Genomic DNA, 56729 nt, shown 5'->3' with positions numbered 1-56729 from the left:
GCGGTCCGAGCCACGAGGGGGGAGGCTCGGACCGCCCGTCTTCCGTATCGAGTTCAGCCGCCGTGCGCAGGCGGCCGTGCGTGGGCGGCGGGAGCAGCCGCCTCGTCCAGGGCCCGCAGTACGTCGGCCACCAGGTCGTCGGCGTCCTCCGCGCCGGCCGAGAAGCGGATGAAGCCCTCCGGGACGGCGTCCCCGCCCCAGCGGCCGCGGCGTTCCGCGGTGGAGCGGACGCCGCCGAAGCTGGTCGCGTCGTCGACCAGCCGCAGCCCGTCGAGGAAGCGCTCCGCATGGGCGCGGTCGGGCAGGTTGAAGGACACCACGCAGCCGAAGCGCCGCATCTGTTGGGCCGCGAGCTTGTGCGAGGGGTCGGTCGGCAGACCGGGGTGGCGCAGGCCGCTGACCTCGGCGCGGCCGCTCAGCGTCTGCGCGACGGCCAGCGCGTTCGCGCTCTGACGGTCGGCGCGCAGCTGAAGGGTGGCGAGCGACCGGTGCGCGAGCCACGCCTCCATCGGCCCCGGGATCGCTCCGACGATCTTGCGCCAGCGCCGTACCCCTGCCGCGAGCTGCGGATCCCTGGAGGACACATGGCCCAGCAGGATGTCGCCGTGCCCGGTCATGCCCTTGGTGTCGCTGGCCACCGAGAAGTCGGCGCCCAGCTCGAGCGGCCGCTGGCCGAGGGGGGTGGCCAGGGTGTTGTCGACGGCGACGAGGGTTCCTGCCGCGCGTGCGGCGTCAGCGAGCCGCCGGATGTCGCACACGTCGAGCCCGGGGTTGGACGGTGTCTCGATCCACAGCAGCCGGGCCCCTTCGAGCACGCTCAGCTGGGCATCGCCGCCGGTGGGGGCGGTACGCACCTCGATGCCGAACGCCCGCAGCTGTTCGTGGACCAGCGGCAGCGCCTGGTAGCCGTCGTCGGGCATGACGACGACGTCTCCCGTCTTCAGCTGCGACATCAGTACGGCGGAGATGGCCGCCATGCCGGAGGCGAAGGCGACGGTCTCGACACTCTCCCCCGGCGCTTCGAGCTCGCCGAGGGCTCGCTCGAGATGGGTCCAGGTCGGGTTCTCGTCGCGGCCGTACGTGTACGGGCCGGTCGGCTCCCCGGGCAGGTGGAAGTGGGCGGCGAAGACCGGACCGGGCAGGGTCGGTTCGTACTTCACCGGTTCGGGCAGCCCCGCCCGTACCGCTCTGGTGCCGTCGCCCTGGGCCGTGCCGGTCACGCCATGTGCTCCTTGTCCGTTCGCCATCGCGCGGCGCTCAGTCCTTGTCGGGCAGAACGAGGTTCAGGGCCCAGGACACGATCGAGATGATCAGGCCGCCGAGAACCGCGGTCCAGAAGCCCTCGACATGGAAGCTCAGGTCGAGCTTGTCGGCGAGCCACGAGGTGAGGAGCAGCATCAGGGCGTTGATCACCAGGGTGATCAGGCCGAGGGTGAGAATGAACAGGGGCAGAGTGAGCAGCTTGACGACGGGCTTGACGAGGAAGTTCACCAGCCCGAAGAGCAGGGCCACCAGGATCAGGGTCCAGGCCTTCTTGCCGGTGCTGTCGCCGGTCAGCGTGATGTCCTGCAGCAACCAGACGGACACCCAGAGGGCACCCGCGTTCGCGATCGTCTTGACTAGGAAATTCATCATGTGTCTGATCGTGGCAGACGTGATCGGACCTAGTGCAGGGGCGGGACCGCGATGAAAGCATTCCGACTGGACGAGCTGGAGGCGGAGCGCGCCGCCAACGACGGCGCGTATCTGCAGTTCCTGCGCGAACGGAACATGTCGGTCGGCCTGTATGCGCTCGACGCCGGCGAGATCGACCCGCAGCTCCCGCACAACCAGGACGAGGTCTACTTCGTGGTCAGCGGCCGGGCGGCGATCACGGTGGGCATGGAGACCACACAGGTCGGCCGGGGCAGCGTCGTGTACGTACCGGCTGGTGTGGCGCACAAGTTCCACCACATCAGCGAGGATCTGCGGGTCATGGTGGTCTTCTCGCCGCCCGAGAGCTGACCGTTGGCCCCGAGAGGCCGGCCAAAACCGATGAGGAGGCCCTAGGGGTTCGGTCAGGGGAGTTCAAGGGCTCGCGGCATCCCGTTCACCACGTCCACCCGCCTAGCATCGAGACAGGCACTCGGGGGCAGGCACTCGGGAGAAGCGAGGTAGGACGATGGCTGTGCAGGAGATCTTCACGGGGATGCCGTGGTGGGTGAAGTGGATTGCGATCCCGGTGATCGCGCTGGTCGTCTTCGGTGGGCTCATCGCGAGCGTCGTCGGCTTTGTGATCGGACTGCTCTTCAAGCTACTGGTGTTCGTCGCCCTTGTCGGCGGACTGGTCTTCGTCGTACGGAAGTTCATGGCGTCGTCCGGCTCCCGCGGTGACTGGTAGGGACGCCGGGGCCGTGGCGAAAGACCGTTAGCCCGGCCGGGGGAACCGCCGGTCGATCCCCGTTCCCCGGCCGACGCTGCCATTAGAGTGGCTCATCTCTGCCGCCCTCGGGAAATTCGGATCACAACTCTCACCAGCGCTCCGAGGTGTCCTGAGCTGAACGGCCGTTCAGGGCCCGGGGATGCGGCGGGCGCGCGGGGGCGGCCCCCGCGGGCGGGCATGCAGCCCGTCACCACGCCTGGGGGTGACCTGTGGCCGGGGCCACGAATGCCACTGCACCGACCCTGATCAGCTCCGTGCAACGGGCGCTGAGGCTGCTGGAGGCCGCAGGCGCGCATCCGGACGGCGCTCCCGCCAAGCTTCTGGCACGCGAGGCCGGCATCCCCCTGCCGACCGCCTACCACCTGCTGCGCACCCTGACCCACGGCGACTATCTGAGGCGCCAGAACGGTGTGTACGCCCTCGGGAACGCCGTTGAACGGCTCGTCTCCGGCGGCTCGTTGCAGAATCGTCGCAGCACGCTGGAGGAGTCGCTGGCGCACTGGCGGGATGCCATCGGCGTACCCGTCTACTTCGCCGTCTACCGCGAAGGCGAGATCGACATCGTCGCGGTCTCCGACACGCCCTACGCGCCGGCGGTCGCCGAATGGGCCGACTTCCGCGAGACCGGCCACGCGCACGCGTTGGGCCAGTGCCTTCTCGGCCAGCTCGACGAGTCCGCCCGCCGCGACCACCTCGACCGCCATCCCGTTCAGCCCGTCACGCCGCACACGGTGCGTGACCGGAGCGCACTGCTGGAACGGCTCGCGTCACGTGGGCCCATGGCGCCGGTCGTGGAGCGTCAGGAATATGCCCTCGGCACGGTCTGTGCTGCCATTCCGATCACCGCCGGCCCTGTCGTCGCAACGATGGCGATTTCTCTCCCCCTGCGCCAGGAAGCCAGATTGCTTCCTGCGGTGGAGCAGCTGAGGACGGGAATCGGTGGGCTGTTGGGGTCACTTGCCTTCTCTATCAGTATCTGAAATATCACTCCTTGTGATCTGCTAGCGCTTCCAGGACGATTGCGTCAAGAGGGCCTAGGGGGATCGTTCCTGGCCGTTTTCTTGCTTTGCCAGCACGGGTTCATTCATTGCTTCATTACTGCGGAGTATGTGATGCGCGAGTCGGTCCAGGCCGAGGTACTGATGAGCTTCCTCGTCTCCGAGGAGCTCTCCTTCCGGATTCCGGTGGAGCTGGGTTACGAGACCTGGGATCCGTACGCGGTGCGGATGACCTTTCACCTTCCCGGTGACGCGCCTGTGACCTGGGCATTCGGGCGGGAGTTGCTGCTCGACGGGATCAATGGGCCGAGCGGGGACGGTGATGTGCATATCGCGCCCGTCGGTCCCGAAAGCCTGTCTGACGTTCGTATCCGGCTTCGGGTCGGCGCCGACTCGGCGTTGTTCTGCGCGGGCGCGGCGCCGCTCGTGGCCTTCCTCGACCGTACGGACAAGCTGGTGCCGATCGGGCAGGAGCTCTCGCTGGGTGACTGCGAAGTGAGTCTGGAAGAGGCGCTCGGACGCATCCTGGCCGAGGAGAACGCCGGCTGACGTCCCATCGGCTCCGCTCGCGCGATTACTTCTTGCGCCGCCGCCCCCTGCCACCCCGAACCGGTGACCCGGCCGGTTGCTCGGCCGGCTGCGGACGGTCGGCGGAGACCACCAGGGTGGCCAGGGCGGTTGTCACCGGTACGGAGGCGACCAGGCCGATCGAGCCCACCAGGGTCCGTACGATCTCCTCCGCCACCAGTTCGCTGTTGGCCACGGCGCCCACGCCCGACTGGGCGATCGAGAAGAGCAGCAGCAAGGGCAACGCCGCGCCCGCGTAGGCGAGTACGAGGGTGTTCACGACCGAGGCGATGTGGTCGCGGCCGATGCGGATCGCGGCGCGATAGAGGGCACGCGGGCCCATCTCCGGATCGGCCTGGTGCAGTTCCCACACGGCCGAGGTCTGGGTCACCGTCACATCGTCGAGCACACCGAGGGAACCGATGATGACTCCCGCCAGCAGCAGACCGCTCATGTCGATGTCCGGGTACAGGCCGTGGATGAGGCCGGTGTTGTCGTCCGTGTTCCCGCTCAGGCTCGCCCAGCCGATGAACAGCGACCCCAGCAGCCCGATCAGCAGCAGCGAGACCAGAGTGCCGAGCACCGCGACCGAGGTGCGCGCCGTCACCCCGTGACACATGTACAGCGCGATCAGCATGATGGCGCTCGCCCCGACCACCGCGACGATCAGCGGATTCGAGCCCTGCAGGATCGCCGGCAGGATGAACAGCGTCAGCACCGCGAACGAGACCGCCAGCGCGATCAGGGCCATCACCCCGCGCATCCGGCCCACGAGCACCACCGCGAGGGCGAAGATCCCCGCGAGCAGTGCCATGGGGAACTCGCGGTCCACGTCGGTCACCGAGTACTGCAGATCGCGAGGTGCGTCGGGGGCGTACGCGACGACGACGCCCTGGCCCTCGCTCAACTGCCGTGGCGCGTCCGGCTGGACGATCTCGACGAATGTCCGGCCCTTGTCCTTGCCGCTCACGACCTCGACGGTCGCCCTGGCGCACCGGCCCTGCTGCGCAGCTACGGCCTCGCGTCCCTCGGGCGTGGAGGTGTCGCCGGTCGGCGGGACCTGTGCGGCGTTGACGTCCTTGCAGTCGACCTTCTCGACGCGTACCACCTTGCCCTGCTCGGTCTGCCGGTCGAAGCCGACGCCGGTGCGTTCGTGGCCGGGCGCGCCTCCCGGCCAGAGCACCGCGAGCCCGACGAGGACGGCTGTCGCGAAGGGGATCAGTACGGCTGCGATGATCTTTCGAAGGTGTCGGGACACCGGAGCGGCGGGCCCATGGCTGTGCCCATGGCCGTGGGCCTGGACGTGCGGTTCTGGGGACTGTGGCGATGAGGTCACGGGTCGATCATCGCAAGAAGCCGGGGCCCTCTGTTCAGCGCGCCAGATATGACGCTAGCGTGGTGGCACCTTTGCACACGCGGGAGCTCGGAGCACCGGGCTGAGAGGGCGCTGACCTTCGTACACCTGTACGGGACCAGCTGCGCCGACCGCCGAACCTGTTACCGGGTAATGCCGGCGTAGGGAGTAGGTCTCATGACCGTATCGGACGCACGCACGCCTGCCTCGAACCAGAACGACGAGGCCGGGAAGTCCATCGGCTGGCACAAGGGATACGTCGAGGGATCGCGCCCCGACCTCCGCGTGCCGGTGCGCAAGGTGCATCTCACCAATGGCAAGGACGTCACGCTGTACGACACGTCCGGCCCGTACACCGACCCGAACGTCGACACCGACGTGCGCCGCGGGCTGCCGCCGCTCCGGGAGAACTGGATCATCGGCCGCGGCGACACCGAGGAGTACGCGGGGCGGCCGGTCCGGCCGGAGGACGACGGGATCAAGCACACATCGCCGCGCGGGGGACTGCGCAACCTCGACGCCGTCTTCCCGGGACGCCCGCGACAGCCCCGCCGTGGCCGCGACGGGCAGGCGGTGACGCAGCTCGCGTACGCCCGCCGCGGCGAGATCACGCCGGAGATGGAGTACGTCGCCATCCGCGAGAACGTCTCCCCCGAAGTGGTGCGGGAGGAGATCGCGGCCGGCCGGGCCGTGCTGCCGGCGAACGTGAATCACCCGGAGATCGAGCCGATGATCATCGGCAAGCGGTTCCTGGTGAAGGTCAACGCCAACATCGGCAACTCCGCCGTCACCTCCTCCATCGAGGAGGAGGTCGAGAAGATGACCTGGGCGACCCGCTGGGGCGCCGACACGGTCATGGACCTGTCCACCGGCCGCAACATCCACACCACCCGCGAGTGGGTGCTGCGCAACTCCCCCGTCCCGATCGGAACGGTGCCGCTGTACCAGGCGCTGGAGAAGGTGGACGGCAAGGCCGAGGACCTGACCTGGGACGTCTACAGGGACACGGTCATCGAGCAGGCCGAACAGGGCGTCGACTACATGACGGTCCACGCGGGAGTGCTGCTGCGCTACGTGCCTCTGACGGCCCGGCGCAAGACCGGCATCGTCTCCCGCGGCGGCTCGATCATGGCGGCCTGGTGCCTGGCGCACCACAAGGAGTCGTTCCTGTACGAGAACTTCGAGGAGCTCTGCGAGATCCTCGCCGCCTACGACGTGACGTACTCCCTCGGCGACGGGCTGCGCCCCGGTTCGATCGCGGACGCCAACGACGAGGCGCAGTTCGCCGAGTTGAAGACACTCGGCGAGCTCAACACCATCGCCAAGCGCCACAACGTGCAGACGATGATCGAGGGCCCGGGCCATGTCCCGATGCACAAGATCAAGGAGAACATCGACCTCCAGCAGGAGATCTGCGAGGAGGCGCCGTTCTACACGCTCGGCCCCCTCACCACGGACGTTGCGCCGGCCTACGACCACATCACGTCCGGGATCGGGGCGGCCATGATCGCCTGGTGGGGCACGGCGATGCTCTGCTACGTCACGCCCAAGGAGCACCTGGGCCTGCCGGACCGAGACGACGTCAAGACCGGCGTCATCACGTACAAGATCGCCGCTCATGCGGCGGATCTGGCCAAGGGGCACCCGGGCGCCCAGGAGTGGGACGACGCGCTGTCGGACGCGCGTTTCGAGTTCCGGTGGGAGGACCAGTTCAATCTGGCCCTCGACCCGGACACGGCGAGGGAGTTCCACGACGAGACGCTGCCCGCCGAGCCGGCGAAGACCGCGCACTTCTGCTCGATGTGCGGTCCCAAGTTCTGCTCGATGAAGATCTCCCAGGACATCAGGCGCAAGCACGGGGGCGAGCTGGGGGAGGCGGACACGGCAGCCGCGGAGGCGGAGGCGGGCATGGCCGAGAAGTCCAGGGAGTTCGCCGCCGCAGGCAATCGGGTCTACCTGCCCATCGCGGACTGACGCGACGCCGCCCCGGAGCGCGGGCGGAAGGCGCGCCGGGCACGGGGCCCGGCGACGTCCCGCGGGCACCGGCCGGGATCACTCCGGCCGGTTCTCGGGGCCCCCGAAGTCCGGGCTGGTGAAGTCCGGGCTGGTGAATGTCGCGCGCCGTCCCTTACCCGAGCCGTCCGCGGGACTTGAGAAGTCGGGTCCGCTGTAGCCGATCTTCGGCATGCGGCTCACCGGCCGCGGCGGTCTCGCGGACGACGGGTCGGCACTGGGATCGGCGAGGGCTGCCCGCAGGAACGGCAGAATGCCGCGCTCCAGCAGGGCATGGCGCCAGGCCTCCCTGGCCCGTGCCACCTCGTCCGGCAGTTCGCCGGAGGGCACCGCGTCCGCCACCTGGGCGGCGCCGTTGCGCAGGGCGGTCAACAGCAGCCCCACCGCGGCGACCAGGATGCCCGCTGCCGTGAGCGCGCCGAAGAACCAGCCGGCCGTGAGCAGGGCGTCGGCGAAGGACGGGGTGGGGCTGAGCATCTTCAGGATGTAGCCGACGAGCAGGAATATGGCCGCGGCTGTACCGGCGAGGACAGGGGCGAGCACGGCGATGACGGCGGCGACGCCCGCACCGCCCTCGGCGGCTTCCCCCACGGCCGGTGCCGACACTGAGCTGCGCACCGAGTCGGCCAACGTGGGCGAGCGCATGTCTCGGCGCACCTTCACATAGTGCTCGTACTCGGCGGCGGCCGACGTGGTGATCAGTGCCGTCGCGTTCAGTGCCATGGTGCGGAGCTGCTCGGTGTTCAGGCGCAGCCCCACAGCGGCCAGATCCGGGCGTTCATGGGCGTTGCGCAGTGCGTCGTCGAGGACTCGCTCGTACTCGGCGCGGTCCTCGGTCAACAGGTGCGGAGCGCTGTTCATGTGCATCCCCCGATGCTCCGTCGGCCGGGATGCCCGCTGATACCGGGCAGTTGGGCGGAAACGGAGGAGAGTCTGCTACGGATAAGCCGATGGTAGAGCGGTTACGGCACAGGGTGACAGGGGGTTTGTGCAAATCACCTGCCGCGAGTCGGCTCAGTTCGCCAGCGGGAGCTGCTGGACAAGCAGCTTTCCGGCCATGGTCACGCCGCCGTCCATGGCGATCGCGAGACCGTCCGCGTAGACGTGCGGACCGTCGACCACAGGGCGCTCCCCGTCCTCGCCGTCCTCGGTGCCCACTTCGCCCAGCAGGTACGGAATGGGGCTGTGGCCGTGCACGATCCGATGGCCGCCGTACGCGGAGAGCAGTTCGCGCACCGCCTGCGGGCCGCCCTCGTCGCGAAAGGCGAAACGCTTGGTGAACTTGCGGAACAGGTCCCAGCACTCGTCGGCGTCGTTGCGGGTGAGGATCGCGTGCACGGTGTCGTTGACGTCCGCGATGGTGGAGCCGTACTCGAGATACGCGGTCGTGTCGGAGTGCAGCAGCAGGTGGCTGTCCTCCTCGACGATCGCGTCGAGCCGCGCCATCCACTGCAGGTGCACTTCCTGCAGCCGGTCCATGTCCGCCTTCTGGCCGCCGTTGAGAAGCCAGGCCGCCTGGAAGGTGGCGGTGCCCGCCCCGGAGTTGACGGGGGTGTCGCCGAAGCGTTTGGCGCCGAGCAGCAGTAGTTCGTGGTTGCCCATCAGGGCCTTGCAGTAGCCGCCGGCCGCCGCGGCCTCGGCCGAAAGGCGCATGACGAGGTCGATCACGCCGATACCGTCGGGACCGCGGTCGGTGAAGTCGCCGAGGAACCACAGGCGTGCGTTGCCCGCCGCCCAGCGTCCTTCGGCGTCGATGAGGCCCTGCGCGGCGAGGGCCGCGAGGAGCTCGTCCAGATATCCGTGGACGTCGCCGACGACGTACAGCGTGCCGCGGCCGTCGGGGGCCGGCGTGTCGGCGGGGTCGACCTGGACCTGGACGGTGTCGCCGGGTCCGCCTCTGGCGATGACCGGCAGGTCACGCGCCGTCGGGGTGTAGCCCTCCGGGGTATCGCCCTCGGGGAAGGCGTTCCCCGGGTGTCCCTCGTGTCCCGCGTGAACGAGGTCCGCCGAGTGCGACTGCACGGGCACCTGCGCGTACGGCGGTACGCGGAAATCGCGCAACGTCGCCGTCCGCACCACGGGTCCTTGACCGGCCCCCTGAGTCATCGACCCCTCCACCACCGTCGCGCCGCCGTTCACCTCTCGGCCCAGCCTGGTCGGGGTGGTCCGCGGTGTCGTTCGCCCATCATAGGAATGAGCCAGGCGGTGTGTGACGCACCAGGGGTGGTGAATCCTTGCTCATCCCCTGATTTGCCGGTTGTTTCGTCCCAATTGTTAAGGTCTAGTCCTTCCTGCGGGACGGATGTGGGACGGACTAGTCCTTCGCGGGAGACCGCGGGGCACTCACCGTCGTCCGCGGAGAGCGACGCTGCGACGAGGTCCTGACGATCAGTTCGGTGGGTATCACCTGCTCGACCGGCCGGTCCTCGTCGATTCCCTCGATCGCGTCGATCAGGAGCTGGACGACTGCCGTGCCGATCCGCCGCGGTTTCAGCGAGAGCGTGGTGATGGGCGGTTCGGTGGTGGCGTAGACGGTCGACTCGCTGCAGCACACGAGCAGCAGATCGTCGGGGACGCGCAGTCCGTAGCGGCGGGCCGCGGCGAGCAGGTCCGTGCCGTTGGGGTCGAAGAGCCCGTACACGGCGTCGGGCCGGTCGGGGCGGGCGAGGAGCCGGTCGGCGGCGACGGCGCCGGCGCACGGGTCGTGGGCGGGGTAGGACTCGTAGACCGGATCCTGGCCGACCCGCTCGCACCAGCTGAGGTAGGCGGTGGTCGACAGCCGTGTGTAGGTGTCGGTGGTGGTGCCGGTGAGCAGACCGATCCGGCGGGCGCCGGCGTCTGCGAGATGGTCGAGCAGATCGAGGACGGCGGCTTCGTGGTCGTTGTCGACCCAGGCGGTCACCGGGAGCGTGCCGGCGGGACGGCCGTCGGAGACGACGGGCAGGCCCTGGCGCACCAGCTCGGTGACGACCGGGTCGTGGTCGGAGGGGTCGATGACGATCGTGCCGTCGAGGGCGACGTTCGACCAGACGTCATGGCGTGAGGTGGCGGGCAGGATGACCAGTGCGTAGCCGCGGGCGAGCGCGGCCGAGGTCGCGGCTCTGGCCATCTCGGCGAAGTACGCGAACTCCGTGAAGGTGAAAGGTTCATCCCCGTATGTCGTCACCGTCAGGCCGATTAAGCCCGACTTTCCGGTACGGAGGGTGCGGGCCGCGGCGGACGGGCGGTAGCCCAGCCGCTCGGCGACCTCGCGGACGTGTCTGCGGGTGGCGTCCGGCAGCCGGCCCTTGCCGTTGAGGGCGTCGGAGACGGTTGTGATGGAGACGCCGGCCGCGGCGGCCACGTCTCTGATGCCTGCCCGGCCCTGCCTGCTGCCTCGGCGGGATGTGTCCGTCCGGCTCACCTGATGCTTCCCTGCTGCTGTCATGGCGAGCCGATAGTAGGGCTCGCGCGGGTGGTAGGGCCGGTCGCATATGCCCACGTCGGCAGGCACGTTTCTGCATGATCATTATGGCCTAACACCCTTGGAAGCAAAGCCAGTTGGATGCCATGGCTGGGCGGTGACGGGTGCGGTGCCTTCGAGGCCTGGCGAACGGCCCATGTCTCGAAGAGGTCTCAACTCATCACTACGGGCGATGCGCGCCACGGCGTGCGCCACTGGCGCGCGCCGAGCAGGGCGCGCTCCCCCCACGATCGCACCCTTCGGAAGCCTTCCCCGAGACTGCCGCAGGTGTTCATTGCGCCCGGCCATTCGCAGCGGCGGCGAATCCTCATAAGGTGAGCAGTATTGGTTGAGCGGTACCGATCTGCACGGACGGTCGAGGAGGACCTGCGGTGAGCGAGACGAGCCCCAAGCTGCGCGCCGAGCTGGACGGCATCCCCACGTACAAGCCGGGCAAGCCGGCGGCGGCGGGCGGCCCGGTGGCCTACAAGCTGTCCTCCAACGAGAACCCGTATCCGCCGCTGCCGGGCGTGATGGAGAGCGCGATGGCGGCGGCGCAGAACTTCAACCGGTACCCCGACATGGCCTGCACCGGTCTGATGAACGAGCTCGCGGACCGGTTCGGGGTGCCGGTGACGCACCTGGCGACGGGCACCGGCTCGGTGGGCGTCGCGCAGTCGCTGCTCCAGTCGACCTCCGGTCCCGGCGACGAAGTGATCTACGCCTGGCGCTCCTTCGAGGCGTACCCGATCATCACGCGGATCAGCGGGGCGACCCCTGTGCAGGTGCCGCTGACCGAGGGGGAGGTGCACGACCTCGACGCGATGGCCGACGCGATCACCGACCGGACGCGGTTGATCTTCGTCTGCAACCCCAACAACCCGACCGGCACGGTGGTCCGCCGTGCGGAGCTGGATCGTTTCCTCGACCGGGTGCCCTCCGATGTACTGGTGGTGCTGGACGAGGCGTACCGGGAGTTCATCCGCGACGCCGAGGTTCCCGACGGCCTCGAGATCTACCGCGACCGCCCCAACGTCGCGGTGCTGCGTACCTTTTCCAAGGCGTACGGCCTGGCCGGCCTGCGGGTCGGCTTCGCCGTGGCTCATGAGCCGGTGGCGGCGGCGCTGCGGAAGACGGCAGTGCCCTTCGGCGTCACCCAGCTCGCGCAGGACGCGGCGGTGGCTTCGCTTCGTGCCGAGGACGAGCTGCTCGGAAGGGTCGGATCGCTGGTCTGCGAGCGCACCCGGGTGTACGAGGGCCTGGTCGAGCAGGGCTGGACGGTGCCCGAGACCCAGGCGAACTTCGTCTGGCTGCGCCTCGGGGAGCGCACGCTGGACTTCGCCGCGGCCTGCGAGAAGGCGGGCGTCGTTGTCAGGCCGTTCGCGGGCGAGGGTGTGCGCGTCACCATCGGCGAGTCCGAGGCGATGGACGTGTTCCTGCACACGGCGGAGACGTTCCGCAAGGGTCTGTAGAGGTCCGCTCGGGGCTGTCAAAGCGAAGAGGAGCCGGCTTTGTCGGCCCTCGGCCAGTGGTGTCCGGCGCCGGCCTCAGTCCTGGGTCACGCACTCCACCCGGACCGGGTCGCCGGCCCTGACCCGTGCCAACTGGCGGGGGTCGCCGTCGATTCTGCCCAGCACATTGCAGGGACTGGCGAGGCGGCATTCCTCACCGAGGGAGATCGGGGTCGGCCCGTAGGGGAGGGCGAGGGCGTCGCCGTCGGTCCAGAAGGCGACGGTGCCGGGCTCCACCACCTGGAGCGCGTCCGACTCCTGAGGGACGGAGACGGGCGTCTGGAAGTAGACCTCCTCGCCCCAGGTCTGCGCCGTCGCGGAGAACGGCAGAACCCCCATGAGCGCCTTACTCGTGGGGGTTTCGTCGATCGTGGCGGTCAGGTGTCCGCTCGGCCAGGAGATCCGTATCTGCATGGATCAAATTCAACAATATGTTGAAGTTCTTGGGAAGGCCCCTCAAGAGTGACCCCCGATAGAAGGTGCGGATTTCGTGTGAGTCATAATGCTTGTGAATGTGAACGCGTTCACAAGCGGACCTGTTTTCTCCCGTCTTCGGATGGAACGGGAGGGGTCGGCTGCCGCTGTGACCACGGCGACGTAAGGAGAGACGACGTGGACCTGGCTCTGGCGCCCGAGACCTTGGCGCGATGGCAGTTCGGCATCACCACCGTCTACCACTTCCTGTTCGTCCCCCTCACGATCTCGCTCGCCGCGCTCACCGCCGGCCTGCAGACCGCCTGGGTGCGTACGGGCAACGAGAAGTACCTCAGGGCCACCAAGTTCTGGGGCAAGCTCTTCCTGATCAACATCGCCATGGGTGTGGTCACGGGCATCGTCCAGGAGTTCCAGTTCGGCATGAACTGGTCCGACTACTCGCGCTTCGTCGGCGACGTCTTCGGTGCTCCGCTCGCCTTCGAGGCGCTGATCGCCTTCTTCTTCGAGTCCACGTTCATCGGGCTGTGGATCTTCGGCTGGGACAAGCTGCCGCAGAAGATCCACCTGGCCTGCATCTGGATGGTCTCCATCGGCACCATCCTCTCCGCGTACTTCATCCTGGCGGCCAACTCCTGGATGCAGCACCCGGTCGGCTACCGGATCAACGAGGAACGAGGGCGGGCCGAGCTCACCGACTTCTGGCTGGTCCTGACCCAGAACACCGCGCTCACCCAGTTCTTCCACACCATGACGGCGGCCTTCCTGGTCGGCGGAGCGTTCATGGCCGGCATCTCGGCCTTCCACCTGGCACGCAGGAAGCACATTCGCGTGATGCGGACCTCCCTGCGGGTGGGACTGGTCACCGTCGCCGCCGCCGGGCTGCTGACAGCCGTCAGCGGAGACCTCCTCGGCAAGGTGATGTACGAGCAGCAGCCCATGAAGATGGCCGCCGCCGAAGCGCTGTGGGACGGGGAGGCGCCGGCGCCTTTCTCCGTCTTCGCCTACGGAGACGTGGACAAGGGGCACAACAAGGTCGCCGTGGAGATCCCCGGCCTGCTGTCCTTCCTGGCGCACAGCGACTTCGACTCGTACGTCCCCGGCATCAACGACGTCAACGAGGAACTCCAGGAGAAGTACGGTCCCGGCGACTACCGCCCCAACATCCCCGTTGCCTACTGGGGCTTCCGCTGGATGATCGGCTTCGGGATGGCCTCTCTCACCATCGGAATGATCGGACTCTGGCTGACCCGGAGGAAGTTCCTGCTGCCTCCCGCCCTGCGGACCGGCGAGGACGAGGTTCCGCATCTGGTGCTCTTCAGGAACAAGGCACTCAGCCCCCGACTGGGCAAGTGGTACTGGCTGATCGCCCTGTGGACCATGGCCTTCCCCCTGATCGCCAACTCCTGGGGCTGGATCTTCACCGAGATGGGCAGGCAGCCGTGGGTCGTCTACGGCGTGCTGCGCACCCGCGACGCGGTCTCCCCCGGGGTCTCCCAGGGCGAGGTGCTCACCTCGATGGCCGTCTTCACCACGCTGTACGCGGTGCTCGCGGTGATCGAGGTCAGGTTGCTCGTGAAGTACGTCAAGGCCGGGCCGCCCGAGCTCACGGAAGCCGACCTCGCCCCGCCCACCAAGATCGGCGGCGACGACAGCAACGCCGACCGGCCGATGGCCTTCTCCTACTGAGGCCGCAGAGGAGCTGCTGAGGCATGGAACTCCACAACGTCTGGTTCGTACTCATCGCCGTTCTGTGGATCGGCTACTTCTTCCTGGAGGGCTTCGACTTCGGGGTAGGCGTCCTCACCAAACTGCTGGCGCGGGACCGCGCCGAACGGCGCGTGCTGATCAACACCATCGGGCCTGTCTGGGACGGCAACGAGGTGTGGCTGCTCACCGCGGGCGGGGCGACGTTCGCGGCCTTCCCCGACTGGTACGCCACGATGTTCTCCGGGTTCTACCTCCCGCTGCTGTTCATCCTGGTCTGCCTGATCGTGCGCGGCGTCGCGTTCGAGTACCGGCACAAGCGGGAGGAGGAGCGCTGGCAGACCAACTGGGAGCATGCGATCTTCTGGACCTCGCTGCTGCCCGCCTTCCTGTGGGGCGTGGCCTTCGGCAACATCGTGCGGGGGGTGAAGATCGACGAGAACAAGGAGTACGTCGGTACGTTCTTCGATCTCCTCAACCCGTACGCGCTGCTCGGCGGACTGGTCACGCTCGCTCTCTTCACGTTCCACGGCGCCGTGTTCGCCGCGCTGAAGACGGTCGGCGACATCAGGACCCGGGCCAGGGCGCTCGCATGGAAGTTGGGGCTGCTCACCTCTGTGCCGGTGCTCGGGTTCCTGCTGTGGACCCAGGCGGCACGCGGGGACGGCAAGAGCCTGGTGGCGCTGGTCGTCGCGGTGGCGGCGCTGGCCGGCGCAGTCGGTGCCATCAAGGCGGGTCGTGAGGGCTGGTCGTTCGCCCTGTCCGGGGTCACCATCGCCACCTCTGTGGCCATGCTGTTCCTCGCGCTCTTCCCCGACGTCATGCCGTCCTCGCTGGACTCCGCTTGGAGCCTCACGGTCACCAACGCCTCGTCGAGCCCGTACACCCTGAAGATCATGACCTGGCTGGCGGCCATCGCCACGCCGCTGGTGATGCTCTATCAGGGCTGGACGTACTGGGTGTTCCGCAAGCGGATAGGCACCCAGCACATTGCCGACGCCCACTAGCGGGGGATGTTTCACGTGAAACCGATCGACCCGCGTCTGCTCCGGTATGCCCGGGCCACCCGGATATTCCTGGCCGCGGTAGTGGTGCTCGGGCTCGCCGGAGCGGCACTGGTCATCGCGCAGGCGATGCTCATCGCCGAGGTGGTCGTCGGGGCCTTTCAGCACGGACTGTCCGTCTCCGGCCTGTCCACACCGCTGGCGTTGTTGGCGGCGGTGGCGGTCGGGCGGGCGGCTGTCTCCTGGCTCACCGAGCTCGCCGCACATCGGGCGAGCGCCGCCGTGAAGTCGGAGCTACGGCGACGGCTGCTGGAGCGGGCGGCCGAACTGGGACCGAGCCGGCTGAGCGGGCGACGCACCGGAACGCTGGTCGCGCTCGCCACCCGGGGCGTGGACGCGCTGGACGAGTACTTCTCGCGGTATCTGCCGCAGCTCGGACTCGCGGTTGTGGTGCCGGTCGCGGTGCTCGCGCGGATCGTCACGGAGGACTGGATCTCGGCCGCGGTCATCGTGCTGACCCTGCCGCTGATTCCGGTCTTCATGGTGCTCATCGGGTGGGCCACACAGTCACGCATGGACCGGCAATGGAGTCTGCTGTCCCGGCTCTCCGGCCACTTCCTCGACATCGTCGCGGGCCTGCCCACGCTGAAGGTCTTCGGACGGGCGAAGGCACAGGCGGATTCGATTCGAGCCATCACCTCCCAGTACCGGCAGGCGACGCTGCGCACGCTGCGGATCGCGTTCCTGTCATCGTTCGCGCTGGAGCTGCTGTCGACTCTGTCGGTGGCTCTGGTGGCCGTCGGCATCGGCATGCGGTTGGTCCACGGTGATCTGGATCTGTACACCGGGCTGGTGATTCTGATCCTCGCGCCGGAGGCGTATCTGCCGCTCCGGCAGGTGGGGGCGCAGTTCCACGCCGCGGCGGAGGGACTCTCCGCGGCCCAGGAGATCTTCGAGGTCCTCGAGACGGCTCCGCGGGAGTCCGGCGAGCGTCCGGTGCCCGACACTTTCCGGCTGGAGCTGGACGCGGTGACCGTTCGGCACAAGGGCCGGGACGAGGCGTCGCTGGACTCGGTCTCACTGGTGGTTGAGCCCGGCGAGACGGTCGCGCTCGTCGGGGAGAGCGGCGTCGGGAAGTCCACGCTGCTGGACGTCCTGCTCGGCTTCGTGGAGCCGGCCGAGGGGAGCGTACGGGTCGGCGGAACCGACCTGGCCGAGCTGGATGTCCACCGCTGGCGGGAGCGGATCGCCTGGGTGCCGCAGGCTCCGTATCTTTTCGCCGGGACGATCGCGGAGAATGTACGGCTCGCCCGCCCGGACGCGGACGACGCGGCGGTACGGGAAGCGCTGCGGGCGGCAGGGGCGTACGACTTCGTCGCCGCTCTCCGCCGAGGGATGGACACGCCGATCGGCGAGGACGGCTCGGGGCTCTCGGCCGGCCAGCGGCAACGACTTGCCCTGGCCAGGGCGTTCCTCGCCGACCGGCCGCTGTTGCTGTTGGACGAGCCGACAGCCGCGCTGGACGGAGCGACCGAGGCGGACATCGTCGAAGCGGTGGGCCGACTGGCTCAGGGCCGGACGGTGCTGCTGCTGGTCCACCGGCCCGCCCTGCTGGCCGTGGCGGACCGCGTCGTCACTCTCACCCGCCCGGCCGCGACAACGGACAGCAGGCGGGCCGAAGCACGTGTGACGGACCGGGCGGCGCGGACGAACCCCGGCGCAGAGGCGGTACAGGAGACGGGTGTTGAGCCGGCGGCTCCCCGAAACGCTCTGGTCCGCAGCAGACGGTCGCCGCTGGTGCGGGTGCGCGCTGGTGCAGACCACCTCCGGGGCCGGCTCGGCCTGGCCCTTCTGCTGGGCAGCGTCGCCCTCGGCTCCGCCGTGGGGCTCATGGCGGTCTCCGGATGGCTGATCTCCCGGGCGTCGGAGCAGCCGCCGGTACTCCATCTGATGGTGGCCGTGACGGCCACCCGGGCGTTCGGCATCGGGCGGGCCGTCTTCCGGTACGCGGAACGTCTGGTGTCCCATGACGCCGTGTTGCGGACGCTCGCCGAAATGCGCGTCGCCGTGTACGGCCGGCTCGAACGCATCGCGCCCGCCGGCCTGGGCCGTACCCGCCGCGGCGATCTGCTCTCCCGGCTCGTCGCCGATGTGGACGCCCTCCAGGACTACTGGCTGCGCTGGATGCTGCCGGCGGGAACGGCCGTGGTCGTGGGCGCGGCGTCCGTCGGATTCACGGCGTGGCTGTTGCCGGAGGCAGGGATGGTCCTGGCGGTGGGACTGCTCGTGGCGGGTGTCGGCGTACCGCTGGCCGGCGGGGCCATCGCCCGGCGCGCGGAGCAGCAACTCGCACCGGCCCGAGGTGTCCTCACGACCAGGATCGTCGAACTGCTCGGAGGGACGGCGGAACTGGCCGTCGCCGGTGCCCTCCCGCGGCGGCTGCAGTCGACGCGCGAGGCGGACCGGAAGCTGACGCGCATCGCCGCGCGGCAGTCCGCCGCCACGGCGCTCGGTGGCGGACTCTCCGCTCTCGTCTGCGGTCTGACGGTGGTTTGTGCCGCGCTGGTCGGTGTGCTGGCCGTGCGAGCGGGCCGTCTCGACGGTGTCGCTCTGGCGGTCGTCGTGCTCACGCCGCTCGCCGCCTTCGAAGCGGTCGCCGCGCTGCCGCTCGCCGTGCAGTACCGGCGGCGCGTCGAGCGCAGCGCCGAGCGGGTGTACGAGGTGCTCGACGCCCCTGTGCTCGTCCGGGAGCCGGAGCGGCCGGCTGCTCCCCCCGAGACGGCTTTCCCGCTGGAGCTGCGCGGGGTCGGCGCCCGCTACCCGGAACAGGAACGGGACGCACTGAGCGGCTTCGACCTGACGCTGACGCCGGGGAAGCGGGTCGCGGTCGTGGGGGTCTCGGGTTCGGGCAAGACGACGCTCGCGCAGGTGATGCTCCGGTTCCTGGACTGCGACCAGGGGCGGTACACCATCGGGGGCGTGCCCGCGGCGACGATGGACGGTGACGCGGTGCGGCGGTTCGTCGGGCTGTGTGCCCAGGACGCCCATCTCTTCGACAGCTCCGTTCGGGAGAATCTGCGGATCGCCCGCCCGGACGCGACGTGGGAGGAGTTGCGTCGGGCTCTCGACGATGCCCGGCTCCTGGAGTGGGTCGACGGTCTCCCCGACGGTCTCGACACGCTCGTCGGTGAGCACGGTGCCCAGCTGTCGGGAGGCCAGCGCCGGAGGCTGGCCCTGGCGCGGGCACTGCTCGCCGGGTTCCCGGTCCTGGTGCTGGACGAGCCCGCCGAGCATCTCGACCTGGCGACGGCCGACGCGCTCACCGCCGATCTGCTGGCGGCGACCGAGAGCCGGGCGGCCGCGGCGAGGGCTGCCGGGCGAGGCACCGCCACGGACGCGGAGTGCGAGGCAGCGGAACCCGCGCCCGCCACCGTGCTGATCACACATCGGCTGCGCGGTCTGGAGGCGGTCGACGAGATCGTGGTCGTGGACGCGGGACGGGTCGTGCAGCGGGGTGCGTACGAAGACCTCGCCGTGGTGGAGGGGCCGCTGCGGGCCATGCTGCAGCGGGAGCGGGCCGCGGACGAGCTCGACACCCGACTTCCTATGCCAAATGGGACTACTTAGTCTCGGGTCACGAACGTGTCCGAATCGGAGGGCCCGCTCGACGCCGCAGCCCGGGAGACGGGCGGCCTCCCGACCTCGTCCGCTGACACCGTTGGGGAGGCGGGCGGCGTCCGGGGCTCGTCCGCTGACGTCGCCGCTCGGGTGCCGCAACTTCTGGAATGCATGCGGACCGTCGGCACCGGACTCGAGTTGCACGCCACGCTCGACCGGATCTGCCGGACAGCCGCAGAGCCGGCGGACGCACGCTGTGCCGCGATCGGCGTCGTCGACGCCGAGGGGGAAGGCTTGTCCGACTTCGTGACGTCGGGTGTGAGCGAGGAAGTGGTCCGGCGTATCGGGCGCCCTCCCGACGGGCGGCGGGTCCTGCTCGGCGCGCCCGCGGGGGGTTCCGGACCGGCCCTGCCGGACGCGCCCGACCCGCCTTCCGGACCGGCCCTGCCCGACGCGTCTTCCGGTCGGGAGTCGTAGCGCCCGCCGCGCTTGTCCCCCGAGTTGCGGCGGTAACTCGGCCAGGTGGCCCTACGACACCGCACCGGTCCCCGAGATCCCGCCGATCCCGGGCGACGATCCCTGGATGTGCTTGAGACACCGCGACCGGCTGCTGATCATCCCGGTGGTGCTGTGCGCGCTTCTCGTTGCGCCGGTGCCCTCCGCCGTGGCGAACGACGCTCCCGCGCCACCTACCGGCATCGCTGTGACACGGCTCTACGAGGACGTGGCCAAGGCCACGGAGCAGTACGAGCGGGGCAAGCGTGCGGCCGATCGGCAGCGTGCCGTCGCCGACCGTCTCCAGGAGAGGCTGGCGCAGGAGCGGCAACGCCGCGGCACGATTCACGACGCCGTCGGAGCTGCCGCGCGCGAGCAGTACCGGACCGGCGGCTCCCTCGCCTTCGTCGGCCGCCTCCTGCTCGTCGACGACCCCGACGCCCTGTTGCGCGGCTTCCGTATCGCCGCGCAGGCCGAACAGGCGGTGAGCCGGTTGCTGGACCGGGCGCGGAAGGCCGAGCGGGAACTCGGCGCGGCGGAGGAGAAGGCCACCGCCGCCTGGCACGACCTCGCCGTACGCCACGCGCGGCTGGCGGCCGTCAAGCGGGGTATCGAGTCCAAGCTCGAGGCCGCGCAGTGGGAGCTGCAGGCGCAGGCGGACCGCAGCGCGGCGGCGGGCAAGTGCGCCGGTGCCGTGCGGCCCGAAAAGCCGGCACCGCCGGCGGGCCCGGAATGGGTGGCGCCGGTGGAGCACTACGCACTGTCCGCGGGCTTCGACAGCGTGGGCGCGCTCTGGGCGCATCGGCACACGGGCCAGGACTTCGCCCTCGGTATCGGCGCTCTGGTGCGGTCGGTCGGGGCCGGGCGGGTCGTCAGCGTCTCCTGCGGCGGCGGTTTCGGCATGCAGGTCGTCGTGGCGCACTCGGACGGTTACTACACCCAGTACGCGCACCTGGCGTCCGTCGCCGTCGACCAGGGCGAGCAGGTGCGCACCGGCCAGTGGATCGGCCAGGCGGGCACGACGGGCAACTCGACGGGGCCGCACCTGCATTTCGAGGCGCGGCTCACGCCCTATATCGGGTCGGGGGTGGATCCGGTGGTCTGGCTGCGCGAACGCGGCGTGGTTCTGTGAGCCCGGCGGCACTGTCCTCGTTGTCGGCGACCGTCCGCCCGGACGCGTCCCCCGTCGTGCCGGTCAGACCTGACGCTCTTCCATCTGGCGGGCGAGGATCTGCTCGATGACCACGGCGACGCCGTCCTCGTTGTTGGCGACCGTCCGCCCGGACGCGGCCGCGATCACATCCGGGTGCGCGTTGCCCATGGCGTAGGAGGTCCCCGCCCAGGTCAGCATCTCCACGTCGTTGGGCATGTCGCCGAACGCCACGACCTCGTCGGCGGAGATCCCGCGCTGCGCGCAGCAGAGCGCGAGGGTGCTCGCCTTGCTCACGCCCAGGCCGCTGACCTCCAGCAGCGCCGTCGGACTCGAGCGGGTGAACGACGCCAGCTCGCCCGCCGCGACACGGGCCAGGGTGAGGAAGCTGTCGGGCACCAGATCCGGGTGGTGGGCGAGCAGCTTGATCACGGGGGCGCCTTCGCCCGGCTGTTCCTCGTGGAGCAGCTTCTCCGCGGCGGCCACGGTGGCGCCCGGGTCGAGGTGGAAGGGCGGATAGTCCGGCTCGTAATGGATGCCGGTGGTCAGCTCGACCGCGAACGAGGTGCCGGGCGCGGCGGTGCGCAGCGTCCGTACGACGTCCATGGCGGTCGTCCTGGGCAGATCGCGGACCTCCAGAAGCTTTCCGCCGGAGTGCAGATCGACCACCGCCGCGCCGTTCGCGCAGATCGCGAGGCCGTGGCCGTGGACGTGGTCGCTGACGACATCCATCCAGCGGGCCGGCCTGCCGGTGACGAAGAAGACCTCTATCCCGGCCTCCTCCGCGGCTGCGAGTGCGGCGATCGTCCGGTCGGAGACCGACTTGTCGTCCCGCAGCAGCGTTCCGTCGAGGTCGGTGGCGATCAGCCGGGGCGTGGTGAGGGGCAGGCGGTGGGGATCGGTAGCTGAGGTCACAGATCCATTCTCCCGTACCGAGTGCACGGGCGTGCGAGAGGGCGCACATTTGAGTGGCCGGTATCGCGGACCGCTCGGGCACGTACGCTCTAAGGCATGCGTCTGAGCACCGTAATTCTCCCTGTCCGTCCCTGGCAGCGCGGCGGCCGCGACGAGTGGCTGCGCGCCGAACAGCTCGGTTTCCACGCCGCGTACACGTACGACCACTTGTCGTGGCGAACGTTCCGCGACGGCCCCTGGTTCGGCGCGGTGCCGACGTTGACGGCCGCCGCCGCGGCGACCGAGCGACTGCGCCTCGGCACGCTCGTCACCTCCCCCAACTTCCGGCACCCGGTGACCTTGGCCAAGGAGCTCATCTCCCTGGACGACATCTCGGGCGGGCGGATCACGCTGGGCATCGGCGCGGGCGGTGTGGGTTTCGACGCCACGGCGCTCGGCCAGGAGTCCTGGACACCGCGGGAACGCGCCGACCGGTTCGCCGAGTTCGTGCCGCTGCTCGACCGGCTGCTCACCGAGGACTCCGTGACGCAGGAAGGCGCCTTCTACTCGGCGGTGGAGGCGCGCAACATCCCCGGGTGCGTGCAGCGGCCGCGACTGCCGTTCGCGGTCGCCGCGACCGGCCCGCGCGGGCTGAAGCTCGCGGCACGGTACGGGCAGGCCTGGGTGACCACCGGCGACCCGAGGCTTTTCGAGTCGGGCACCCCAGAAGAGTCCCGTGATGCCATCCGCGGGCAGATCGACAAACTCGCCAAGGCGTGCGCCGACGTCGGCAGGAGCGTGGGTGAGCTCGACAAGATCCTGCTCACCGGATTCACGCCGGACCGCGGCCGGCCGCTCGAGTCGCTGGACGCGTTCGTCGACTTCGCGGGCAGGCACTTCGAACTCGGCTTCACCGAGATCGCGATCCACGCACCCATCCCCGACTCCGACTTCGCGGCCGACCAGGCCGTCTTCGAGCAGATCGCGACCGAGGGCCTGGCCCAGCTCGGCGGCTGAGGACCGCCCGTGGCGCGCGGCCCCGGCGGACGGGCCTCAGCCGCCCGCCCCGTGGCGCCCGTGCGCGGCGGTCCGGTCGCCGGTTTACCGGTCCCCGGGGAAGCGGATGAACTCCGGGGGCACGAAGTCGGTGAGCCAGACGCCATTGGCGCTCACCCGGAAGCCATGGCCCGCCCGGTGGAGCGCGCCCGCGTGCACGGGGAGGACGACGGGCCTGCCGCGGCGCGCACCGACGCGCGTCGCGGTCTCCCGGTCGGGCGACAGGTGCACGTCGTGACGGTTCATGGGCCGCAGCCCTTCGGCGCGAATCGCGTCCAGGCTGCGGGCGACGGTCCCGTGGTACAGGTACTCGGGTGGCTCCGCCGCAGGCAGGTCGAGGTCGACTTCGACGGTGTGGCCCTGGTTGGCGCGGATGCGGTCGCCGTCGATCGTGAAGCGCTGTTTGTCGTTGACTGCGACGACGTGGTCGAGTTCGGCCCGGGTGATCCGGAAGCCGTGTTCGGCCGCAGCCCGCATCAGCTCGTCGATTCGCACCCAGCCGTTCGCGTCGAGGGTGACGCCGATGCGGTCGGGTTGGTGGCGCAGATGCTTCGAGAGGTACTTCGACACCTTGACGGTGCGCCTCTCGTCGGGTGCCGCGTCGGCGGGTCCTGCGTTCATGGGGCCAGCGTGCACGGTCGGATGTCGGCGACGCCACTCAAAAAATTTCAGCTTGAAGGTTTGATCCACAGACAACTTGGCTTATCCACAGGGGAATTGGTGATTCTGTGGACAACGCTGTTACCATTTACCCCCTTTGGGTAATATGTGTGTTGTTGCGATGTGTTGCTGCCAGGTCGTCCAACGTCCTGGCCTGCAGCTCTCTTTCGGTAGCCGCGTGGACAAAGGCATCGACGTGGCCCACGCCAACCAGACGGCGTACAGCACGCATTGTCTCTGCCGACAGGGTGACCGTTGTGCGCCCCTCCTCCGCGGGAGGCGGCCCGTCGGCCACGAGGTGCTGCTGCAGGTGCAGGGTGGCGAACATCTGCATGGCGCGGGCCAGTTCGGCGTCGAGCGTCTGCCGAGCGAGGGGGCGAAGCCGCCGGACGAGAGCCGCCGCCTCCGCCGCGTCGGCGTCGGTCGGCGGCCCGTGCTCGAGAAAGCGGGCGAAGACATGCTCGGTGGTGAACTCCAGGAACCGGGAGGCGATGTGCTCCACCTGCTCCCGTACCTCCCTCAGATGCCCTGCAATTGCCGACAGCGGTACGCCCGCCGCGTGCAACTCGGCCGCCACCGACAGCTCTTGGGGGCTCGGAACCAGGAACTCGTCCTCACGCCCGGGAATCGGCTCCAGCACGCCGAGCTCCACCGCTTCGGCGAAGGCGTCCTCGTCGGGCGCGCCGCCGAATCTGCGCTCCAGTTCCTTCCGGGAGATCCTGGCGACCTCCTCGTCGGTCCACGGCCCCTGCACCTCGGCCACGAGTCCGAGCACACCGCCCAGGCCACGGCCCGTGTCCCAGGCCTCCAGCAACTCCTTGATGGAGGCGAGGGTGTAGCCCCGCTCGAGGAGATCAGCGATCTGGCGCAGACGGGTGAGGTGCGCGGAGCCGTACACGTTGGAACGGCCTCGCCGCTCGGGCTTGGGAAGCAGCCCCCGGTCCTGGTAGGCCCGGATCGTGCGGACCGTGGCGCCGCTGTGGTGCGCCAGGTCCTCGATCCGGTACTCGGCTGTTGACTGCTCGGACACATCCGCTCCCTCCACGACGGCCGGCTGGACTGCTCACAGCCGCGGCTCGAGCCTGGCCAATGCGCGCAGCGCCCCGGGCACGAACCGTGACATGAAGTGCGCGCCCCGGGCTTCGGGGGTGACCGGCACGACCGCCTGGTTGCGCACCACCGCCCGCAGGATCGCGTCGGCGACCTTCTCCGGAGGGTAGTTGCGCAGACCGTACAGGCGGGCCGCCTTCTTCTGCCGCCGCTTCTCCTCCATCTCGTCCACTCCGGCGAAGCGGGCGGTGGAGGTGATGCCGGTGTTGACGATGCCGGGGCAGATCGCGGTGACGCCGATGTCGCGGCCGGCCAGTTCGGCCCGCAGGCATTCGCTGAGCATCAGAACCGCCGCCTTGGACGTGCTGTAAGCGGGCAGGGTTTTGGAGGGCAGATAGGCGGCGGCCGAGGCGGTGTTGACGATGTGGCCGCCTTGGCCGCGCTCTGCCATCTGTCCACCGAAGATCCGGCAGCCGTGGATCACGCCCCACAGATTGACGTCAAGGACCTTCTTCCAGTCGTCTGAGCAGGTGTCCAGGAAGGGGCCCGACAGCCCGATCCCGGCGTTGTTGACCAGCACATCGACGATGCCGTACTCGGCGGCGACCTTCTCGGCCAGTTTCTCCATGGCCTGTTCGTCGCTGACGTCGGCCGCTTCACCCCAGGCGGCCTGGGCACCGATGAGCCCGCACATCTCCGCCGTCCTGGCGGCGCCCTCCGCGTTCCGGTCCACGGCCACGATGCGCGCCCCGGCCTCCGCGAACGCGTACGCCGTGGCCCGTCCGATACCGCTCGCCGCACCCGTCACCAGGACGAGTTGTCCGCCGAACCGTTCCGCGTACGCCCCGGTGGCCGGCTTCGTCGTCGGCCCCGGCCCCGCCGGCCTGCTCGGTCCACCCTCGTGCGCGTCGATGAACTCGGCGATCCACGAGGAGAGTTGATCAGGCCGAGTCCGTGGCACCCAGTGCTTGGCGGCCACGGACCGGCGGGTCAGCCGGGGCACCCATTCGCCCAGATCGTCGTAGAGCCGCTCGGACAAGAACGCGTCACCGGTCGGCGTGATCAGCTGGACGGGCACGTGGGCGTGGGCGTCGGTGCGTGGGCGGCGCAGCCGGGTCCGGACGTTGTCCCGGTAGAGCCATGCGCCGTGGGCGGCGTCCTGAGGCAGCGACGCCGTCGGATACTCACCCGCGGGCACCTTCTCGACGCGCTGCAGTATCTTCGGCCAGCGCTTGCCGAGCGGGCCTCGCCAGGCCAGCTCGGGCAGCACCGGTGTGTGCAGCATGTACACGTACCAGGACTTCGCGCCCTGACCGAGGAGTTGTCCGACCCTGCGCGGGGTGGGGCGGCTCAGCCGCCGCTTGATCCAGTGTCCGAAGTGATCCAGCGAGGGGCCCGACATGGAGGTGAAGGAGGCGATGCGGCCCTCTGTCCGCGCGACCGTGGCGAACTCCCAGGCCTGCACGGACCCCCAGTCGTGGCCGACGAGGTGCACGGGCCGGTCCGGACTCACCGCGTCGGCGACCGCCAGGAAGTCGTCCGTCAGTTTCTCCAGGGTGAAGCCGCCGCGCAGCGGGGTCGGGGCCGTGGAGCGGCCGTGTCCCCGGACGTCGTACAGCACGACATGGAAGCGGTCCGCCAGCCGGTACGCGACCTCGGACCAGACCTCCTTGCTGTCCGGATACCCGTGGACCAGCATCACGGTCGGCTGTGCCTCGTCGCCCAGTTCACAGACGCACAGCTCGATTCCTCCCGTACGGACCCGGCGCTCGCGCGCCCCCGACAGTGCTCCCACGCTCACCGGTTCCTCTCCTGTGCCCACCGCCGCACATGCGGCAGATCGTCGTCCAGCCAGAAAGCGCTCTGCTCGGGGTCCTTGGAGTCGGTGACGACCAGGATCTCCTCGAACTTCGCGCCCGTACCCCGGAAGCCGAGGTGCGGTTCGACCGCCCACAGCCCCGGCCGGGGCGGATGGTCGGAGAACGTGTAGGGGCTCCACAGCGGGAACATCCGTCGCGGTGTCCGTGCAGGGCGTCTCGCGCCAGGCCCTTCAGTGCCTGGGTGCCGAACCCGAAGAGACTCGGAGACCGGCGGCAATCCCGCACTCGGCCGATTTTGTGGGCGATCACGCCGAACGGGTAGGCGCGGTGCCTGTTGGCGTACCCCTGGCGGACCATCAACCGGTCCACGCTTCCGTAGATCTCGCGCAGCGGCCGTCGTTCGCGCACTTCGCGCAGGATCAGCTCACGGTGTGCCTCGAGATCGGCGAGCAGCTTGTCGTGGAGGGGACTCGGGCCGAGGCAGCCCGAGTAGCCGATGTCCGCGGTGCAGCCGCCCAGGACCGGCGCCATGTCGAGGATGAACGGCATTCCCGCCTCCAGGACACGGTCGGTCGGGAAGAACTGCAGAGGTGTCCGGAAGTCCGTGAACGCCGTGCGGTCCCCGAACCAGGCGAAGGGCAGGTGGAACCAGTCGCGCACCCCGCGCTCGCGCAGCCACTCCCGCTGCATCCGCGCCGCCTCGCGCTCGGTCACACCGGGCTTCAGCTGGGCCGCGACGGCTTCCGCGCACTCGTACGCCAGGCGCTGGACGTCTCGGAAACCGCGGAGCTCCGCGGTCCGTTCGGCTGTCACTGCTGAGGCCATGCCACCGTCCGTTTCCTGCGCTGTACGAGCCGTAACGTGACACTGATGAATGTGACAATGGACGGCGGCTGCGTCAAGGGGTGTGCACAACCCCGGTTCGTCGTGGACTTCGCTCGCCTTGCCCCTACGGGCCTGTACCTCTTGAGTCGGAGACGGATAGAGCCGCGAGGCTGACGTCAGGTGTGCCGAGCGCCACTACCTTCGAACTGTGACTGTGATCGCGACCGAAAGCCTGAGCAAGCGGTTCCCCCGGGTGACCGCGCTTGACCGGCTCTCCTTGGACATCGGCCCCGGTGTGACCGGACTGGTGGGCGCCAACGGAGCCGGCAAGTCCACGTTGATCAAGATCCTGCTGGGTCTGTCCCCCGCCACGGAGGGACGGGCCGCCGTGCTCGGACTGGACGTCGCCACGAGCGGCGCCGAGATCCGAGAGCGCGTCGGCTACATGCCCGAGCACGACTGCCTGCCGCCCGACGTCTCGGCCACCGAGTTCGTCGTCCACATGGCGCGCATGTCCGGCCTCCCGCCGACGGCAGCGCGGGAACGCACCGCGGACACCCTGCGCCACGTCGGTCTCTACGAGGAGCGCTACCGCCCCATCGGCGGCTACTCGACCGGCATGAAACAGCGCGTCAAACTCGCCCAGGCACTGGTCCACGACCCGCAGCTGGTCCTCCTCGACGAGCCGACCAACGGTCTCGACCCCGTCGGCCGTGACGAGATGCTCGGCCTGATCCGCCGCGTCCACACCGACTTCGGCATCTCGGTCCTGGTCACGTCGCACCTGCTCGGCGAGCTCGAGCGCACCTGCGACCACGTCGTCGTCATCGACGGCGGCACGCTGCTGCGCTCCAGTTCCACCAAGGACTTCACGCAGATCACCACCACGCTCGCCGTCGAGGTCACCGACTCCGACACCCACCCCGATGGTACGGCCGCGCTCCGGAAGGCCCTCGCCGCCGCCGGGCTCCAGCTGCACGAGCGCACGGAGGACGGCCTGCCGGGAGCCGGCCACATCCTGCTGCTCGAGGCGACCGGCGAGGAGACGTACGACATCGTGCGCGACACGGTCGCCGATCTCGGTCTCGGGCTCGTCCGGATGGAACAGCGACGCCATCACATCGCGGAGGTCTTCCGCCCGGAGGCCGCGCAGGCCATGGAGGTGCAGAGCCGATGAGCACCCACACGCACGGCGGCCAGACCCCCGAGACGACGCGGATCCACAACATCGGATACCGCAACTACGACGGCCCCCGCCTCGGTCGCGCCTACGCGCGCCGTTCGCTCTACTCGCAGTCGCTGCGCGGGGCCTTCGGACTCGGCCGATCCGCCAAGTCCAAGGTACTGCCGATGATTCTGCTCGGGATCATGTGCCTGGTCGCCGCCATCATGGTGGCGGTCGCGATCTCGGTACCGACGATGTCGGACCTGCCGGTCGAGTACACGCGCTTCGCGATCATCATGCAGGCGCTCATCGCCCTGTTCCTCGCCGCACAGGCGCCGCAGTCGGTCTCACGGGACCTGCGCTTCAAATCGGTACCGCTGTACTTCTCGCGCCCGATCGAACGCGTCGACTACGTCCTCGCCAAGTTCGCGGCCATGGCGTCCGCCGTCTTCGTGCTCACCGCGACACCGCTGGTGATCCTGTATCTGGGCGCGCTGCTGGCCAAGTTCGACTTCGCCGACCAGACGAAGGGCTTTGCGCAGGGCATGGTGTCCGTGGCTCTCCTGTCCGTCCTCTTCGGCGGGATCGGGCTGGTGCTCGCCGCGTTCACGCCGCGCCGCGGATTCGGCGTCGCCGCTGTGATCGCGACGCTCACCATCACCTACGGCGCGGTCTCCACCGTCCAGGCCATTGCCTGGGAGACCGGGTCGGCCGGGGTCATCAAGTGGCTCGGTCTGTTCTCGCCGGTCACGCTCATCGACGGGGTGCAGACCGCCTTCCTTGGCGCTGAATCCGCGTTCCCCGGCGGCGAGGGCCCCGGGGCCGGGGCGGGCGTGGTCTACCTGCTCGTCGTCCTCGCGCTTGTCGCCGGCTCGTACGGCGTCCTCATGCGCCGCTACCGAAAGGTCGGGCTGTGACCACCATCAGCATTGACAACACCTCGCGGTGGTTCGGCAACGTCGTGGCCGTCAACGACGTGACCATGACCATCGGTCCGGGCGTCACCGGGCTCCTCGGCCCGAACGGTGCCGGGAAGTCCACCCTCATCAACATGATGGGCGGCTTCCTCGCCCCCTCCAACGGCACCGTCACCATCGACGGGGCCCCGATCTGGCGCAACGAGTCGGTGTACCGGCAGATCGGCATCGTCCCCGAGCGCGAGGCGATGTACGACTTCCTCACAGGACGCGAGTTCGTCGTCGCCAACGCCGAACTGCACGGCCTGGGCGCCAAAGAGGCCCAGAAGGCGCTGGCCACGGTCGAGATGGAGTACGCGCAGGACCGCAAGATCTCGACGTACAGCAAGGGCATGCGCCAGCGCGTGAAGATGGCGTCCGCGCTCGTTCACGAGCCGTCCGTGCTGCTGCTCGACGAGCCGTTCAACGGGATGGACCCGCGCCAGCGCATGCAGCTGATGGACCTGCTGCGGCGCATGGGCGCGGAGGGCCGCACGGTCCTGTTCTCCTCGCACATCCTGGAGGAGGTCGAGCAACTCGCCTCCCACATCGAGGTGATCGTCGCCGGCCGCCACGCGGCGAGCGGGGACTTCCGCCGCATCCGCCGACTGATGACGGACCGGCCGCACCGCTACCTCGTACGGTCCAGCGACGACCGGGCGCTCGCCGCGGCCCTCATCGCGGACCCGTCGACGGCGGGCATCGAGGTCGACCTGGCAGAGGGCGCGCTGCGCATCCAAGCCGTCGACTTCGGCCGCTTCACCGAGCTGCTCCCCAAGGTCGCCCGCGAGCAGTCCATCCGGCTGCTCACGGTCTCGCCCTCCGACGAGTCCCTCGAGTCGGTCTTCTCCTACCTCGTAGCGGCCTGAAAGGAGCTGTGACGTCCATGTACGACCCCACAGTCGCCCGGCTCACCTATCGGGCCGTTCTCGGCAGGCGCCGGGCCGCGATCCTGTTCGTGCTGCCGGGACTGCTGCTGCTGATCGCCGCAGCCGTGCGGGCCTTCAACGGCGCGGACGACCAGGTCGCCGCCGATGTGCTCGGCGGATTCGCCCTCGCCACGATGGTGCCGCTGATCGGAGTCATCGCGGGCACCGGCTCGATCGGCCCCGAGATCGACGACGGCTCGATCGTCTACCTGCTCGCCAAGCCGGTGAAGCGGCCGACGATCATCTTCACCAAGCTGATCGTCGCGATCGCCGTGACGATGGCCTTCTCCGCGGTGCCCACGTTCATCGCCGGCTTCATCCTGAACGGCAACGGCCAGCAGGTCGCCATCGCCTACACGGTGGCGGCGCTCGTCGCGTCCGTCGCGTACAGCGCCCTCTTCCTCCTCCTCGGCACGGTCAGCCGGCACGCCGTGGTCATCGGACTCGTCTACGCCCTGGTGTGGGAGACGCTGTTCGGCAGCCTGGTGGCCGGCGCCCGCACGCTCAGTGTCCAGCAGTGGTCGCTGTCGCTCGCGGAGAAGATCGGCGGCGAGGGGCTGATCGGCTCCGACGTGGGCCTGCCGGCGGCGATCGCCCTGCTGGCGGGCGTCACGGTGGTGGCCACCTGGTACGCCGGCCAGAAGCTGCGGGTCCTCAAGCTCGCCGGCGAGGAGTGAGACGGCCGGGAATGAGACGGCGATCGTGACGGCTTTCGCCTCGGCCCCTGCCCCTGTGGGCGGGGGCCGAGGCGTATCGCGTAACTGTACGTTTATCGGCTCGTTGTTCAGTGTGCGTGGAGGCAACTGGAGTTCGTGACGTCGAGGGTTCGTGAAGTCGGGGATTGCCGGTGCCGGCGGTGAGCACACCGTCCGGGCCGGTCATTGAGTGGATTGCACCGTGAGCCGACCTCCGCCCCTGGGCCCGGGGAGGGCCGTCCATGACGGATCACGAACGGAAGGCAACCCATGCCATCGGAAATCGCCCTGCTCGAGTCGCGCGCGATGCGCGTCGAGCACGTGGGGCGGGTAGAGGCCCTCGACAAGGTGAAGGCGCTTCGCCTGCTCCCTGACAGCATCCACGTGTCCACAGAGGGGGTCGCGCGGTACTTCGAAGTATCCACAGAAGTCATCAAGAAGGTGACGCAACGCCATCGGGATGAGCTCACCGAGAACGGAATGCGGGTGGCGAAGGGCTCTGACCTCGGCAAATATCAGAGGGACAGCTTGTCCCTCTCATCCGAGAGCGAGGGAAGTTATCCACAGCGCCGCTCCAGCCTCACCCTCTTCACGCGCAGGGCAGTACTCAACGTCGCCATGCTCCTGCGCGACAGCGACATCGCCCGCCGGGTGCGCACGTACCTCCTCGATGCCGAAGAAGGCCGGCGCGAGGGCTACGCGTCCCTCGACCGGCGCGTCACGAAACTCGAGCAGTGCCTCGCCGGTGTCGGGACTGCACTGCAGGAACTCGGGCCGGTGCTGGAGCGGATGTCCCAGCGCCTCGACAGCCTCGACCAACGGCTCGATGCCACGAACCGGGTCGTCGCGGCGATGAGCAACCGGCTGTGCGAGCTGTCCGACGGCATGGTCCGGATGGACGCCAGGATGGACGACTTCGCCCGGCAGCTGCGGGATCTGCGGCGGCGCAGGAGGCGCTGAACGAGCGTTGCTCAGGCCTCGCTGAGGCGCTGATTAATCGGTGGCGCCGGACTGGCCGGCCCGGCACAGTTGCAGAGCCGGTACAGCACACCAGTGCGACCGGCGCCACCGACCGGGAGAGGAGCACGGCGATGACCAGGAGTTCGAGTCCCGGTCCGTCGCGCTCCCGCCGAGGCGGCACCTGGCAGGCCGCGGAGTAGTCATCGCACTCCGCACGGCCGCCGGGCGGCCGCCCAGGGGGCGGCCGCTTCGAGCGCGCATCCGCGCGGGCCGCCCCCTCCCGGACGCTTCAGCCCGTCAGCAGGTGTTCCAGTACCACGGCGATGCCGTCGTGCTCGTTCGACGCGGTGATCTCGTGGGCCACGGCCTTGAGTTCGTCGTGCGCGTTGGCCATCGCCACACCGTGCGCGGCCCAGCCGAACATCGGGATGTCGTTCGGCATGTCACCGAAGGCGATCGTGTCCGACGCACGCAGCCCGAGCCGCCGTGCGGCCAGTGACAGGCCGGTGGCCTTGCTGAGCCCCAGCGGCAGGATCTCCACGACGCCCGCGCCCGCCATGACCACGTCCACCAGGCTGCCGACCGTCGCCCTGGCGGCCGTCGCCAGCTCGTCGTCGCCGAGCGTCGGATGCTGGATGTAGACCTTGTTCAGCGGGGCGGTCCACAGGTCGGTCGGGTCCTGCATCGGCACGTACGGCAGGGGACCTTCCTGTACCCGGTAACCCGAGCCGACCAGCACGTCGCCCTCGAGTCCGTCACGGCTCGCCGCCAGCAGCAGCGGTCCGACCTCCGCCTCGATCTTGGACAGCGCCAGGCCGGCCAGCTGCCGGTCGAGCGTCACGGAGGTCAGCAGCCGGTGCTCGCCCGCGTGGTAGACCTGCGCCCCCTGCCCGCACACGGCCAGACCGTCGTATCCCAGGTCGTCCAGGATGTGCCGGGTCCACGGCACGGCCCGCCCGGTGACGATGATGTGCGCGGCGCCCGCCGCGGTGACCGCGGCGAGCGCGTCACGCGTGCGCCCGGAGACCGTGTCGTCGTTCCGCAGCAGTGTGCCGTCGAGGTCGGTGGCGACGAGCTTGTACGGGAAGGGGGCGGGGCTCACTTGGAGATCGGCTCCAGCAGTTCGCGTCCCCCGAGGTACGGGCGCAGCACTTCCGGCACCCGTACGGAGCCGTCGGCGAGCTGGTGGTTCTCGAGGATCGCCACGATGGTGCGCGGCACGGCGCACAGGGTGCCGTTCAGCGTCGCCAGCGGCTGCACCTTCTTGCCGTCCCGCATGCGCACCGCGAGCCGGCGGGCCTGGAAGCCGTCGCAGTTGGACGCCGACGTCAGCTCGCGGTACTTGCCCTGGGTCGGGATCCAGGCCTCGCAGTCGTACTTGCGCGAGGCGGAGGCCCCCAGGTCGCCGGTGGCCACGTCGATCACCTGGAACGGCAGCTCCAGGGCGGTGAGCCACTGCTTCTCCCAGTCGAGGAGACGCTTGTGTTCGGCCTCGGCGTCCTCCGGGGCGATGTACGAGAACATCTCGACCTTGTCGAACTGGTGGACCCGGAAGATGCCGCGGGTGTCCTTGCCGTACGTACCGGCCTCGCGGCGGAAGCAGGGCGAGAAGCCCGCGTACCGCAGCGGCAGCTTGTCGGCGTCGATGATCTCGTCCATGTGGTACGCGGCCAGCGGGACCTCGGACGTGCCGACCAGGTAGTAGTCGTCCTTCTCCAGGTGGTACACGTTCTCTGAGGCCTGGCCCAGGAAGCCGGTGCCCTCCATGGCGCGGGGACGGACCAGCGCCGGGGTCAGCATCGGGATGAAGCCGGCCTCCGTGGCCTGCGCGATGGCGGCGTTGACCAGGGCGAGCTCAAGAAGCGCGCCGACACCGGTGAGGTAGTAGAAGCGCGAGCCGGACACCTTGGCGCCGCGCTCGACGTCGATGGCGCCGAGCGCCTCGCCGAGCTCGAGGTGGTCCTTGGGCGTGAAGCCCTCGGCGCCGAAGTCGCGGATCGTGCCGTGCGTCTCGAGGACGACGAAGTCCTCCTCGCCGCCGACCGGGACGTCCTCGTGGACGATGTTGCCGAGCTGCAGCAGCAGCCGGCGGGTCTCCTCGTCGGCGTCGTTCTGCTCGGCCTCCGCCGCCTTGACGTCCGCCTTCAGCTGCTCGGCCTTCTTGAGCAGCTGAGCGCGCTCGTCGGGCGTGGCCTTGGGGATGAGCTTGCCGAGCGACTTCTGCTCGGATCGCAGCTCGTCGAAGCGGAGGCCCGAGGACCTTCGCCGCTCGTCGGCGGAGAGCAGGGCGTCGACAAGGCCGACGTCCTCTCCACGGGCGCGCTGGGAGGCGCGAACACGGTCGGGGTCCTCACGGAGCAGGCGAAGGTCAATCACCCCACCAGGCTACCGGTGCGCACTCGCCCCACCCCACCGCATATCGGCACGCGTGTCCCTTTGTCCTTTTTGCGAGACTTGCCGGAATTCATAAAGGGGCGGCAAACCCCATCCATGGGTGTCAATAATCGCGGCGCCTTTCGTCGGAAGGGGCAGCGGGGGCGCTCTTCGATTGACCATGATCCTTTGTGTCGCCCGAGTCTCGGCGGGGGTTTGTCCACAGGGGCGCCTGGATCGGAACCGTTATCCACAGGCTGTGTGGTGGATCTGTGGATTGCGGAAGTGATCATTCCGAGAGCCGTCCGCGCGCCGAAGGATTCCCATCCCAAACCGGCGTCACACACTCATTCGGGTGGGAATTCCTCGCCCCAAAGAGTTGATCAATGGAATTTGGGTGACAGGTCCGACCTGTCGTTCTGTGGACGAAAGAAGGCGGGCGAGCCGATTTGTCGACCTCGTGGCGTTCTGTTGTCGACTTGTCCCCAGGTCGAGATGCGTGCCTGTGGACAAGATCTGTGGATAACGAAAATCTGCAGGTAGGACCGGTGGCCGGGCGGCCCGTCGGCTCAGGCCCGGCCGTCCTGGCAGCGCGCCAGCCAGTCCGACGCCGCCGTGAACTCCGTGTCCGACGTGCCGGCCCGCAGAGGTCGTACGTCCGCCGCCGTCACTCCGGCACGCGGATACGAACCGAGGAAGCGCACCTTGGGGCAGATCCGCTTCAGCCCCATCAGGGCTTCGCCCACCCGCCGGTCCGCGATATGGCCTTCGGCGTCGACGGCGAAGCAGTAGTTGCCGATACCGGCGCCCGTCGGCCGCGACTGGATCAGCATCAGGTTGACCCCGCGCACGGCGAACTCCTGCAGCAACTCCAGCAGCGCACCGGGGTGGTCGTCGCCCAGCCAGATGACCACGGAGGTCTTGTCCGCCCCGGTCGGTGCCGACGGCCTGGCCGGCCGTCCCACCAGGACGAAGCGCGTCTCCGCGTTCTCCGCGTCGTGGATCTCGGTGACCAGGGGCACCAGCCCATAGGTGGCGGCCGCGAACTCGCCCGCGAAGGCGGCGTCGTAGCGGCCCTCCTGCACCAGCCGCGCGCCGTCGGCGTTGGAGGCGGCGGACTCCCACAGGGCGTCCGGCAGGTTCTTGCGCAGCCAGTTCCGCACCTGCGGCTGCGCGACCGGATGCCCGGTCACGGTCTTCACCTCGGAGAGCGTCGTCCCCGGGCGCACCAGCAGGGCGAAGGCGATGGGGAGCAGCACCTCGCGGTAGATCATCAGCGGCTCGCCGGACGCCAGCTCGTCGAGGGTGGCGGTGACGCCGCCCTCCACCGAGTTCTCGATTGGTACGAGGGCGGCCGCGGCCTCACCGGCACGTACGGCGTCGAGCGCCGCCGGCACGGAGAGCATCGGGACCAGCTCCCGGGTGGCGGCTTCGGGGAGAGTGCGCAGGGCGGCTTCGGTGAAGGTGCCCTCGGGACCGAGATAGGTGAAGCGCGTGGCCGACATACCGTCACCCTAATGGGCCGCGGAACCGCGCATCACGACTCCAGCAGCCGCTGTCCCACGTACTCGCCCTTCTTCGGCGCGCCAGGGACCGCGAACAGTCCGCTCGCCTCGTGACGGATGAACGCGGACAGGGCGTCGCCCCGGTCGAGTTTGCGCTGCACCGGCACGAAACCGCGCAGCGGGTCGGCCTGCCAGCAGATGAAGAGCAGCCCCGCGTCGGGGGTTCCGTCCGCGGCGATCCCGTCGTGGAAGGAGAACGGCCGGCGCAGCATGGCCGCGCCGCCGTTCTGTTCCGGCGCGGAGATGCGGGCGTGGGCGTTGTCGGGGATGACGAGCTTTCCGTCGGGGCCGGCTTTGTCCAGGTCGAGCTCGGTCGTCTCGGTGCCGCCGGTCAGTGGGGCGCCGTCGGACTTGCGCCGCCCGATGACACGTTCCTGTTTCGTCAGGGAGAGTTTCTCCCAGTCGTCGAGCAGCATCCGGATACGGCGCACGACGGCGTAGGAGCCGCCCTGGAGCCAGGGGTGGTCGGTTCCGGACGGCACGAAGAGCCGCTTCTCGAAGTCCGGCTCCGAGGGCTTCGGGTTGCCGGTGCCGTCGACCTGGCCCATCAGGTTGCGCGCGGTCATGGGCTGCGTGGTCGCACCGGGCGAGCGGTTGAAGCCGTTCATCTGCCAGCGGACCCGGGCGGCTTCCCCCGCCGCCTTCTGGATCGCTCGCAGGGCGTGGAAGGCGACCAGCGCGTCGTTCGCGCCGATCTGCACCCACAGATCACCGTCACTGCGCCGCGCGTCCAGCTGATCGGCGGAGAAGGCGGGCAGCGGATCGAGGCCCGGAGGCCGCTGTGCCACCAGGGACGTGCGGTCGAAGAAGGAACGCCCGAACCCGAAGGTGACGGTCAACGACGACGGCCCCGCGTCCAGCGCGACGCCCGTGTCGCCGTCGCCCGCCGACCTGCCCGCCATGAGTTCGCCCGCCAGCACCGACCAGCGACGCATGAGGGCCGCCGCCTCCTTGCGTCCCACGCCGGGGGTGAGGTCGAAGGCGACGAGATGGCCGTGCGCCTGCTGCGGTTCCGTGATGCCGGCCTGGTGCGGACGGTCGTGGAAGGCGATGCCGGTGGATCCGACCGTGGCCAGGGCAGTGGGGCTCTCGTTCGCTGCCCCGTAAGCGACAGCGCCTCCCGCCGCCCCGAGCACCAGCCCGGTCGCGCCGACGGCGCCGGCGGTGCCCAGAAGGCGCCGCCTGGAGATGTCGCCGCCGCTCGCCGGGGTGCCGTCGGCGGATGTCGCAGGTGTCACGGGTGTCACGGGTGGCTCAGCCGATCTTGATGTTCTTGTCGATGGTCGTCTGGTCGATGTCCGATGTCCGCACGGTCACCTTGACCTGCCAGTCGCCCGGCATCGGGATCTGGACGGCGCTCGCGGTCCAGTGTCCCGCGGTGAGGCGGTCCGGAGTGATCGGCAGCGGGCCGATCTCCTTCGCCTTCAGGGTGAAGGAGACCTTCACCTCCGGGGCGTCCAGCGCCTTGCCGTCCGGCGAATCGATCCAGACGTGCATGTCGTTGGCGCCGGAGAGCGCCGGGTCGAGACTGAGCCGCACGGTTCCCTTGCCGTTCCGGCCGCCCGTGTCGAAGGGCATCGTGATCTCGGTGGGGCCGGCAGGCCTGACCGGGGCGGCCTGCGAGGCGCCGCCCTTGGCGGCCTCCTCCTCCGTACGGCCCGGCTCGGTGGAGGTGAGCACCGTCGTCACGGCCAGCAGCACCACCGCGACGCCCGTCTCCGCCAGCACGGAACGGCGCAGGCCCGAACGCTCGCTGTCCGCGTCCCTGTTCCGCTTGCGTTCGGCCGTCGCCACGGCGGACTTCTGGCGGGCGAGCTGCGCGGCGCGCTTCGGGTCGACGTCGGGAGCCGTGTCGCCGTCCCCCTGGACGACCGCCTCCTTCGTGTCCTCCTTCGCCTTCGCGCTCACGTCGGCGAGCTCGTTTTCTTTCGCCTTCGCGCTCACGTCGCCGAGCCGACCGGTCCAGCGCCGCGAGATCCACGCGACGCCGACCATCACCGCGACGAGTCCGACCTTGATCAGCAGCAGCTGCCCGTACGACGTCCCGGTCAGCGCCGACCACGAGCCGACCTGCCGCCACGACTGGTACAGGCCGGTCGCGGTGAGCACGACCACGCTGACGAAGGCGACGGTCGAGAAACGCCGGACCGCCCGTCGTTCGACGTCGGGTGACCGGTAGAGCGCGGTCAGCAGGGTGGCGAGACCGCCGAGCCAGACCGCGACGGCCAGCAGGTGCAGTACGTCGACGGGCATCGCGATGCCGGGCTGGATGCCGGTCGAGGCGTGCTCGGACAGCGCCCACGTTCCCGCGATCCCGGCCGCGACGACCGTGCCGCCGATGCCGAGACCGAAGGTCAGGTCCTTCTGCGCGGCCCTGTCCTCCCCCGAACGGCTCGAAGCGTCGTCGGGCAGGTCGGTGGGAGACGTGCGGGCGTACGCGCCGAACAGGACCGCGACGAACAGTGCGGCCGCGCCGAGCAGCAGCAGCCGTGAGACGAGCGCCGCGCCCGTCTTGGTCTCCAGGACGGCCGGCAGCTCCCCGAGGTCGAGCACGTCCCCGAGGCCGCCGGAGCGGGTGTACGGCCCGCGCAGCAGCAGCATCGCCAGGGTCGAAGCGGTCATGGCGACCCAGCCCTGGACGACGAGGCGCTGCACCGACCGGACCGCGGCGCCGCGCTGCCAGCACAGGAGGACGAAGGCGGCGCCGCCGGCGAGCAGGATGAATCCGCCGTAGGCGGCGTAGCGCGCGATGCCGTACAGGACGCCGACGACTCCGCCGCCGGCCTCCTCGTCGGGCAGCGCGACTTCGGTCTTGGAAGGCGCCCCGATGGAGAAGGTGAACGCTCCGGACACGGGGTGGCTGTCCGCGGAGACGGCCCGCCAGGCGACCGTGTAGGTGCCGTCGGGCAGCCCGGAGTGCAGATCGACACCGTAGGCGACGGTTCCTCCTGTGCCGAGATCGCGGACCTTGGCGGTGTCGGCGCGTTTGCCGCTCGGCTCGAGGACCCGGATCGAGTCGTCGCCCATGGCGATCTGCTCGGAGAAGGTGAGGGTGACCTCCTTGGGCGCGGTGGCCACCACCGCCCCGTCCTTCGGGTTGCTGCCCGTGAGCGCGGCATGTGCCGACGCGGGGCTCGCGCCGGCCAGTAGTGCGCCGAGGAGCGTGCCGACCAGCACGGTCACGGCGAGCAGCACCCGGACCGGAGACCGGCCGAAGCGCGGGGCGGTGGCTGTCATCACGTGATCAGTCCCTCGGTGCTCAGTGCTTCTGCGGGTTGTAGGTGGTCTCCTTCACGGGAAGTTCGACCTTGATCGGGTCCGACTTCTCGAAGTGCAGTTCGACCGAGACCTTTTCGCCCTGCTTCGGCTGCTGCTTGAGCGACATGAACATGATGTGGCTGCCGCCTCGTGCGAGGTCGAGCGTGCCGCCCGCGGGGATGTCGAAGGCCTTCACCTCCCGCATCTTCTGGTCCTTCGTCTCGTGGATCGTGACGTCGTCCGAGATGGTGCTGGTGACCGAGGTGAGCTTGTCCGCGCCGCCGCCGCCGTTCTCGACGGTGAGGAAGCCGGCGGCCATGTCATCGACGGGCTGCGGCATGAACGCACCGCTGACCTTCAACTCCGGGCCGCTGTCGGCCGAGCAGCCCGCCAGCGCCAGGCCGGCACCCAGTGCGGCGGCAACGGCAAGAGGGGCACGGCGCCTCACGGCTTCTTCCCCTCGATCAGCTTCGGCAGGTCCTTCGCGTATTCGTCCACCGAGGTGTTCTCGCTGTACAGGACGTAACCCTGGTCGGTCTTCGGGGAGAAGGCGACGACCTGGGCGCCGTGCATGGACACGACCGTCCCGTCCTTCTCCTTCTTCGGCGCGTCGATGCCGATGCCGATCTGCCGCGCGCCCGCCTGGATGGTGGGGAAGTCGCCGGTCAGTCCGACGAAGGACGGGTCGCCCGCGCTGGGCAGCCACTTGCCGAGCTCGGCGGCGGTGTCCCGCTCGGGGTCGGTCGTGATGAAGACGACCTGGAGCTTGTCCTGGTCGGCCTCGGGAAGCTGCTTCTTGGCGACGGCGATGTTGCTCATCGTCAGCGGGCAGACGTCCGGGCAGTGCGTGTAGCCGAAGTAGATCAGCGTCGGCTTGCCCTTGGTCTCCTCGCGCAGGTCGTACTTCTTCCCGCTGGTGTCGGTCAGCACGAGGTCCGGCTTGGTGTAGGGCTGCGTGAGCACCGTCGCCGCCTTGGTCTTCGCCTCGGCGGAGACGTCGGTGACGGGGCTGCCGTTGTCCGGGTTGTTCTGCGTGAGGGCGAAGCCCGCCGCGACGGCGAACACGGCCGTGACGGCGACCGCCGCGACCAGCGGTGCGCGCCGGCTGCGGCGGGTCTCCCCGTCGCTCTTGGGGTTGTGCATCAGGTTCTCTTTCGAAACGGGTTCGGTGCGGGACCGGTCAGGCCGAGCGGCGGCGTCCGGCCAGCACGCCGAAGGCCACGCCCGCGGCTCCGACGAGAATGCCGACGACGCCCAGGACGCGGGCGGTGGAGTCGCTGCTGCTGCCGGACGCCGTCTCGGACTTCGCGTCCTCGCCGTGTCCGGAGGCCTTGGCGTCGTCCTCGGCGGCGGCGCCGGCCGCGCCCGCGCCGTGATGGTCGTCGGAGGCGGCCGACAGCTTGAGGACGGGAGCCGGCGACTCGGGCTCCTCGCCGCCCTCGGTCGGCTCCTCGATCCAGCGCACGACCTCCTTGTTGTCGTACGTCTGGATGGCCTTGAACACCATCTGGTCGGCGTCCTCGGGCAGTCGGCCGAGGGAGAGCGGGAACTGCTGGAACTCGCCCGGGCCGATCTTCGCGCCGTCCGCGGTCCAGGTGACCTTGGTGACCGCTTCGGTGATCTGCTTGCCGTGCATCTCGAGCGGCTTGTCCAGCTTCGCCTTCTCGACCTCGACCTTCCAGCCCGGCACCGGCTGCGGCATCACGGACGACAGCGGGTGCTCGGCGGGCAGGTTGATCTCGACCTTGGTGGTCGAGGCGTTGTCGCGCTCGTTGGGCACCTTGACGTTGACGACCGCGTAACCGCCCTTGGCGGCCTCGCCCTGCGGCTGCACACCGACGTGTGCGAAGGCGGCGCCGGAGAACACCAGCACGGACGTGGCGGCGACGGCGGACGCGGCGGCGAGACGGGAAACGTTCATGACAACAAGCTCCACGGTGAAGAAGGAGGTGGGTGTGCCGAGGGCGCACGGATGTGCGTGGGCACCGCGGCACCACTCCTGTCGAGTGGGCCGCGTCAGGCGCTGAGGACGAATACGGGCGGCGGCCCGCGCCTGATCACCGTGTGCTGAAGTTCCTGCGCCGCTGTCGACGCAGTTGGCCCGTCCGCCGAGGGCGCGAGCCGCGGCCCGGCACCGAACGCCCCCTGCAGACCGGTGCGCAGAGCCCTCACGAGCGCGAGCGCGGCGCGCAGCGGGCGCAGCCAGGCGGTCTGCGCCACCTCGGTTGCCGAGTCGGCCGACAGCCGGATCAGCCGCAGCAGTGCCGCGTCGCCGCGGCGCAGCAGCAGCCCCGTCACGAGCGCGGCCAGCAGATGCCCGAGCACCATGGGCAGGGTCGGCAACAGCGCCGGAGTGGTCGCGGCCTCCGCCATGTGTGCGTGGGCGGTGGCCGCTTCGGGGTCGACGCCGGCCAGGGTGACGATGCGGCGGGCGTCGGCGGGAGTCATGGACGCGGCGCCCGCGCCGCACACCAGCTTCGCGGCCATCCTGATCAGGGTGTCGTCCGCCGTCGGTGCCAGCCGCAGCTGTCCCTGCCCGGCGCCGAACATCGTGTGCAGACCGAGCTGACCCGCGGTGAGCATGGCCGCGATGGCGGGCAGCGAACGCTCCCGCCCGGCGAACGGCGTCACCACGGCGAACACCCCGACGAAGCCGAGAAGCAGGGTCCACAGGGGAACCGCCCTGCAGGCGGCCAGCACATGCCCTGTCGCGGACAGCGCGACGCAGACCGCGGTGAACACCGCGGCCCTCAACAGCCGCAGACCGGCTCCGTCGCGTGCTCGGCGTATGGAGGACATGGCCGGGTCATCATCGCACCCGGGTGCCGGCCGCCGTACGGCAGGTCCGGAAGATCCCGTTTGCCGACATACACCGGCGGCCGGCGAATGCGCATCCGCCGAACGAGGGCCGTCACTGTGACGAAGCGCTTACCGACCGTGTCGGCGGGCAATACGTATCGGTATGTCGAGCCGCGGCCAGGAGGCTGGAGCATGAGCATCTGGTGGTCCCTCCATTTGCGGCGCGAGGCTGCGAGCGTGCCGCTCGCCCGGCGTCTGCTGCTGGGCACCATGGAGACCGCGGGCGTCGATCCGGACATCTCCTACGACCTGTCGGTCGCCCTGACCGAGGCGTGCGCGAACGCGGTGGAGCACGGCGGCGACCGTGACACCGGCGAGGCGTCCGAGGCGTACCGCGTCACGGCCTATCTGGACGGCGAGAAGTGCCGTATCGAGGTGGCCGATTCGGGGCCCGGGTTTCCGACCCGGCGCGGTCCGCTGCGCGGCGGCCCCACGGCGCTGCCGGGCCCCGGCGCGGAGAGCGGCCGCGGGCTCTGCCTGATCGAGCAGCTCGCCGATCACGTCCACGTCCGCAACAGGCCGGGGCGCGGCGCGGTGGTCAGCTTCGACAAGGTCCTGAAATGGCGGAAGGGCGCGCTGCTCGACGTGTCGTGAGCGCGCGCCCTCCCGGAGCCTTCCGTCCGGTCAGCCCTGCTTCAGCGACGCCATCCAGGCCTCGACCTCATCGGCCTGGCGCGGCAGCGCGGCCGAGAGGTTCCTGTTGCCGTCCTCGGTGACGAGGATGTCGTCCTCGATCCGCACGCCGATGCCGCGGTACTCCTCCGGCACGGTCAGGTCGTCGGCCTGGAAGTAGAGGCCGGGTTCGACGGTGAGGCACATACCGGGCTCCAGGGTGCCGTCGACGTACGCCTCGGTGCGCGCGGCGGCGCAGTCGTGGACGTCCATGCCGAGCATGTGGCCGGTGCCGTGCAGGGTCCAGCGGCGCTGCAGACCGAGCTCGAGAACGCGCTCCACAGGGCCCTCGACGAGGCCCCACTCGACGAGCTTCTCGGCGAGCACGCGCTGCGAGGCGTCGTGGAAGTCGCGGAACTTGGCGCCCGGCTTCACGGCCGCTATGCCCGCCTCCTGAGCCTCGTACACAGCGTCGTAGATCTTGCGCTGGAGCTCGGTGTAGCGGCCGCTGATGGGCAGGGTGCGTGTGATGTCCGCGGTGTAGAGGGTGTGGGTCTCCACGCCCGCGTCGAGCAGCAGCAGGTCGCCGGAGCGGACCGGGCCGTCGTTGCGCACCCAGTGCAGGGTGGTGGCGTGGGGGCCGGCGGCGCAGATGGAGCCGTAGCCGACGTCGTTGCCCTCGACGCGGGCGCGCAGGAAGAAGGTGCCCTCGATGTAGCGCTCGCTGGTGGCCTCGGCCTTGTCCAGGACCTTGACCACGTCCTCGAAGCCGCGCGCGGTGGAGTCGCACGCCTTCTGCAGCTCGCCGATCTCGAACGGGTCCTTCACGGCGCGTGCCTCGGAGAGGAAGACCCGCAGCTCCTCGTCGCGCTCCGCGGTGACCTTGTCGGTCAGCGCAGCCTCGACAGCGGCGTCGTGGCCGCGCACGGCACGGACGGGACCCGTGGCCTCGCGCAGTTTCGCGGACAGCTCGCGCACGTCCTCGGCCGGAATGCCCAGCAGCTGCTCGGCCTCGGCGAGCGAGTGCCGGCGGCCGACCCACAGCTCGCCCTGGCCCGACAGCCAGAACTCGCCGTTCTCGCGGTTGGAGCGCGGCAGCAGATGAATGGTGGCCACGTGGCCGTTGCCCTTGGGCTCCAGGACCAGGACGCCGTCCTCGGTCTGGTCGCCGGTCAGGTAGGCGTACTCGGTGGAGGCGCGGAAGCTGTACTCCGTGTCGTTGGAGCGCGTCTTGAGGTTGCCCGCGGGGATCACCAGGCGCTCGCCCGGGAAGCGCGCGGAGAGCGCGGCCCGGCGTGCGGCGGTCTGCTGGGCCTGTGCGATGGGCTCGAGGCCCTGCAGTTCGGTGTCCGCCCAGCCGGTGGTCATGTTCTCGGCCAGCTCGTCGGAAACGCCCGGGTACAGCCCGTTCTTGCGCTGCTTGATCGGCTGTTCCTCGTCCTCCGGGGTCTCCGGGGTGAGCTCCTCCGCCACGTCTGCCTCCTGGGGCCTGTCCGGCCTTCACTGAAACGACTTCGGGCCCCGCCGCCGTTCGGCAAGGGGGGCAACGTCCATCGTATGTGTGAGCGGTAGACGACCCGAATGGATGTGAACAATCAGTCAAACCGGGCGGCGAGCAGGACGATGTCCTCTCCGCCGTCCGTTCCGCCGGATGTCCGGCCCCGGGCCTCCTGCAGCAGGGTGCGCAGGACGTGGTCGGCGATCGCGGCGGGATCGTCGCGCAGTGCCCTCGGGACGCTCGCCGCCGCCGACTGCAGCCGGGCGAAGGCGCGGTCCATCGCGTCGCCCGTGCGTCGCAGCAGCCCGTCCGTGTACAGCAGCACCGTTTCTCCCGGCTGGGGGGACAGCTCCACGCTCGGCGCCTCCCAACAGGCGAGCATCCCGAGGGGGGCGGACAGGGACGTCTCGACGAACTCCGTGCGGCGCTCACCGATCACCAGCGGCGGCGTGTGCCCGGCGCCGGCGAGCACGATCTTCCTGGCGGCCGGTTCGGCGTACGCGAAGAGTGCCGTGGCCGTCCGCGCCGGCTCGGTCAACCGCAGCAGCAGCTCCAGATCGGACAGGACCGCGACCGGGTCCTCGCCCTCCATCACCGCGTACGCCCGCAGGGAGGCTCGCAGCCTGCCCATCGCGGCGAGCGCACTCGGGCCGCGCCCGCTGACCGAACCGACCGCGAAGCCCAGCGCTCCCTCGGGCAGCGGCAGCGCGTCGTACCAGTCGCCGCCGCCGTTCCGGCCGGGGATGTGCCGGGCGGCCAGCTGGACACCGGGCACCCGGGGCAGTCGGCTGGGCAGCAGCTCCTTCGCCACGGTCGCGACGGTGGCACGGGCCTGCTCCAGCTCCAGCAGGCGGGCCAGATGCTCGGTGGCGTAGCGCATGTAGAGGCCGACGAGGTGGCACTGGCGCTCGACCGGTGCGGCCGGCTCGTCGTAGAGCCAGGCTGCCGCACCGAGCGTGCCGGACTCCGTGGTGGCCAGCGGAACGGTGTAGCTCGCGGCGTAGCCGAGGCGGACTGCCACCTCGCGGTGCAGGGGGTGGAGCGAGTCGTCGCCGAGCAGGTCCGGATGGGCCACCGGCTCCGGGACGCCGGAGGGGCCGCAGCAACGGCCGTCCAGAATGCGGCCGTACGCCGTCGCGCCGCGCGGCACCGTCTCGATGTGGCCGAGGTCGGAGCGGGTCAGGCCGAGGCCCTTGGCGAGAACGGGTCCCCGGTCGTCCTCCAGAGGGCTGCTGTCGCGGGCGGGATCACGGGGCGGTTCGAGTACGACCATGCCGCGCCGGGCGCCGACGAGCGCTGCCCCCGCGCGGAGCAGTTCGTCGAGAGCGTCGTCGAGCGAGCCGGTTCTGATCAGCCGCTCGGTGAGCTCGTGGAGCGTCGTGAGGTCGGAGACCCACCCGGCCAACCGGTCCTGAAGCACCGCTCCGGCCGCGGGGGGTGCGGCGGGGACGGGGGGCATGGGGGCGGGAGTGTGCGCGGGCGCGGGAACTGTTGAGTCGATTCCAGCCACTTTCGGCAGGTGAGGGGCGCTCATGGCAGCCGGCTTTCCGGCAGGTGCGTTCTGCTCAATAGCATCGCAAACCCCCATGTCATTCTGCGCCGCTATCAATGCATCCACATCTACACGCACACATAAGGTGATGTCCAGCACTGTCCCGGTGGGATTGATGGTGTCTGCGAGAAATGCGAGGACCTGTTAACTTGGCTGAAAAATGCACCTGATGGCGGCCGATTGGGGTCGACTGAGGGCGTTCGGCAGGGGGACTCCCGGGCTCAGGACCCGGGGCAAAGCGTCATTGCAAGCGTGCTGGGTACGTAAAAGGTGATGGCCAGGGGCAGTTGCAAGCGCCCCGGAACCTGGCAGCGGGCCCGGGCGTCCTAACAGCCGGAGGCCGCGCCTCATCCCCGAGTGGCGGGGAAGAAGTACAGCGGGACAGCAAGCGCCAGGCGCACGCCACCCCTCGCCACGCGTTTAATGGACAACAGCCCACGTTCGGCCCTCGGGGTGACGATCCTGTCGCCGGCGAAACAGGGGGCGCCCATGCCACTGGCAAGGGGCGATGAAGCGCCGATCAGTACGCGCACTTGTACGCACAGTAATGAGCTGCACACCAATGTGATGTGGACCCCGGCGTTCAACGGAAAGGAACGAGCGCTCATGCGCGAGATCCTCGGAAGGCGACGCAGGCTCCGGTACCGGCGTAAGAAAGGGCCTCTTCAGCTCGAAACGGCGCTGACCTGCGCCGTCGAGTGGAAATGGCCCGTGCTTCCCGGTGTGGGACTGAAAGCGGCCGGCAGTGACCGGCCGGAGGACCAGGGAAGAAGCCGCAGGGAGCGCAGGCGCGCATGCGCCTGCCCCGACCCCGAGTGCGTCGTCCCCGGCGCGCATCCCTTCGACCCCGGCATTCTCGCGGCGACCACCGACGAGCGGATGATCCGCTGGGGGTGGACCAACCGGCCCACCGCTCCGGTCGTTCTGGCCACCGGCGCCTCCCGGCCCGGCGGCTCCGGGGAAGGCGGCGCGCCGTGCGCGGTGAGCCTGCCCGCCGTGGCCGCCGCTCGGGCACTGTTGGTGCTGGACCGGATGGACATGCACCTGGGGCCGATTGTCGCGACCCCCACGCGGTGGTCGTTGCTGGTGGCCCCGTACAGCCTGGAACAGCTCGGCGAACTGCTCTTCGTCAAAGACTGCGTACCGAGCTCGCTCCGTTTCCACGGCAGCGGCGGCTATCTGGTGCTGCCGCCGGCGGAGACAGGCGCGGGGCAGGTGCGCTGGGAGCGGGCCCCGCTTCCCGGCTCCGCCGCGCCCTGGCTGCCGGACGTCGAAGCGGTCGTGGACGCGCTCGTCGAGGCGAGCGCGAGCAGCGCACCCGACAGCGGGCTCTACCCGCCGGAGGCGGGAGAGGGCAGCCGGCTCGCCTACTAGGCCGAATCCGCACGTCGGCCTTGTCTCTCCGAGACGTCCGTTCGATGCGTCGGAGCCCAGGTGGCGTGGGCACTTGGGCTTCCGGCCGTCTTTGAGCGCACGCACCGGCCGCCGAGGACCCCGCACTCCCTGGGCGACGAGCCCGGCTCGCCGTCGTTTGCGGTCGGGACCGCTCGCCTCGGTCCGGCTCCGTCACTCGTACGGGTAGCGATGGGCCGAGTTGTCACGGAAATGGGCGCGCGGCGGCTGTGCGCCCGTACTGCGCCGATATCTTCGGGCTGCTCTCGTCATGAAATTCCCGCAGTCGGCAGGTGGCCCCATGAATCTCCGCATGCTCGGGCTCGCGGCCGTCGTGGTGGTCGCCGCGCTGGTGCCGCTCGTGGCGTCGGCCGGGCAGGCGGGCGGGCCGGTGCCGGCCGCCGGGGCAGGATCCGCTCCGGTGGGCGACGTGAAGGGCGGCTCCGGGGCCGATGCGGCGGGTCTGCTGCCGGGCCTTGCCACGTCCGGGACGACCGACGCCGGGAACGCGGCCGCCGTGGACGGCCCCGGGGGCGAGTCCGACGGCGTCCGGCGCGCGGCCCCGCGGACCGCATCCCGATGTGGGCCGGAAGTCGCCTCTCCCGAAGGCATCGAGGCACAGACCTGTGTGTTGACGCGTGACGGTCAAACATGGGCCCGCACCTATTACCGCAATGCGACGGGCATGGAATTGACGTCCGTACTCACTCTGATGGGGCCGGGCGGACGCACTCTGCAGACCAACTGCAAGGTGGAGGCGGGCGACGAGCCGCGCACTTGTGAAACACCCCGTGAGCCTTCGCGCGGCACTGCTTCCGCCTACTGGGCAGTGGCTGAGTTCGCTGCTTCCGGTGGAACGGGCGACGAGCCGCTGTTGTTGCGCTCGGTGAGCAACTCCCGTGACTACGGGGGCCGTTGAGCCGGGAGAGGCGTCGCGGAAAATGGAAACGCCCGATCGCTGGCGACGGGGGATGCACCAGCGACCGGGCTTCTAGAACGGTAACAAGAGATCTGTGGTTCGCAAATTCGATCTCTCGTATTCGGACATTGATTTACCTGCCGATTGAGCGAGTTGTGACTGGCGTCACCCGCCGGGGGGCGGTAAACGTCAGTCTCAGCTGAGGGTGACCTGGCGGTTCGTGAGACCGCCGCGTGCGCGGCGCTCTTCTGCGGTGAGCGGAGCGTGGGACTTGAGCGCGGAGGCCAGCCGCTCGGCGAATTCGGCGGCGGGCTTCTCGCACTCCTCGGCGCCCATCCCGCTCGGCAGGTCCCACACCGGAACCACCAGGCCGTGCGCACGGAAGGAGCCGACCAGCCGGGTTCCCTCCCCGAGCGACGAGCTGCCCGCGGCGTGCAGCCTGGCCAGGGCGTCGAGGAGCTGCTCCTCCGGGTGCGGCATGACCCAGCGCAGGTGGTTCTTCTCCGGGGTCTCGCACCAGTAGGCGGCGTCGACACCGGAGAGCTTCACGGTGGGAATCGCGGCCGCGTTAGCACGCTCGAGGGAGGCGGCCACGTCGGGGGACGCCTGCTCGGCCGAATCAGGAACCCAGAATTCGAAGCCGGAGTGCACGGTCGGCTCGAAAGCGGCGTCCGGAGCGAGGAGGTCCTGGAGCCGTACGCCCTCGGCAGCGGCGCCACGGGTGGTGACCGGCGTGCCGGGCGCGGCCTCGAGGGTCCGCTGCAGGGTGGCGGCGAGGTCGCGGCTGAGGTCACCCGACGGAGTGTCGTTCTGCAGACCGAGGAGAACCGAACCGTCGTCGCGGCGCAACGCGGGCCACGCCATGGGGAGAACCGTCGCGAGCGTCACCGACGGCACGCCTTCGGGCAGGCCGTCCTTGAGGGTGAGCTCGACCGTCGCGGCCGGCACCAGCTCGCGCAGGGCCACCCAGTCGCATTCCCCGGGCAGGCCCTCGAAGGGACGCTGCACAAGCTCGGTCACGGCGTGCGAGGCCGCCCGGCCGTGACACGCCTTGTAGCGGCGGCCTGAGCCGCAGGGGCAGGGCTCGCGGGCTCCCACGACCGGAACCGGCTCGTTGACGCCTGTGGCGCCGGCCCGGTTCTTGAGCTGAGGCTTCGTCGCCTTCGTCTGGGGGCGCTTCTTGGCCATGGTGTGGCTTTCTCCCGATTGCGGCGGTGATGTGTCGGGCGCGAGCCTAGCCGTACGCCGCCTTGGCGGGCGGGCAGCGGGCCGATGCGGTCCCAACGTGGCGCCGCTGCCGGGGTGATGCGGGCCGGCCGTGGTCTCTTTGTGGGTCACCGCCGGCGGTCATCGCAACATGGCTCGCGGCAGTCGTATCCGCTTCGGTCCGGCAGTCGGAACCGCCCCGGTCGGGCCGGCGGGTCCGACTCCAAGTCGCCGACCCAGGACGTCAGTCCAGGTCTTCGAAGGTGTCCGAGAAGTCGAAGGACGGGCCTGCGACGCGCGTAGCGAAATCCTCGCGACGATGCCCTTCCGTGACGATCACCCACACCGTGACCTCACCGGTCGCGCTGTCGCGTACGCCCCACTCCTGTGCCAGCGCTGTGATGATGTTGAGCCCGCGGCCGCCTCGTGCGGTGACCGAGGGCGTGGCCGGAACGGGCCGCGTCGGCCCGCCTCCGTCCGTCACCTCGACCGTGAGCCGGCCTGCCTTGTCGACTCGCCATGCCGCCCGTACGTCACCGTCGCCCGCGTCGGCATGTCCCAGCGGTCTGCCATGTCGGCACGCATTGCTGAGGAGCTCGGACAGGATCAGAACTGCGTCGTCGACGACCGTTTCCGACACCCCGCTGCGGCTCAGCTGTTCGCGCATCCTGTGTCGCGCCTCGCCCACGCCCGCAGGGCCATGGGGTACGGCCATGCTCGACGACGTGGGCACCTCCTGTGCCACCACAAACGCCACCCCCGAGACCTCCTTTGCCCCACGCCACGGTGTGAATGCCCCAATGGACTGGACCGGAAACCGGCCAAGCGCGGACCTGTGACGCACTCGACATGCTCGGATACGCCCCGAACGCGCCGGTGCACTCCCTGTGAGACGAGTCAAAGGCGGCCGAGTTGAGACAGAACCTGCCGGGGGCGGTTGGTGATGATGGCCTCCACCCCGAGTTCCACGCAGAGTTCAACGTCCTCCGGTTCGTTGACGGTCCAGACATGGACGCGATGGCCCGCGTTGTGGAGGCGGGCGACGTATTCGGGGTGGTTGCGCACGATCCGTACCCCGGGACCGGCGATCCGTGTGCCGGGGGGCAGCCGTCCGTCGCGCATCCGGGGCGTCATGAACTGCATCAGGTACACCGTGGGGACATTGGGTGCCGCCGTCACGACCCGGTGCAGGGAGCGGGCGGAGAAGCTCATGATGCGCACGGGGGAGTCTTCGGGGGACGTCGGTGATGCCAGGCCGAAGCGCCCCAGCAGGTGGAGCAGCCGCTCCTCGACCTGGCCCGCCCAGCGGGTCGGGTGCTTGGTCTCGATGGCCAGCTCGATGCGGCGCCCGGCGTCGGCCACCAGCTCCAGCAGCCGTTCCAGGGTGAGCACGGAGGTGAGGGACGGGTCCTTCCAGTCGGGGCTCTCCGCCGCGTCCTTCCAGGAGCCGAAGTCGAGGGCGGCGAGATCCGCGAGCTCGAGGGCGGACACGGCGCCCCGCCCGTTGGAGGTCCTGTTGATGCGGCGGTCGTGGACGCAGACCAGATGACCGTCGGCGGTGAGCCGTACGTCGCACTCGAGGGCGTCCGCGCCGTCCTCGATCGCCTTGCGGTAGGCCGCCAGGGTGTGCTCGGGGGCATCTTCGGAGGCGCCGCGGTGGGCGACGACCTGGATGCTGTGCTGTCGTGCTTGGGTCACCGCGTCATGGTGCCATCGAGGCGGGGTAAGCGGGTGCCAGGTGCCGGAAAGCGTTCCCTGCGCGTGTGGGGCGGTCGCGGGGTGACCCGAAGGGCGCTGTGAACATGCGCCCGTATTGTCCGAAGTAAAGGATTGCCGGGATACGCACAGGTCCTGCTTACAGTGGCCTGACGTGCTGTGGGAAATGCTGACCCCCGACACTTGAACGAACCGCGCACACGTGAACAGCGGAAGTCATGACGACGTACCGCCCGGCTGCGGAGGATCTCATCGCCCGGCCCGGAGACCGACGCGGTATCTGTGGAATCTGACGTGGAACCTGAGGAGAGAGAGCTGTGAGCACCGAGAACGAGGGCAACGCGGTCCCGGCCGCCCCGTCCGTACCTCCTGTGCCGGGCGCCGCTCCCCAGGGCCCGACGGCCCCGGCGCCGGACGCCGGACCGCACCAGTCGGCGCACGAAACGGCGGACTCCGCCCCCGGTGCCTCTTCGCCGTCCATTCCTTCGCACCCCGGCCCGCCCGCCCATGAACCGACGGCGGGGGCCTCGGCGGCGCAGGCCGGGCACTCCCCCCAGCCCGAGCCCGCCACGGCGCCGATCCTCGCCCACGGCGGACAGGCCCCGCCGACGGCGCCGACAACCGCGCCCGTAGAGGCGCAGCACGCCGGCGCCGACTGGCCCCCGCCGCCGCCCGTGCTCCCCTCCTACGGCGGCGGCAGCGGCGGTCCCGCATGGGGCGCGCCGGTCCCCGAGCCGCAGCCCCGGCGGAAGCGTTCCGGCGGCGTGGCCGCCGCCGTACTCGTCGCCGCGCTGGTCGCCGGCGGGGTGGGCGGTGGCATCGGCTACTGGGCGGCCGAGCGCAACGACAACAGCTCCGGCTCCACCACGGTGTCCGCGACCAGCCCCCAGGACCTCAAGCGCGACCCGGGGACCGTCGCCGCGGTCGCCGCGGGCGCGCTGCCCAGCGTGGTCACCATCGAGGCCAAGGCGGGCGGCGGCGGCATCGACGGCTCCGAAGGCGAGGGCGAGGGTGAAGGCGGCACGGGCACCGGCTTCGTCTACGACAGGGAAGGCCACATCCTCACCAACAACCACGTGGTCGCCTCCGCCGCGGAGGGCGGCACCGTGTCGGCGATCTTCTCCAACGGGAAGAAGTACGACGCCGAAGTGGTCGGCCGCGCGCAGGGTTACGACGTCGCCGTCCTCAAACTGAAGAACGCCCCCTCGGGCCTCCACCCGCTCGCCCTCGGCGACTCGGAGAAGGTCGCGGTCGGTGACTCGACCATCGCGATCGGCGCGCCCTTCGGTCTCTCGAACACCGTCACCACCGGCATCATCAGCGCCAAGAACCGCCCGGTCGCCTCCGGCGACGGCTCCAGCGGCAAGAACTCTTACATGAGCGCGCTGCAGACCGACGCGTCCATCAACCCCGGCAACTCCGGCGGTCCGCTGCTGGACTCGCGCGGTGCGGTCATCGGCATCAACTCCGCCATCCAGTCGGCGGGCAGCGGCGGCTTCGGCCAGAGCCAGGCGGGCTCCATCGGCCTCGGCTTCGCCATCCCGATCAACCAGGCGAAGACGGTCGCGGACCAGCTCATCAAGACCGGCCAGCCGGTCTACCCGGTGATCGGCGCCACGGTCGACATGTCGGAGCAGGGTTCCGGCGCGAAGATCACAGAGGAGGGCTCGGGCGGCAGCCCGGCGGTGACCCCGAACGGACCGGCGGCGAAGGCCGGACTCGAGGCCGGAGACGTGATCACCAAGTTCAACGGCAAGCCGATCGACAGCGGCCCGACCCTGATCAGCGAGATCTGGACGCACAAGCCCGGCGACGAGGTCTCCTTGACCTTCGAACGGGACGGCAAGTCGCAGTCGGTGCAACTCGTCCTCGGCGAGCGCAAGGGCGACAGCTGACCCGTCTTCCCTGCAGAGCCACCCTGTCGCCCCCGGGACGCTGCTGGCGCCCCGGGGGCGAGTCCGTCCCGTCACCGACGGGCCCGCGGCATGCCGTCGCCGGCGACGTGCCATCCCGCCCCGCCCCGCACGTCGGCCGCGGCGGCGCTTGGGGCACCGCGGGACTTCGGGTCCAGTGGTGGGCCACGGCCAACGCGCACCGCGCGAGGCCGGTACGCTGTACCCGCTCCGCCCCAGGTGGGCGAGCGAAGGTGGGTTGCCCGAGCGGCCTAAGGGAACGGTCTTGAAAACCGTCGTGGCAGCGATGTCACCGTGGGTTCAAATCCCACACCCACCGCTTGCAGGTCAGAGAAGTAGCAGGTCAGAGGGCGCGGCTCCGGTTCGGAGCCGCGCCCTCTGCGTTCACCTTGTCTCACCCTGGATCCGGGGGGCCCACCTTTGGCCAGTGCGTGTGGCCAAGCTGCGGCCACGATGAGCGAGCTTCACGCGTCGCCGCCTGACGTTGACGCCCGTCCTGGCGTATGACGTCTGGACGGGCGACAAGTCTCCAGGGTGATTTGATCGCCTGAACCAAGAGACTTGTGGGCCGGCGCAGGTAGGCACGGTCATCCAGCCGCGCTCGTAGTTGCCCGGAATCCGGTGGCCTCGGCTGCCGCGAAACAGTGAGTCCCGACCCGGTATGGATGCTGTTGGTGAATTCGGGGGCCTGCGTGACGTCGGTCTGCAAGACCTGGTTGTGGTCTCGAAGACCGACATCGTCGTTCGGGGTGGATGCCGATGTCGATGCGTCCGTTCAGGGATGGTGCGCTTTGGATCGACGTATACAGAGCTCCTGGACAGGTCGTGTGATGATCTTGCGTCGCTCGCCCCGTGCAGCGACCGGGCACTGTGATCATGGTTGCGACCAATGATCACCTCATCAACATCGCAAAAAAGACATGCCTAATAAGCGCTTGAGCACCACACTCCTCGGAGGAGTAGCCGCTGTCACGCTCGCCCTGGGCGGAACCCTGGCGACGGCGTCCAGTGCCGCTGCGGTCGGCTCATCGGCGTGCACCAAGAATGTCGCGGACCAGACGTGGTACACCACGTCTCTCAGCGACGGCCCGCGCGTCCTTCAGTCCGGGCCCGGCGCCGCCTACAAGGACAAGACCCAGCTGTGGGGCGGCGCCCCCTTCCGGGTGTACTGCAAGACCACGAACAAGTACGGCAACACCTGGTACTACGGGAAAGCACTTGACGCTGGCATGACGGGCTGGCTGTACTCGAAGGCCTTCGACTAGAACCTGTAGGCCTACGAGCCGGTGGAGCCCCCCGTCGAGGTGCCGAGCTCTGTGGATGAATCCGGCGCCTGCGTGACGTCGGTCTCCAAGACCCGGTTGTGGTCTTGGAGACCGACGTTGTTGTACGGGAGGGTGTCGATGTCGATGTCGATGCGGCCGGTGGCGCCGGGGGGACGTTCAGGAAGAGACGGCACGGAGCGAAGGCGGGATCGAGCGTTGGGGCGGCCTTGAAAACCGTCCGTGACGCGAGTCATCGTGGGTTCAAATCCCACACGCACCGCTTGCAGGTCAGAGGGCGCGGCTTCGAAAACGGAGCCGCGCCCTCTGTATTCACCGCGGCCTGGCGCCGCTCATGGTCCTCACTCGCTCGACCAGCCGGTCCCGCTGATGGTCACTTGGAGCCGGGCTTGTCGTCGTGGTCACGGCAGCCGGTGATGCCCACGACCTGGACGGGCACGTTGCTGTCGGTGTTGGTGCCGTCGCCCAGTGGGCCGCTGCTGTTGAGGCCCCAGGCGGATACGGTGGTACATCGCCCACTGTGTTCAGCAGCCTTTCGGTGCTGTGAAGCCCACGACATGCCGGAAGAGGCGTGCGTGGGAGTGGGTGACAGAAGCCGCCGCTCCGTTTCGGCAGCCTTTGGCGCGCTCGAGCAGGGCGGGCGTCAGCGGAGACCGCGGCCGGAGGTGAGGCGGTCGGCGGAGGCGATCGTGGCGCGGGCCTCGCGTTCGGTGAGGCCGGCGTGGACCGCCGCGTCGACGAGTGCGTCCGTCAGGGAGTCGCCCAGCCCGTTCTCGTACGCGCGGCAGGCCGCCCAGAACAGCCGGGTGTTGCGCTGGCCCTCGTGTGCCGCGAGGACGAACTGGACGAGGCCCTGCCCCTGTTCGTGTGCCGGTGCCGGCGTGGAGCGCGGGCGGGCGGGGGGTGTGATGAGGCGCAGCAGGGCGCGTGGGCAGGGCGCGGGCGGCAGATGTGCCGTGCCCGGGGCGATGCGGTAGGCGCCGTGGGCGGTGACCGAGCCAGGGCCGACGAGGTAGCCGCCGGTGCCGCGGACGTCGATGCCGGGGGCGAGCCGGCTCGCCGAGTTGGGGACGACGACCTCGGGCGGGCCCGTCAGCCAGAGGTGGCGGCCGCCGCTCGGGGTGAGGACGGTGACCGTCTCCGGAATGGTGAACAGGTGGCGCAGCGCCAGGTGCTGCAGTTCGGACATGGAGTCGGTCGACGACTTGGTGTCGAGGTCGATGCCGATCAGGTGGTGCGGCGGGCGTCCGCACGCGATGCCGTAGCCGGTGGCCCAGGGTGCGGCGGCGAACAGGGCGCGTATGCCGACGGGGTCGGTGGTGGCGTCGTGGACGCCGTGGCCGGGGAGGCCGCATTCGCCACGGCAGAGAACCGGCTGGCCTTCGCCTCGGTGGGGCGAGCGCAGGGCGGGGAGCTTGGTCGCGGACAGGGGGATGACGGGGAGCCCGCGCTCGGCGGCGGAGAGAGCGTGGGCGAGGGCCAGGGTGGCGGTCTGCCGGGCGGTGATGGCCATGCCTCCATTTTCGTACACACGTTCGAAGAAGGGAAGGGGGGGGGAGCCGGTGGAAGGCGGCGGGGAGGTTCGGTTTGTGCTGATCGAGGCCGTGGCTCCCAGGGGCGATGCGTTGATGGCGACCTCGTGGACGAGAAGAGGGTTTATCGACAAGTCCTCACGCTTGCGAGCGAACGCCCCTTCCGGGGTGATTCGCCGGGGATTGCGTGGGCAACTCTGATCTCGCGACGTCGTGATCAAGTCCGAAGCGGAAGGCCAACCGCTCTGGAAAGCGAAGCACTTGGGCGTTCCGATACATGGAGGAAAAGAACATGGCAAGCATCCGTTCAGCCCGCGTCCTCGCCGCTACCGCCGCCCTGCCTCTCACGATCGCGCTCTTGGGCGGTGTTGCCCAGGCCGACAATGGCGGGTTCGCGGACGACGGGTCGAACGTGTCCGTGGCCACGATCGCCGGCAGCGGCGTCTGGGGTGACAACTTCGGCAACGCATCCACCACCCAGCAAGTGGCGACCGGCCCCGGCGCGAGTAATCAGAGCAATACGGCAGGGGTCAACGGGCTCGGCTTCACAGTCGTCGACCAGGACAACGTCACCGTGAACTTCTCGCCTCTGTGGTGACGGCCGGCCCGAGGGGAGGGTGAGCCGGAGGTGAGGCTCGGACCGAGGGGAGGGCGAGTCGGGGGAGGAGGAATCGAGGGAGGGCGAGTCGAGGGAGGAGGAACCCAGGGAGGGTGAGGCGGGGGAAGAACGTCTGTGCGGCGGCGCTTGGGGGCGCCGCCGCACAGACGCGTTCCGGGGCATGGGGCGTCGGCCCGTGTCGTGACCTTGACGGCGCGACGGAACTGACGGACAGTCAGATACGTGGTTACGGACGAGTTGTACGCGCAGCTGAAAACGTACGAGGGCCGGGCCGCCGTCACCTCCGGCGTGGGCAAGGATCTCGTCAACGAGCCGATGATCAGGCACTGGTGCGAGGCGATGGGGGACACCCATCCCGCCTACGCCGGGCGGGACGCCGTCGCTCCGCCGACCATGCTCCAGGTGTGGACGATGGGCGGCCTGTCGGGTCACACCGATCGGACAGCCGCGCAGGACGAGCTGTTCGCGCTGCTCGACGGCGCCGGGTACAGCTCCGTGGTCGCCACCGACTGCGAGCAGGAATATCTGCGGCCCCTTCGACCGGGCGACCGGATCACCTTCGACGCGGTGATCGAGTCCGTGTCGGAGCGCAAGACGACCAAGCTGGGGACGGGCTATTTCGTCACCACGCGGATGGACGTGCGAGCCGGTGGCCGGCTCGCAGGCACGCACCGCTTCCGGATCCTCAAGTACGCCCCCGAGGAGCGCA

Annotated in this window: 51 protein-coding genes, 1 tRNA gene, 2 pseudogenes and 1 riboswitch (1 of these 55 running past the window's edge); of the genes and pseudogenes, 25 read left to right on the top strand and 29 right to left on the bottom strand. The window is 69.8% G+C overall.

Annotated features, from left to right (window positions below):
• Positions 1–53: 53 nt before the first annotated feature.
• Positions 54–1247: a cystathionine gamma-lyase gene (locus ACIQ7Q_RS05950; RefSeq protein WP_403856720.1), complete on the bottom strand. Its 1194-nt coding sequence runs from the start codon at positions 1245–1247 to the stop codon at positions 54–56.
• Between the two features lie 10 nt (positions 1248–1257).
• Positions 1258–1635 carry a phage holin family protein gene (locus ACIQ7Q_RS05945; protein WP_403856718.1) on the bottom strand — a complete coding sequence of 126 codons (378 nt, stop codon included), beginning with the start codon at positions 1633–1635 and terminating at the stop codon, positions 1258–1260.
• A 51-nt stretch (positions 1636–1686) separates the two neighbouring features.
• On the opposite strand from ACIQ7Q_RS05945, the gene ACIQ7Q_RS05940 reads away from it, so the two are divergent.
• The 4 genes from ACIQ7Q_RS05940 to ACIQ7Q_RS05925 all read left to right on the top strand — a co-directional run bounded on the left by ACIQ7Q_RS05940 (position 1687) and on the right by ACIQ7Q_RS05925 (position 3969).
• Positions 1687–2004, top strand: a complete 318-nt coding sequence (locus ACIQ7Q_RS05940; RefSeq protein WP_356630069.1) for a cupin domain-containing protein — start codon at positions 1687–1689, stop codon at positions 2002–2004.
• Positions 2005–2167: 163 nt separating this feature from the next.
• On the top strand, positions 2168–2380 hold the full coding sequence (locus ACIQ7Q_RS05935) for a DUF5326 family protein (RefSeq protein WP_356630080.1): 213 nt from the start codon (positions 2168–2170) through the stop codon (positions 2378–2380).
• Between the two features lie 251 nt (positions 2381–2631).
• Positions 2632–3402 (top strand): IclR family transcriptional regulator, encoded by a 771-nt coding sequence (locus tag ACIQ7Q_RS05930; RefSeq protein ID WP_403856716.1) that lies wholly within the window; start codon positions 2632–2634, stop codon positions 3400–3402.
• 132 nt (positions 3403–3534) lie between these two features.
• Positions 3535–3969, top strand: coding sequence for an SsgA family sporulation/cell division regulator (locus ACIQ7Q_RS05925; protein ID WP_403856714.1), 435 nt, complete (start codon positions 3535–3537; stop codon positions 3967–3969).
• A gap of 25 nt (positions 3970–3994) precedes the next feature.
• Here the strand turns inward: ACIQ7Q_RS05925 and ACIQ7Q_RS05920 are convergent, their stop codons facing one another.
• The gene (locus tag ACIQ7Q_RS05920; protein ID WP_403856712.1) at positions 3995–5323 is read right to left on the bottom strand and encodes a YibE/F family protein; all 1329 of its coding nucleotides are present in this window, start codon (positions 5321–5323) and stop codon (positions 3995–3997) included.
• Between the two features lie 69 nt (positions 5324–5392).
• A riboswitch (TPP riboswitch) is annotated at positions 5393–5526 on the top strand.
• Between ACIQ7Q_RS05920 and thiC the strand changes: the two genes are divergently transcribed.
• Positions 5519–7315, top strand: a complete 1797-nt coding sequence (gene thiC / locus ACIQ7Q_RS05915) for a phosphomethylpyrimidine synthase ThiC (protein WP_403856710.1) — start codon at positions 5519–5521, stop codon at positions 7313–7315. It overlaps the preceding riboswitch by 8 nt.
• Before the next feature lie 78 nt (positions 7316–7393).
• On the opposite strand, the gene ACIQ7Q_RS05910 is transcribed toward thiC, so the two are convergent.
• The 3 genes from ACIQ7Q_RS05910 to ACIQ7Q_RS05900 all read right to left on the bottom strand — a co-directional run bounded on the left by ACIQ7Q_RS05910 (position 7394) and on the right by ACIQ7Q_RS05900 (position 10781).
• A complete protein-coding gene (locus ACIQ7Q_RS05910; RefSeq protein WP_403856708.1) occupies positions 7394–8221 on the bottom strand; it encodes a hypothetical protein in 828 nt (275 codons plus the stop codon).
• A gap of 147 nt (positions 8222–8368) precedes the next feature.
• The gene (locus tag ACIQ7Q_RS05905) at positions 8369–9460 is read right to left on the bottom strand and encodes a metallophosphoesterase (RefSeq protein ID WP_403856706.1); all 1092 of its coding nucleotides are present in this window, start codon (positions 9458–9460) and stop codon (positions 8369–8371) included.
• Between the two features lie 208 nt (positions 9461–9668).
• Positions 9669–10781 carry a LacI family DNA-binding transcriptional regulator gene (locus tag ACIQ7Q_RS05900; protein WP_403856704.1) on the bottom strand — a complete coding sequence of 371 codons (1113 nt, stop codon included), beginning with the start codon at positions 10779–10781 and terminating at the stop codon, positions 9669–9671.
• 407 nt (positions 10782–11188) lie between these two features.
• Between ACIQ7Q_RS05900 and hisC the strand changes: the two genes are divergently transcribed.
• Positions 11189–12268 (top strand): histidinol-phosphate transaminase, encoded by a 1080-nt coding sequence (gene hisC, locus ACIQ7Q_RS05895; protein WP_403856702.1) that lies wholly within the window; start codon positions 11189–11191, stop codon positions 12266–12268.
• A gap of 75 nt (positions 12269–12343) precedes the next feature.
• On the opposite strand, the gene ACIQ7Q_RS05890 is transcribed toward hisC, so the two are convergent.
• A complete protein-coding gene (locus tag ACIQ7Q_RS05890) occupies positions 12344–12721 on the bottom strand; it encodes a cyclophilin-like fold protein (RefSeq protein WP_403856700.1) in 378 nt (125 codons plus the stop codon).
• A gap of 198 nt (positions 12722–12919) precedes the next feature.
• On the opposite strand from ACIQ7Q_RS05890, the gene ACIQ7Q_RS05885 reads away from it, so the two are divergent.
• The 5 genes and pseudogenes from ACIQ7Q_RS05885 (at position 12920) to ACIQ7Q_RS05865 (ending at position 20695) form a co-directional block, all read left to right on the top strand.
• Entirely contained in the window at positions 12920–14428 is a 1509-nt protein-coding gene (locus ACIQ7Q_RS05885; RefSeq protein ID WP_403856698.1) for a cytochrome ubiquinol oxidase subunit I, read from the top strand.
• Positions 14429–14451: 23 nt separating this feature from the next.
• Positions 14452–15453 carry a cytochrome d ubiquinol oxidase subunit II gene (gene cydB, locus ACIQ7Q_RS05880; RefSeq protein ID WP_403856696.1) on the top strand — a complete coding sequence of 334 codons (1002 nt, stop codon included), beginning with the start codon at positions 14452–14454 and terminating at the stop codon, positions 15451–15453.
• A gap of 15 nt (positions 15454–15468) precedes the next feature.
• Positions 15469–19077: a thiol reductant ABC exporter subunit CydD gene (cydD, locus tag ACIQ7Q_RS05875; RefSeq protein WP_403856694.1), complete on the top strand. Its 3609-nt coding sequence runs from the start codon at positions 15469–15471 to the stop codon at positions 19075–19077.
• 15 nt (positions 19078–19092) lie between these two features.
• Positions 19093–19456 (top strand): annotated as a pseudogene (locus ACIQ7Q_RS05870) (histidine kinase); the annotation flags it as partial.
• A gap of 195 nt (positions 19457–19651) precedes the next feature.
• Complete coding sequence (locus ACIQ7Q_RS05865) at positions 19652–20695, top strand: peptidoglycan DD-metalloendopeptidase family protein (protein WP_403856692.1); 1044 nt, start codon at positions 19652–19654, stop codon at positions 20693–20695.
• A gap of 63 nt (positions 20696–20758) precedes the next feature.
• On the opposite strand, the gene ACIQ7Q_RS05860 is transcribed toward ACIQ7Q_RS05865, so the two are convergent.
• The gene (locus tag ACIQ7Q_RS05860) at positions 20759–21628 is read right to left on the bottom strand and encodes a Cof-type HAD-IIB family hydrolase (protein WP_403856690.1); all 870 of its coding nucleotides are present in this window, start codon (positions 21626–21628) and stop codon (positions 20759–20761) included.
• 96 nt (positions 21629–21724) lie between these two features.
• Here ACIQ7Q_RS05860 and ACIQ7Q_RS05855 point away from each other — a divergent pair, with 96 nt between their 5' ends.
• Positions 21725–22624 carry an LLM class flavin-dependent oxidoreductase gene (locus tag ACIQ7Q_RS05855; protein WP_403856688.1) on the top strand — a complete coding sequence of 300 codons (900 nt, stop codon included), beginning with the start codon at positions 21725–21727 and terminating at the stop codon, positions 22622–22624.
• Between the two features lie 84 nt (positions 22625–22708).
• Here the strand turns inward: ACIQ7Q_RS05855 and ACIQ7Q_RS05850 are convergent, their stop codons facing one another.
• The 4 genes and pseudogenes from ACIQ7Q_RS05850 to ACIQ7Q_RS05835 form a co-directional block, all read right to left on the bottom strand.
• Positions 22709–23284, bottom strand: coding sequence for an RNA 2'-phosphotransferase (locus ACIQ7Q_RS05850; RefSeq protein ID WP_403856686.1), 576 nt, complete (start codon positions 23282–23284; stop codon positions 22709–22711).
• Positions 23285–23411: 127 nt separating this feature from the next.
• Positions 23412–24353, bottom strand: coding sequence for a MerR family transcriptional regulator (locus ACIQ7Q_RS05845; RefSeq protein ID WP_403856684.1), 942 nt, complete (start codon positions 24351–24353; stop codon positions 23412–23414).
• 33 nt (positions 24354–24386) lie between these two features.
• Positions 24387–26168, bottom strand: a complete 1782-nt coding sequence (locus ACIQ7Q_RS05840) for an SDR family oxidoreductase (RefSeq protein WP_403857976.1) — start codon at positions 26166–26168, stop codon at positions 24387–24389.
• 2 nt (positions 26169–26170) lie between these two features.
• Positions 26171–27018: pseudogene (locus ACIQ7Q_RS05835) on the bottom strand (M24 family metallopeptidase).
• A 214-nt stretch (positions 27019–27232) separates the two neighbouring features.
• On the opposite strand from ACIQ7Q_RS05835, the gene ACIQ7Q_RS05830 reads away from it, so the two are divergent.
• From ACIQ7Q_RS05830 to ACIQ7Q_RS05810, 5 genes are all read left to right on the top strand, one after another.
• Positions 27233–28195: an ABC transporter ATP-binding protein gene (locus tag ACIQ7Q_RS05830; protein WP_403857974.1), complete on the top strand. Its 963-nt coding sequence runs from the start codon at positions 27233–27235 to the stop codon at positions 28193–28195.
• Positions 28192–29100 (top strand): ABC transporter permease, encoded by a 909-nt coding sequence (locus ACIQ7Q_RS05825; protein ID WP_403856682.1) that lies wholly within the window; start codon positions 28192–28194, stop codon positions 29098–29100. Before ACIQ7Q_RS05830 ends, ACIQ7Q_RS05825 begins: the two co-directional genes overlap by 4 nt.
• Positions 29097–30008, top strand: coding sequence for an ABC transporter ATP-binding protein (locus tag ACIQ7Q_RS05820; protein ID WP_403856680.1), 912 nt, complete (start codon positions 29097–29099; stop codon positions 30006–30008). Before ACIQ7Q_RS05825 ends, ACIQ7Q_RS05820 begins: the two co-directional genes overlap by 4 nt.
• A 17-nt stretch (positions 30009–30025) precedes the next feature.
• Positions 30026–30745, top strand: a complete 720-nt coding sequence (locus ACIQ7Q_RS05815; RefSeq protein ID WP_403856678.1) for an ABC transporter permease subunit — start codon at positions 30026–30028, stop codon at positions 30743–30745.
• A gap of 288 nt (positions 30746–31033) precedes the next feature.
• On the top strand, positions 31034–31723 hold the full coding sequence (locus ACIQ7Q_RS05810; protein ID WP_403856676.1) for a hypothetical protein: 690 nt from the start codon (positions 31034–31036) through the stop codon (positions 31721–31723).
• Between the two features lie 289 nt (positions 31724–32012).
• On the opposite strand, the gene ACIQ7Q_RS05805 is transcribed toward ACIQ7Q_RS05810, so the two are convergent.
• From ACIQ7Q_RS05805 to ACIQ7Q_RS05765, 9 genes are all read right to left on the bottom strand, one after another.
• Positions 32013–32825, bottom strand: coding sequence for an HAD family hydrolase (locus tag ACIQ7Q_RS05805; protein ID WP_403856674.1), 813 nt, complete (start codon positions 32823–32825; stop codon positions 32013–32015).
• The gene (gene serS / locus ACIQ7Q_RS05800; RefSeq protein ID WP_403856672.1) at positions 32822–34099 is read right to left on the bottom strand and encodes a serine--tRNA ligase; all 1278 of its coding nucleotides are present in this window, start codon (positions 34097–34099) and stop codon (positions 32822–32824) included. The genes ACIQ7Q_RS05805 and serS overlap by 4 nt, the downstream gene beginning before the upstream one ends.
• A gap of 566 nt (positions 34100–34665) precedes the next feature.
• Positions 34666–35601: a prephenate dehydratase gene (gene pheA / locus ACIQ7Q_RS05795; RefSeq protein ID WP_356630007.1), complete on the bottom strand. Its 936-nt coding sequence runs from the start codon at positions 35599–35601 to the stop codon at positions 34666–34668.
• A gap of 32 nt (positions 35602–35633) precedes the next feature.
• Entirely contained in the window at positions 35634–36908 is a 1275-nt protein-coding gene (efeB, locus tag ACIQ7Q_RS05790) for an iron uptake transporter deferrochelatase/peroxidase subunit (protein WP_403856670.1), read from the bottom strand.
• A 7-nt stretch (positions 36909–36915) separates the two neighbouring features.
• The gene (locus ACIQ7Q_RS05785; RefSeq protein WP_403856668.1) at positions 36916–38898 is read right to left on the bottom strand and encodes a copper resistance CopC/CopD family protein; all 1983 of its coding nucleotides are present in this window, start codon (positions 38896–38898) and stop codon (positions 36916–36918) included.
• Positions 38899–38920: 22 nt separating this feature from the next.
• Positions 38921–39367 carry a copper chaperone PCu(A)C gene (locus tag ACIQ7Q_RS05780; protein WP_403856666.1) on the bottom strand — a complete coding sequence of 149 codons (447 nt, stop codon included), beginning with the start codon at positions 39365–39367 and terminating at the stop codon, positions 38921–38923.
• Positions 39364–40062, bottom strand: coding sequence for an SCO family protein (locus tag ACIQ7Q_RS05775; RefSeq protein ID WP_403856664.1), 699 nt, complete (start codon positions 40060–40062; stop codon positions 39364–39366). Before ACIQ7Q_RS05775 ends, ACIQ7Q_RS05780 begins: the two co-directional genes overlap by 4 nt.
• 37 nt (positions 40063–40099) lie before the next feature.
• A complete protein-coding gene (locus tag ACIQ7Q_RS05770) occupies positions 40100–40840 on the bottom strand; it encodes a YcnI family protein (RefSeq protein ID WP_403856662.1) in 741 nt (246 codons plus the stop codon).
• Between the two features lie 95 nt (positions 40841–40935).
• A complete protein-coding gene (locus ACIQ7Q_RS05765) occupies positions 40936–41718 on the bottom strand; it encodes a hypothetical protein (protein WP_403856660.1) in 783 nt (260 codons plus the stop codon).
• A gap of 192 nt (positions 41719–41910) precedes the next feature.
• Between ACIQ7Q_RS05765 and ACIQ7Q_RS05760 the strand changes: the two genes are divergently transcribed.
• A complete protein-coding gene (locus ACIQ7Q_RS05760) occupies positions 41911–42372 on the top strand; it encodes an ATP-binding protein (protein WP_403856658.1) in 462 nt (153 codons plus the stop codon).
• Between the two features lie 30 nt (positions 42373–42402).
• Here ACIQ7Q_RS05760 and ACIQ7Q_RS05755 read toward each other — a convergent pair whose 3' ends face one another.
• Entirely contained in the window at positions 42403–43863 is a 1461-nt protein-coding gene (locus tag ACIQ7Q_RS05755; protein ID WP_403856656.1) for an aminopeptidase P family protein, read from the bottom strand.
• A gap of 122 nt (positions 43864–43985) precedes the next feature.
• Positions 43986–45539 (bottom strand): PP2C family protein-serine/threonine phosphatase, encoded by a 1554-nt coding sequence (locus tag ACIQ7Q_RS05750; protein WP_403856654.1) that lies wholly within the window; start codon positions 45537–45539, stop codon positions 43986–43988.
• A gap of 507 nt (positions 45540–46046) precedes the next feature.
• Here ACIQ7Q_RS05750 and ACIQ7Q_RS05745 point away from each other — a divergent pair.
• Positions 46047–46814: a bifunctional DNA primase/polymerase gene (locus tag ACIQ7Q_RS05745; protein ID WP_403856652.1), complete on the top strand. Its 768-nt coding sequence runs from the start codon at positions 46047–46049 to the stop codon at positions 46812–46814.
• Between the two features lie 319 nt (positions 46815–47133).
• Positions 47134–47751: a hypothetical protein gene (locus ACIQ7Q_RS05740; protein WP_403856650.1), complete on the top strand. Its 618-nt coding sequence runs from the start codon at positions 47134–47136 to the stop codon at positions 47749–47751.
• A 195-nt stretch (positions 47752–47946) separates the two neighbouring features.
• Here ACIQ7Q_RS05740 and ACIQ7Q_RS05735 read toward each other — a convergent pair whose 3' ends face one another.
• The 3 genes from ACIQ7Q_RS05735 to ACIQ7Q_RS05725 all read right to left on the bottom strand — a co-directional run bounded on the left by ACIQ7Q_RS05735 (position 47947) and on the right by ACIQ7Q_RS05725 (position 50655).
• The gene (locus ACIQ7Q_RS05735) at positions 47947–48939 is read right to left on the bottom strand and encodes a DUF5926 family protein (RefSeq protein ID WP_403856648.1); all 993 of its coding nucleotides are present in this window, start codon (positions 48937–48939) and stop codon (positions 47947–47949) included.
• Positions 48940–49201: 262 nt separating this feature from the next.
• Positions 49202–49801, bottom strand: a complete 600-nt coding sequence (locus ACIQ7Q_RS05730) for an ATP-binding protein (protein WP_403856646.1) — start codon at positions 49799–49801, stop codon at positions 49202–49204.
• Positions 49802–49854: 53 nt separating this feature from the next.
• A complete protein-coding gene (locus ACIQ7Q_RS05725) occupies positions 49855–50655 on the bottom strand; it encodes a glycerophosphodiester phosphodiesterase (protein ID WP_403856644.1) in 801 nt (266 codons plus the stop codon).
• Between the two features lie 335 nt (positions 50656–50990).
• Here ACIQ7Q_RS05725 and ACIQ7Q_RS05720 point away from each other — a divergent pair, with 335 nt between their 5' ends.
• From ACIQ7Q_RS05720 to ACIQ7Q_RS05710, 3 genes are all read left to right on the top strand, one after another.
• Positions 50991–52568, top strand: coding sequence for a trypsin-like peptidase domain-containing protein (locus tag ACIQ7Q_RS05720; RefSeq protein WP_403856642.1), 1578 nt, complete (start codon positions 50991–50993; stop codon positions 52566–52568).
• 250 nt (positions 52569–52818) lie between these two features.
• A tRNA-Ser gene (locus ACIQ7Q_RS05715) sits at positions 52819–52905 on the top strand.
• A 616-nt stretch (positions 52906–53521) separates the two neighbouring features.
• Positions 53522–53851 (top strand): hypothetical protein, encoded by a 330-nt coding sequence (locus tag ACIQ7Q_RS05710; protein WP_403856640.1) that lies wholly within the window; start codon positions 53522–53524, stop codon positions 53849–53851.
• A gap of 11 nt (positions 53852–53862) precedes the next feature.
• On the opposite strand, the gene ACIQ7Q_RS05705 is transcribed toward ACIQ7Q_RS05710, so the two are convergent.
• From ACIQ7Q_RS05705 to ACIQ7Q_RS05695, 3 genes are all read right to left on the bottom strand, one after another.
• Positions 53863–54045: a hypothetical protein gene (locus tag ACIQ7Q_RS05705; protein WP_403856638.1), complete on the bottom strand. Its 183-nt coding sequence runs from the start codon at positions 54043–54045 to the stop codon at positions 53863–53865.
• Positions 54046–54242: 197 nt separating this feature from the next.
• Positions 54243–54428, bottom strand: a complete 186-nt coding sequence (locus tag ACIQ7Q_RS05700; RefSeq protein WP_403856636.1) for a hypothetical protein — start codon at positions 54426–54428, stop codon at positions 54243–54245.
• A gap of 84 nt (positions 54429–54512) precedes the next feature.
• Positions 54513–55382 carry a bifunctional DNA primase/polymerase gene (locus tag ACIQ7Q_RS05695; RefSeq protein ID WP_403856634.1) on the bottom strand — a complete coding sequence of 290 codons (870 nt, stop codon included), beginning with the start codon at positions 55380–55382 and terminating at the stop codon, positions 54513–54515.
• A gap of 311 nt (positions 55383–55693) precedes the next feature.
• Between ACIQ7Q_RS05695 and ACIQ7Q_RS05690 the strand changes: the two genes are divergently transcribed.
• Both ACIQ7Q_RS05690 and ACIQ7Q_RS05685 read left to right on the top strand, forming a co-directional pair.
• The gene (locus ACIQ7Q_RS05690) at positions 55694–55999 is read left to right on the top strand and encodes a hypothetical protein (protein ID WP_403856632.1); all 306 of its coding nucleotides are present in this window, start codon (positions 55694–55696) and stop codon (positions 55997–55999) included.
• A 243-nt stretch (positions 56000–56242) separates the two neighbouring features.
• Positions 56243–56729, top strand: partial view of a bifunctional MaoC family dehydratase N-terminal/OB-fold nucleic acid binding domain-containing protein gene (locus ACIQ7Q_RS05685; RefSeq protein WP_403856630.1) — the 5' portion only. The gene runs 416 nt beyond the window's last position; only the first 487 of its 903 coding nucleotides appear in the window; it begins with the start codon at positions 56243–56245; the stop codon falls past the right edge of the window.

The sequence above is a fragment of the Streptomyces sp. NPDC096176 genome (assembly GCF_044763255.1).
Lineage (GTDB): Bacteria > Actinomycetota > Actinomycetes > Streptomycetales > Streptomycetaceae > Streptomyces.
Note: the sequence above shows the minus strand (reverse complement) of the source record. Positions and strands in the feature narration are given on the sequence as shown.

What these genes read in the sequence shown, in the direction of transcription:
- ACIQ7Q_RS05950 (WP_403856720.1), bottom strand. Translation starts at nt 1,247, where the DNA reads ATGGCGAACGGACAAGGAGCACATGGCGTGACCGGCACGGCCCAGGGC.
- ACIQ7Q_RS05945 (WP_403856718.1), bottom strand. Translation starts at nt 1,635, where the DNA reads ATGATGAATTTCCTAGTCAAGACGATCGCGAACGCGGGTGCCCTCTGG.
- ACIQ7Q_RS05940 (WP_356630069.1), top strand. Translation starts at nt 1,687, where the DNA reads ATGAAAGCATTCCGACTGGACGAGCTGGAGGCGGAGCGCGCCGCCAAC.
- ACIQ7Q_RS05925 (WP_403856714.1), top strand. Translation starts at nt 3,535, where the DNA reads ATGCGCGAGTCGGTCCAGGCCGAGGTACTGATGAGCTTCCTCGTCTCC.
- thiC (WP_403856710.1), top strand. Translation starts at nt 5,519, where the DNA reads ATGACCGTATCGGACGCACGCACGCCTGCCTCGAACCAGAACGACGAG.
- ACIQ7Q_RS05910 (WP_403856708.1), bottom strand. Translation starts at nt 8,221, where the DNA reads ATGCACATGAACAGCGCTCCGCACCTGTTGACCGAGGACCGCGCCGAG.
- ACIQ7Q_RS05905 (WP_403856706.1), bottom strand. Translation starts at nt 9,460, where the DNA reads ATGACTCAGGGGGCCGGTCAAGGACCCGTGGTGCGGACGGCGACGTTG.
- ACIQ7Q_RS05900 (WP_403856704.1), bottom strand. Translation starts at nt 10,781, where the DNA reads ATGACAGCAGCAGGGAAGCATCAGGTGAGCCGGACGGACACATCCCGC.
- ACIQ7Q_RS05890 (WP_403856700.1), bottom strand. Translation starts at nt 12,721, where the DNA reads ATGCAGATACGGATCTCCTGGCCGAGCGGACACCTGACCGCCACGATC.
- cydB (WP_403856696.1), top strand. Translation starts at nt 14,452, where the DNA reads ATGGAACTCCACAACGTCTGGTTCGTACTCATCGCCGTTCTGTGGATC.
- ACIQ7Q_RS05865 (WP_403856692.1), top strand. Translation starts at nt 19,652, where the DNA reads ATGTGCTTGAGACACCGCGACCGGCTGCTGATCATCCCGGTGGTGCTG.
- ACIQ7Q_RS05855 (WP_403856688.1), top strand. Translation starts at nt 21,725, where the DNA reads ATGCGTCTGAGCACCGTAATTCTCCCTGTCCGTCCCTGGCAGCGCGGC.
- ACIQ7Q_RS05850 (WP_403856686.1), bottom strand. Translation starts at nt 23,284, where the DNA reads ATGAACGCAGGACCCGCCGACGCGGCACCCGACGAGAGGCGCACCGTC.
- ACIQ7Q_RS05825 (WP_403856682.1), top strand. Translation starts at nt 28,192, where the DNA reads ATGAGCACCCACACGCACGGCGGCCAGACCCCCGAGACGACGCGGATC.
- ACIQ7Q_RS05815 (WP_403856678.1), top strand. Translation starts at nt 30,026, where the DNA reads ATGTACGACCCCACAGTCGCCCGGCTCACCTATCGGGCCGTTCTCGGC.
- ACIQ7Q_RS05810 (WP_403856676.1), top strand. Translation starts at nt 31,034, where the DNA reads ATGCCATCGGAAATCGCCCTGCTCGAGTCGCGCGCGATGCGCGTCGAG.
- pheA (WP_356630007.1), bottom strand. Translation starts at nt 35,601, where the DNA reads ATGTCGGCCACGCGCTTCACCTATCTCGGTCCCGAGGGCACCTTCACC.
- ACIQ7Q_RS05785 (WP_403856668.1), bottom strand. Translation starts at nt 38,898, where the DNA reads ATGACAGCCACCGCCCCGCGCTTCGGCCGGTCTCCGGTCCGGGTGCTG.
- ACIQ7Q_RS05775 (WP_403856664.1), bottom strand. Translation starts at nt 40,062, where the DNA reads ATGCACAACCCCAAGAGCGACGGGGAGACCCGCCGCAGCCGGCGCGCA.
- ACIQ7Q_RS05770 (WP_403856662.1), bottom strand. Translation starts at nt 40,840, where the DNA reads ATGAACGTTTCCCGTCTCGCCGCCGCGTCCGCCGTCGCCGCCACGTCC.
- ACIQ7Q_RS05765 (WP_403856660.1), bottom strand. Translation starts at nt 41,718, where the DNA reads ATGTCCTCCATACGCCGAGCACGCGACGGAGCCGGTCTGCGGCTGTTG.
- ACIQ7Q_RS05760 (WP_403856658.1), top strand. Translation starts at nt 41,911, where the DNA reads ATGAGCATCTGGTGGTCCCTCCATTTGCGGCGCGAGGCTGCGAGCGTG.
- ACIQ7Q_RS05745 (WP_403856652.1), top strand. Translation starts at nt 46,047, where the DNA reads ATGCGCGAGATCCTCGGAAGGCGACGCAGGCTCCGGTACCGGCGTAAG.
- ACIQ7Q_RS05740 (WP_403856650.1), top strand. Translation starts at nt 47,134, where the DNA reads ATGAATCTCCGCATGCTCGGGCTCGCGGCCGTCGTGGTGGTCGCCGCG.
- ACIQ7Q_RS05735 (WP_403856648.1), bottom strand. Translation starts at nt 48,939, where the DNA reads ATGGCCAAGAAGCGCCCCCAGACGAAGGCGACGAAGCCTCAGCTCAAG.
- ACIQ7Q_RS05700 (WP_403856636.1), bottom strand. Translation starts at nt 54,428, where the DNA reads ATGTCGTGGGCTTCACAGCACCGAAAGGCTGCTGAACACAGTGGGCGA.
- ACIQ7Q_RS05695 (WP_403856634.1), bottom strand. Translation starts at nt 55,382, where the DNA reads ATGGCCATCACCGCCCGGCAGACCGCCACCCTGGCCCTCGCCCACGCT.
- ACIQ7Q_RS05690 (WP_403856632.1), top strand. Translation starts at nt 55,694, where the DNA reads ATGGCAAGCATCCGTTCAGCCCGCGTCCTCGCCGCTACCGCCGCCCTG.